Below are 57,671 nucleotides of genomic sequence, written 5' to 3' on the forward strand. Positions count from 1 at the left end.
CTCAGCGTGATCAAGCGCCTGTTCATCGGCGTCGGGCAGGGGGTGAGCCTGTTCGTGCGCAAGCTCGGTATCAAGCTGATCGCCAATCAGGGCCCGGTCAGCGTGCAGGCGCAGAACGACAAACTTGAACTGATTGCGCGACATGGCCTGAACATCACCAGCACAGAAGATGAAATCCACATCACGGCGAAGAAAAGAATCGTCCTTAACGGCGGCGGCAGTTACCTGAGCCTGGATGAGTGTTGCATCGAGTCGGGAACGGCCGGGGATCACAAGGTCAAGGCGGCGGATTACGAGTATGTGCCAACCAAAGCCACCCAGGCTCCGCAGATTCCGCCAATGGCGCAGCGCATCGACCCACCGCTGGCGTTCCACGAGCAGTTCCGGCTCTTTGCCCACGACGGCGAACAACCCCGGGCCAACGTGCCCTACAAGATCACCGCAGCCTCCGGCAAGGTCTGGAAAGGCATCACCGACAGTCAGGGCTTTACCGAACGAGTCTATACCGCCAAGCCTGAAGCCCTGTCGTTGGTCTACGACATGGAGGAAGAGGAAGAGGAAGAAGAACTCGAAGGCATCACCTTGCGCCTGGGTCTGTTCTTCGATGGCACGGGCAACAACCTGGGCAACTCCGCTGCGACCGAACAGTGCCGGCGTGAGGATCTGGAACTGTTCGACAAGAGCGATTTGGCGAGCATTGTGCAACTGTGCAAACAGCATGGGTTTGACGGTTTTGATGGCAGTGGTTTTGCCAGTGCTCCGGATAACAGTTACGGCAATGCGCCGAGTAATGTGGCGCATTTGTATGATCTGTACCCGGACAATGCAGCGACACCGATGGAGCTTGGTGCAGCAGTTGGTTTTGTAGCGGTGTATCTGGAGGGCATCGGCACTCGCAGTGGTAGTAAGGACTCGCTGGCCGACCAAGCCACGGGTCGAGGGAAAACTGGCGTGGTGGCGCGCGTGGAAATGGCACCATCGCTAATCGCTAGGCAGATGAGAGCGTTCACAGATAAGAACGCTGGAAAGCTTATTCGACGAATCGAGTTCGACATCTTCGGTTTCAGCCGTGGGGCCGCCGCCGCGCGCCATGGCGCGAACGAATTGCTCAAGTCAGGGCGCGGGGTGTTTGCCGAGGTGTTGCAAGCTGGGCGCTTTGGCCTGACCCCGAGTTTCGATCCGGCGGTGGACGTGAGTCTCAATCTGATCGGATTGTTCGACACTGTCGCGGCGGTCATGGGTGCGGACCTGAGCGTAGCCAACGATGACAACCCGGGCGTCAACTTGTACCTGCCTCCCGGCTGCGCCCGCCAGATCATCCAATTGCAGGCCCGCGACGAGCACCGCCTGAACTTCGCCCTCAACAGCGTGCTGGACGGTCATCGACAAATCAGCCTGCCCGGAGTGCACTCGGACGTCGGCGGTGGATACCTGCCGAACGCCCGCGAATGCTTATGGGTTACGGCGCCGTTGCGGATCGGTGTTTCAAATTATCAACGGCCGGAGTCGCACCCACAATGGGCGAAACTTCAAGCACAGGCCAAGACCTTGCGCGAAAGTGGCCTGGCTGGCAGCGGCAGCCTTGAGGTCAAGGCGTTGGCAATCCCGCCTGTCCCACGCGGCCCGTCTGAGCCCAAGGTGGAGGAGTACTGGCTGGTGCTGGTGCTCGACCGCTCGGTTCGCGGCGAACTGGCACTGATTGCCCTGCGCCTGATGCGTGAGCTGGGTGTGCGCCATGGCGTGCCGTTCAAAAACCTGGAAGCGCGGCCTGAATGGGCCCTGCCAGAAGAGCTACGGCCCATAGCTGAACAAATTCTGGAACAAACCCTGGCGGGCAATGAGGTTCGCCTCGGTCCGGCCGAAGAGTGTTTGTTGCGCGGCCGATACATTCACCAATCCGCCCATTGGACCCCTCGCGCCGGCCTGTTGATCAGCAAGCCTGCGCCGAACAAGCAGCGAAACATTCACCCCAACCAGCCACAGAAGGGCTATCCGCAATGAAGCGCCTTAGCCTCATCATAGGGTTGTTGATCAGCCTATCTGCCTGTGCCCGTGAGCCTCAATCATCGGCACCACCCAACCTGCCTTATGACAGCTGGTATGTGGGCTTGGCGGCACCGCGTTTCATGGAAGTCTGGGTCGAAACTGTGGATGTTCTCGATCAGCGCGGATTGCCGTTTTTTCGAGTACATAGAGGCGTTGCTAGCTATACCGGCAAGGCGGAAGGATGGCACACGGGAGGAGGGAAAAACAAACCGGTGAACAATGTCGATTTGCCCGAGCGACTCTTCTTGCGCTGGCAATCACTGGCGGAGCCACAGGCATACAAGATCAGAATCACCATTCCGCAATGGGTGCGCGATGAGATGGTCAAGCCACATCATGTGTTTTGCAAGTGGGATCAGAAGGTGGTGACTCTCTATAGAGATACGATCACGTTAGGTATGGCTCCGGGGGGGATTGTTAAGGTCTGGGTAGGAACGGGATGTCTGGAGCACAAAGAGGTGGGCCGGTTTCAGGCCGAGATCGAACCACTTGGACCGTATCGCGGCAAGAGTAACGGGCAATACGTACCGATTGAGCCTGAGAACAAAGCCTATGTTGACGCGCATGGCATTCCCTATGGCTCGTGGTGAAGGGTTATCCGCAATGACGCGCTTGAGTCTCCTCATCGGCCTGCTGTTCAGTCTATGCGCCTGCGCCCGTGAGTCCCAACTGCCCGCGCCGCCTCAATTGCCTTATGACAGCTGGTATGTGGGCTTGGCGGCACCGCGCTTCATGGAAGTCTGGGTCGAGACGGTGGATGTACTTGATCAGCGCGGTCTGGCGTTTTTTCATGTGTTTGGAGGTGTCGCTGGTTACACCCGCAAGCCGGAAGGCTGGCACAAAGGAGGAGGCGCAACGAAGCCAGTGAACAACGTTGACCTGCCCGAACGACTCTTCTTACGGTGGCAATCACTGGCGGAGCCACAGGCATACAAGATCAGAATCACCATTCCGCAATGGGTGCGTGATGAGATGGTCAAGCCGGAGCGGGTGTTTTGCCAAGGTTCCAAAAAGTGGAAAGACGACTACCGCGACTCCGTCACTCTGGGAATGGCCCCTGGTGGCATCGTCAGGGTCTGGGTGGGAGGCGCGTGTCTGGATTACAAGGAAGTCGGCCGCTTTCAAGCCGAGATCGAGCCACGGGGGCCATATCTGAACAGCAAAGGCATTTACTACCGGCCGTTGAAGCCTGAAGCAAAGGCCTATGTCGACGTGCATGGCATTCCTTATGGCTCCTGGTAAATGTTCGTTAAGTATCTGTGTAGTGGGCTTTTAAGCCAAGGGATTACTGCACGCAAAATTTCAAAAGGACGTTAATAGTATGCAGCAAGTTATATATGCAGGCAGTACCAATAACACCGATAACACTGTGATCAAAGTCATATCTGCGGACAGTGCTTTGACTTGGTTGTCGCCGGCAGAAAATGCCGTATTCAAGATTACACAGGACGCATTGCTGCCCGATATTGTGTTTGAGTTTCATACTGAACATGTCGGGCTTTACACGTGGTCGTGGTCGATTGAGTGGGAGGCGAAAGCCAGTGGGTTGAGGGAGCGCGCTCGTAAAGACGAAGTCCTGCAAATCTTCAATGCTTCCGGATCGCTTGTGAGCGATAAAAGAACATGGTCTGTGAATCTTTCTGAGCAAGTGCTGGGCGGCATTTTAACGGTCGGCGTAAGTGTCGGCGAAAAGTCCCTGAGCAGAAGCGTTGTCATACAAGGGCAAAACCCGACAAGGCAGAGCATCGCCAGCTATGTAAACAGTCTGGACGATATGTCCGGCTTCGAAAAGTTGCTGGAGCAAGAAACCCGCTCCAAGCACTTTATAGAACTTGATGGCGAACCCATCGTCGCCTTCGACAAAGGCTACGGCATCACGCAAATGACCAATCCAGCGCCGAATTATGAACAGGTCTGGAACTGGAAAGCCAACATCCTGGCGGGTTCTTCGATTTACAAGGACAAGGTACGCATCGCTAAAAAATACCTTGGGCAGGGTGGCAGAACCTATACCGACGACCAACTGCAGCATGAAATATTCAGCCGCTGGAACGGTGGTTCCTATCACGAGTGGGACACGGTCTCGGCGTCCTGGGTCAGAAAGAAAAATCTCTTGTGCGATAGCAATACCGGAAATATTGGCTGGCCGATGAATAACGAAAAGAACAAGGACAAAACTCAGGCTCAGCTACGAGAAAGGGATAAGGAGACTTATTCGAAGGGTACGAAGGGGCAGTCGGAGGATCATCCATGGCAATACCAGGGAGTGTGTTATGCAGATCATGTGCTGGGTAAATAAGGTCGCAAAGACGCTGCTTTGTTTTGTGTTTTGTTTGGCCCCGGCTTTTTATGCCAGTGCCGAGACGACGCCGATAACAAAAGTCAGTGGACAGGCTCAACTGCAGTTGGCCGATGGCGCAAATTATCAAGTGAAGTTGATGGTTGATACCGACGCTGTTTTTTATGACAAAGACAAGCACAAGGCCGGGGAGAGTGAATATGTTTCGCTGTTCCAGATCGCACCCTCGAACCCTGCACAGCCCTCAGGTCTGTGCGGCTCTGGAAGCGAAATCTGGCTTTATGTTTATCAAGTCCAGAGTGCAGGTCTTGTTGAAAAAACCAGGTTATTGGTTAGCAGCTGTTTGCGATCGGTTTCGATGGAAAGCCAAAACTCCGGTGCCCGGCAGCAAGACCTCGATTTCTCTTCCGTGCAGTGGAACCCAGAGGGGTTTTCCATTCAGTGGTTCGTACATGCCGATGCGGCCGGTCGGCCGTTGCAGCGCTCGAATTTTGTATTGCATGACGGCACTTTTTTGCGGCAAGACGTATTGATTGAAGAGAATCCGGGCACCGGGTCATCCAAAAGGGAAAAACAATGAAAGGCATCATTCGGATTGGCGACAAAACCACCGGTGGGGGCAGCGTACTTTCGGGTTCCGCCGTCATGCGGTTCGAGGGCATAGGTGTGGCGCGCGAAGGCGATCCGGTGAGCTGTCCGGTTCCAGGCCACGGCCGCACGGTGATCGCCGAAGGGCATCCGGCGTATCGGGACAATGGTGTTCCGGTTGCTTTTGACGGCCATTGCTGTGCGTGCGGGTGCGCTCTGATCTCCTCGCTGCCTGTAGCGGGTGCGAGTTAACCCATGCCGGTCAGATTGGATAAGGTCCCTGCGCAGGCTGTGAGACCCAAGCGCCCGCGTGTCTGGCTTTGGGCAGCCTTGTTACCTCTTTTGTTGCTGGTGGGAACGGGGTTGGCCTGGCTGTTCAGCCCGGTTCCGTTGAACCAGCAGTCAGCCGACTTCTGGGCGCTGTTCCTGGGAGTGCCGTTGGCTGGGTGGGGCGTACTGGGTTTCGGTCGAGTGTTGTTTTACATAGGCCAACAAAGTGCTGCCGATGGTTGGGATGACGCACGGGAAAAGGATGTGTTTCTCCTAACCCGACAAGGGCGCCGCACCCAGCAAGTGTTGGGTGCGAGTCTGTACACCGCGCTTCGTGAGCCCGGGGAGATGCCCGCCGCCCAGCTTGACAGGTTGCTGGCCGGAACTGTCGCACTCGAGGCTCAACCGGTCGGCGAGGGTAAGCCACCGCTGCGTCACACTCATTTTTCAGGCGACAGGGAAGACCCGGAGCACCTGCTGCTGGGCGTTTTGAAACAGGTGCTCGGTGATTTGGCGTCATCCCTGGCACCATTGCCGGACAGCACACCACTGGCGTTGTTACTGGAGGTCGAAAGCGGCTTGCCGGAGGGTGTCCTGCGGCGTGTGTGGCGAGAGGCTTGGAGCCTGTCCGGCATCCGTCAATCTACAACGCCGGTCGAGGGCCGTGGGTTGGCGGTGGTGGATCACTGGCTCGACCAACGCATCGACGATCGGGCGTTGCTGATGGTGGTGGCGTTGCAATTCGCTGCGGGGCAACCCGAAGGCACGGCGGAAGTCGCCGTTGGCCTGTTGTTCGGCAATCGCCTGACGCAATCCACCTTGGCACCTACGGCCTACCTCCATCGCCCTGAACTGGAGCGCGCGCCCACCGACGATGCATTGCTGTATTCCGCTAGGCAGGCTCTCGAATGGGTGCCGTTGCCAGCGCAGTCCATCGAACAGGTTTGGCGAGTGGGCATCCATGCGCAACGCCATGCTGCTTTGTCGACGGTGTCGGCCGTTCTCTCGCTGCCAACCGTACCCAACCAAGCATGTTGCAGTCTCGATGGCTTGCTTGGGCATCCGGGTCAATCTGCCCCGTGGGTGGCGATCGCCGCCGCTGCGCAGTCCATCGAACGCGGCGCGGGGCCGCAATTTATTTTCAGTGGCGGCGCTGTCGCCGATGGACTCTGGAGCACGGTGTTGATGCCCGTGTCACCCCTTTCGAAATAGGAAATCTCGAATGCAGTTTCGACGCTCTATAGGTATAGGCGGGCTGGTGAGCCTGTTGGTGATCGCCGGTGTGGTGTTGAGTCTGCTGCTCTGGCGTCACCCGGAGTCCCTGGGTATTGCCGCCGGCAGTGTTCAGCAGACGCTGTGGCTTTCGGTGACTTCGGTGCTCACCTTTATCGCATCGATGTTTCTGGCTGGCTATCACGTGCTTGGACGGCAAATGGGAGGTTCGGCCTATGCCCGGTGCGACAGGGATGATATTCCCGTGCCTGTGCGAGTCCCTCGCCCTGAATCCGATGTTGTTCAGGCCAGGCAATGGGTGGCCAAGGTCAGAGCCTCCTATCGGGCGCACCACAGCTTCTTGCGGCGTGACAAAACCCGCTTCCTGCTCATTGTCGGCGAGCCCGAGCAGATCAAGGCCATTGCCCCTGGCCTGACCCGGGACCATTGGCTGGTTGACCGGGACACCGTGCTGCTCTGGGGTGGCTGTGTGCAAGACAATCTGGACGATGTGTTGATCGAGCGCTATCGCTGCCTGACCCGCTGGCGCGCTCTCGACGGCGTGGTCTGGGCGGTGAATGCCGAACAGAGCGCCGACGGCTACCACATGGGTAAAGGCGCACGGCACCTGCAAGACCTCGCGCACACGCTCGGCTGGTCGCTGCCGCTGCACCTGTGGCAGGTCTGCGCCAGTAACTGGGTACAGGACAAACGGCCAAGCCAGGCAGTGGGTTGCGCACTGCCGTCACGCCTCACCGCATCAGACCTGGAATCATCGCTGCACGCTCTGCTCGGCCCCCTGCGTCAGGAAGGCTGGGCACAGATGAACAAGGTGATGGGCCATGACTTTCTGGTGCGTCTGGCGCGGGACCTGGAGGTTGGAGGCGTGGCCCGCTGGCGCAAGGCGCTGACGCCGTGGTTCGGGACCGGCAAGCAGGAGGTGCCGTTGCGAGGCCTGTGGTTCAGCCTGCCGTTGCCCGCTACCGCTATATCGCAGAACGAGGACGATCACTTCTGGCCCATGGACCCGGCCTGGCAAGGTGTGCTCGGCGAACCCAAACAACCGAGTCGTCGCTTGGGCTGGAGCGCTCCGCGCGTCGCTTATGGCCTGGCGTTGACCGTGGCCCTGGTCTGGGGCGCCGGCCTGCTGTTGTCGTTCATCAGCAACCGCGTGCAGATCCACCATTTGCAGACCCCACTCAGCGCCCTGCAGCAAGCCGCCCCCGGCGACGCGCAATTGAGCGCCCTCAACGAGCTGACCCGCGAACTCGGCCGCCTGGACTACCGCGCCACCCACGGCACCCCGTGGTACCAACGTTTCGGTCTGAACCAGAACGACACACTACTGGCCTCGCTATGGCCGCGTTACGTCGAAGCCAACCAGCGCCTGCTGCGTGACCCGGCGGCAGCCACCCTCAAGGCCCGGCTCAACGCCTTGGTCAAGCTGCCCCCGGACAGCCCCGAACGCGCCAAGCGTGCCCAATCCGCCTACGCGCAACTCAAGGCCTACCTGATGCTGGCCCGCCCGGAAAAAACCGATCCAGCCTTCCTCACCAAGGCCCTGACCGACGCCGAACCACAACGCGCGGACTTTTCCCCTGGCCTCTGGCAAGCACTGGCGCCAGCCCTGTGGCAGTTCTACGCCGAACAATTGGCCGCCCATCCAGAGTGGCGCATCGACGCCGATCCCAAGCTGGTGGCCCAGGTCCGCCAGGTGCTGATCAGCCAGCTAGGCCAGCGCAACGGCGAAGCCAGCCTGTACCAGTCCGTGCTCGACAACGCAGCCAATCACGCGCCGGCACTGGGCCTGCAACAGATGGTCGGTGACACCGAAGCCACAGCGCTGTTTGCGACCTCAGCGGAAGTGCCCGGGGTGTTCACCCGCCAGGCCTGGGAAGGGCAGGTGCGCCCGGCCATCGAGGCCATCGCCGAGGCGCGCCGCGAGGAGATTGACTGGGTGCTCAGCGACAACCCGGGGCGTCTCGCCGCCGACCTCAGCCCGGAGCAGCTCAAGCAGCGCCTGACCGACCGTTACTTCCAGGACTACGCCCACGCCTGGCTGGATTTTCTCAACAAGCTGCGCTGGCAACCGGTCGACAGCCTCGGCGAGGTGATCGACCAGTTGGCGCTGATGAGCGATGTGCGTCAGTCGCCGCTGATCGCGCTGATGAACACCTTGGCTTATCAGGGCCAGGCCGGCACTCGCCGCCAAGCGCTTGGCGACTCCCTGGTGCAGTCGGCGCAGCAACTGCTCGGCAAAGAACCTACACCGCTGATCGAGCAGGGCGTGCCCGGTACTGGCAGCCCACTGGACGCCACCTTCGGGCCACTGCTGACCCTGCTCGGCAAAGACGCCGACAACCAAAGCGACAGCGAACGCCTGAGCCTGCAAGCCTTCCTCAACCGCGTCACCCGGGTGCGCCTGAAGCTGCAACAAGTGAGCAACGCCCCCAACCCGCAGGCGATGACCCAGGCCCTGGCGCAAAGCGTGTTCCAGGGGCACAGCGTCGACCTCACCGACACCCAATCCTACGGCAGCCTGCTCGCCGCCAGCCTCGGCGCCGAGTGGGACGGCATCGGCCAGACGCTGTTCGTGCAGCCGCTGGAGCAGGCCTGGCAGCGAGTCCTGCAACCCTCGGTGGCCGGCCTCAACAGCCAGTGGCAGCGGGCGATCGTGCGTGACTGGCAGGGCGCGTTTGCCGGGCGCTACCCCTTTGCCGCCGCCGGCAGCGATGCCTCGTTGCCGATGCTCGGGCAGATGATCCGTGCCGACGCCGGGCGCATCGACCAGTTCCTCCAGCAGCAACTGGGTGGCGTGCTGCGCAAGGAAGGCAGCCGCTGGGTGCCCGACGCGCGGCACAGCCAGGGCCTGCACTTCAACCCGCAGTTCCTCGCGGCGGTCAACCAGCTCAGCCACCTCGCCGACGTGCTCTACACCGATGGCGGCATGGGCCTGAGCTTCGAATTGCGCGGCAAACCGGTGCGCGACGTGGTGCAGACCACCTTCATCCTCAACGGCGAAAAGCATGAATACTTCAACCAGAAGGAAAGCTGGCAGCGCTTCAGCTGGCCGGGTTTCAGCCATCACCCGGGCACGCGCCTGAGCTGGATCAGCGTGCAGGCCAACGAGCGCCTGTTCGGCGACTACGAAGGCACCTGGGGCCTGATCCGCCTGCTCGAACAGGCGAAAGTCACCGCGCTCAACGACACCGACAGCCAGTTCCGCGTGCAACTCAGGGCCCCCGACGGCCTCGACCTGACCTGGTACCTGCGCACCGAACTGGGGGCGGGGCCGCTGGCGTTGCTGAAGTTGCGTGGCTTTGAATTGCCGGCGCAGATTTTTCTCGGCAAGGGTTGACGAGTGCTGCAACAGGGAAGGGGATTGGCTTAAAGTCGGGTACGGCAATAACAGGCTTTGTGTTATTCCAATCGCCCCCCCCTGATTGATTCCATTGAGAGGCAGTGATGTTCAAAGGCATTCTGGTCGACAAAGACGACAGCGGTTACCGGGCCACCGTACAAGAGATCGATGACGATCAACTGCCCGAGGGCGATGTCACGGTTCGCGTGACGTACAGTACGTTGAACTTCAAGGATGGCCTGGCAATTACCGGCAGCAGTCCGGTGGTGCGCAAGTTTCCGATGGTGCCGGGGATTGATCTGGCAGGGACTGTCGAAAGCAGCGAGCATCCGGATTACAAGGTCGGTGACAGTGTCCTGCTCAATGGCTGGGGCGTGGGTGAAGGGCACTGGGGTGGCCTGGCGCAGAAAGCCCGCCTGAACGGCGACTGGCTGATCCCGCTACCCAAGGCGTTCACCGCCGCGCAGGCGATGGCCGTCGGCACCGCGGGTTACACGGCGATGTTGTGCATTCTGGCGCTGGAGCATAACGGTGTGACGCCGGAACAGGGCGAAGTACTGGTGACTGGCGCCAACGGTGGTGTCGGCAGTTTCGCCATCGCGCTGCTGAGCCGACTGGGCTACCGAGTGGTCGCGTCCACCGGGCGTACGTCGGAACACGATTACCTGAAGCGACTGGGCGCCAGCGAAATCATCGACCGCGCGAGCTTGTCCGGTCCAGGCAAACCCCTGGCCAAGGAGCGTTGGGCAGCTGTCATCGATTCAGTCGGCAGTCACACGTTGGCCAACGCCTGTGCCAGCACTAAAGCCAATGGCACCGTCGCTGCCTGTGGCCTGGCCCAAGGCATGGACTTTCCGGCTTCCGTCGCACCCTTCATTTTGCGCGGCGTGACCCTGGCCGGCATCAACAGCGTGACTCAGCCGAAGGCTAAACGGATCGAGGCGTGGAATCGCCTGGCCCAGGATCTGGATTTCGACTTGTTGTCGCTGATCAGCCATGAAATCGGTTTGAGCGAGGCCATCGACGCCGCTCCGCGCTTGCTCGCTGGCCAGTTGCGCGGGCGGGTGGTGGTCGATGTGAACCGCTGACAGGCCGGGATCGCGGTCTGGCGCTGCGATATTTACTTGGGGTAAAGCGGCGGCAGGCCACTGTCGCCGACCGGGTCCTGAACCCGCTCGGCAATCGGTATCGCCTTGATCGCCCGCCACAGCTCGTCGCCTTGCCAGTGCTGGCCGGTTGCGCTGTACAGCGCGCCGTTGAGGCCGTCGAGGGCGTCGGACAGCGGCACGAAGCGCGCCGCCATGTCAGCCAGGGTTTCCGGTTGTTGCCGGGCCCAGGCATCGAGGGCCTGGCGGGTTGCGTGGGAATCGTTGGCCTGGCAGGCACGCTTTAGATCGTCCAGCACGGTGCGCGGGCTCGGTCCGGTTTGTGCCGTGCGCAGCACCGCCGGTTGCCAGCGACCGCGCCACCACAGGCCGAAGCCGAGCAGGGTGGTACAGGCCAGAACCAGGGTGCTCAGTTGCCAGCGCCAGAGGGTAGCGCTGTCAACGCTGGCCTCGACCGGTGCCGCACCCGCCGGAGTGTCGACCACCAGGCTCGGATTGGCCGCAACGTGCAGGGTACGCGCCGGCAGGCTGCTGTGTTCCAGATGGTCTTCAAAGGTATTCCACCAGACCACTTCGACGGCCGGCAGCTCAATGGCGCCGGTGCGGGTCGGCACCAAGGCCTCGCGGTCCTCACGGCTACCGACCAGGCCGCGTTCGCTGTTCTGGTGGCCCACTACCGGCTGATCCGGATAACGCCGCAGACCGGCGACCTCGGTGCCCGGCAGCGGCGGCAGTTGCGTGCTGGCCAGGCCTTCGGCTTTTACCGTCAGGCTGCGCGTCAGCGAATCGCCGACCTGGGCGTGGTCGGGCTCCGGGTTCCAGCTCTCGCTCAGCGTCAGGCTGCGGGCGGGCAGCCAAGGGGCATCGGCCGGGTAGGTGAGGGGCTTGGCCATGACCGTCAACAGCAGCTCGGTGGAGCTGATGCGCATCAGCTTGCCGGACTTGGGCCCCTGGCTGGCGGCGTTCGGTGCAGGTTGCGCCTCGACCAGCGCGGCATTGAAGACCTGTGCCGGAATGATCAGTTCGCCGCTGTGTTGCGGGTAGATCGCGTAACGCATTTCAATGACGCCGTGGCGCACATCGTCAATATCCTTCTCGTAGGTGCGTGACTCGCCCAGTTGTTCGATGCGCGCGTCGGGAATCTGCAGGGGGGGCAGGCTGCTGTCGTCGTACAGCGACACCGAATGGTAAATGCGCAACGTCAGGATGGCCTGTGCCTGCACGTACACGCTGCTCTGGTCGAGGCTGGCGTCGATGAATACTGCAGCGCGTTTGTTCGGGTTGTCCGGCGTTGCGCTCTCGACCACTTGCAGGGTGATCGGCTGGCTCTGGATCTCACCCAATTGCAGGGGCGGGATCACCACACTGCCGTTCTGCCGGGGCAGCAAGGTAATGATCCAGCGCGTGGTCGCGCGATTGTCGCCACTGAGGGTGTTCAACTGGTTGACCTGGCGCGTGCCGCGCACTTCGAACAGCGGCTCCAGCGGTGTCATGTCAGGTTTGCCAAACTGCGTCACGTCGCTGGATTCCAGGGTCAACTCGACCGTCTCGCCGGAATTCAGGCGGCTGCGATCGACACTGGCGACCAGCTCCGCTGACTGTGCCTGCAGGGTGCAGAGCAACAGGGCCGGGAGCAGGGCGAATAATGATGCGGTGAAGCGGGTCATCGAATGTCTTCCTGATCCTGATGTTGCTGCTGTTCGTACCAGAATTTGCGCCTGAGCAATTCTGCGGGGTCGTCCGGGATCTGCCGCAGCCACTGTTCCAGCGCTTGGCGCTGTTCGCCTTCGATGCTATCAGTGGCAGGACGCATGGGCGGCCTGGTGTGTTGCTCGTCGCCCAACTCGCTGCCAGGGACTTCGTTGGCGCCGGGCCCGGGAGGTGTATCCGGCGGTTGCTGGTCGCCTGGCTCGGCCTGCGGGCTTTCGGATGCCGTTTCGTTGCTGCTGGACGGCTCGCTGGTGGCGCCCGGCGGGGGCGCCTGCGTTTCGATTTCGGGCTGGGCGCCCGGGGTCGGCTCCGGCTCGGGCGGGGCACTGGCTTTTTGCTTGAGCAGACTTTCCACCAAGGCCTTGTTGGTCAATGCCGGACGCAGGTCCGGTTGCTGCTCCAGTGCCTGTTCATACGCGTCGACGGCCGCTTCCAGCTCGCCACTTCTGGCCAGGGCATTGCCTCGATTGTAGTGGGCGTGGGCGTCGTTGCCTTCCGCGAACCGCTCGGCGGCCCCGGCGTAATCACCGGCTTCGTAGAGGGCCACCCCTTGCCACTGATGATTCTGGAAATGTTGCGCCGCTTCGGCCGGGCGTTTTTTCTTGAGCAAATGCAGGCCCCTTTGGTCGGGACGCAACCACAAGTCCTGGAAGTCGAAGGCGTGGGCCGGTTGCGGCAATACCAGCAACAGCGGCAGGCACAGCAGCCAGCCGCGACGGCCGGCGCAGGCAGCCAGCAGCAACAATGGCAGTAGCAGCCAATAGCCTTGGTCGGCCCAGGTGTCGAGGCGCAAGGTCTGGCCGTCGTTGCGCAAGTGGCTTGGGCCGTCGAGCACGCCCAGGGCGCGCAGATCGGCATCACTCAGGCGCGCGTGGCGATAGCGACCGTCCAGGTCATTGGCAAATGCTTTCAGGCCGGGTTCGTCCAGACGAGGTACCAGAATCGCTCCCTGTTCGTCCTTGAGGAAGCTGCCGTCTTCCTGGGTGATCGGCGACCCTTCGGCGGTGCCGATGCCGAGCATCAGGAACTGCGTGGATTTGCCTGCCAAGGCGCGGCGAATCCCCTGGCGTTCCTGCTCGGTCAAGGATGAGCCGATCAGAAGGATTCGACCGTCACCCAGCGCAGCCTGGTCCAGCAACGCCAGCGCCTTGGTCACCGCCAGATCGGCGCGATGTCCGGCCTGGGGCATCAACGACGGTTTGAGCGCCTCCAGCAGATTGCGGCTGGTTGCCAGGTCATCGGACAACGGCACCAGCGTGTGCGCGCTACCGGCGTAGACGACGATAGCGGTCTGCGCATCGCTGCGCACTTGCAGCAGGTCGAAGAGCTTGCGCCGAGCCTGCTCAAGGCGGTTGGGCATCACGTCGGTGGCGAGCATTTCCGGGGTCAGTTCCAGCAGTACCACCATGGGGTCGGCAGGTTTCTGGCTGGTTTGTTCAACCCGCTGCCAGCTCGGGCCCAGCAGCGCACCCATGGCCAACATCCACGCGACACCGAGGGCGATCCAGGGCAGCTTGCTTTCGCGGCCACTGCCGCCACTGAGCAGCGCGGCATGAAAGGCCGGTGGCAGAATCATCTGCCAGCGCCCGGCGCGCTTTTGCCGATGCCAAAGTTGCCAGAACAACCAGCCAAGCAGTGGCAGCAACAATAGCCACCAGGGACGGAACCAGTACGGCCACAGCGCACTCATCGTCGCCTCCGAAGACGCAGGCGTTTGAGGCGCTGGCGCCAGTCCGGCAGCAATTGCGTTTGCAAAAACAGGTCCTTGTTAAACAGACGTTGCAGGGGGTGATCCGGCCAGAGCACCCGGGCTACCAACAGTATGCTCAGCAGCAGGGCCAGGGCCAGCGGCCATTGATACAGCGCCTGCGCCGGGCGCGCCTGGGTCGGTTGCTGGGCCACGGGCTCAAGTTGATCGAGGGTGTCCTTGATCGCTTGCAGCTCCTTGCCATCACGGGCGCGGAAATACTGGCCGCCGGTGGCCTCGGCGATCTCTATCAGCGAAGGTTCATCGAGGTCCAGGCTGGGATTGAGGCCAAGCAAACCCAGGGTGCCGCTTTCTTCCGGGTCGGCGCCGATGCCGATCGGGTAGATTTTCACACCTTCCCTGGCGGCCAGCCGCGCTGCCGTGAGCGGATCGATTTCGCCACCGTTGTTGGCGCCGTCGGTGACCAGAATCAGCACTCGACTCTGGGCCGGCCGCAGACGCAGGCGTTTGAGTGCCAGGCCGATGGCGTCGCCAATGGCAGTGTTTTTGCCGGCGATGCCGATGCGCGCTTCATCCAGCCAAACCCTCACGGTGCGCCGGTCGAAGGTCAGCGGCGCCTGGACGTATGCCTGGCTGCCGAACAGGATCAGGCCAACCCGATCACCTTCGCGGCTTTCAAGGAAGTCGCCGAGTAACGACTGGACCAGTGTCAGGCGACTGACGTCCTCGTCTTGCCATTGCATGTCGGGAAAATCCATGGACCCCGAGACGTCCACCGCTACCAGCAGGTCGCGCCCACTGGCGGCAATCGGCACAGGTTCACCCAGCCATTGCGGGCGTGCCGTCGCCGCCAGTAACAGCAACCACAGCAGGATGAACGGCGCCTGCTGGCGCCAGGCCGGCAGGTTGGCACGGGCGCGGCGGCGTGCCAGGCCTTCCAGATCACTGAGAAAGCTGACTTTGAGTGCCGGTTCGCCACTGTCGGCCACCGGCAGCACCAGGCGCATCAGCCACGGCAATGGCAACAGGATAAAAACCCACGGCCAGGCGAATTCAAACATGCTTGCGAATCCATGTGTCGACGGCCTGGGTCAGGCCGGCGATGGCCTTGTCGTCGAGTTTGCATTCTGGTTTGTAGGCACCTTCGACCAGCACCATCCAGCGGGTCAGGCCGGCCGCCGGACAGCGGTTGTCGAGGAACGCCAGCCATTTGCGGCCGTTGAGGGTATGGCTCTGGCTGTAGGGGTAATGGTTGCGGCACAGGCGCTTGAGCAACCCGTTCACTTGCTGCAACCAGGCACCGGCCGGTGCGCCGTCATAGGGCTTGGGCATGGCCTTCAGTTCCGCCAGTGCGGCGAGGCGCACCGGGTCCAGGGGTTGTTCGGTGCGGACCACGGGGCGCTTGAAAGAAATGAAATGCCGCAACTTCCACAAGCCGAAACCGATCATCGGCAGTAACAACAGCAGCAACCACCAGCCCGGTGCCGGCGGCCAGAAACCGATGGGGGGAGGGGAGATCAAAGGCTGCAGTTGTTCGAGTCCGTTCATCGTCCTTTCCCCGGCTTCTGTGGGTTCAGGTATTCGCGCAATTGCTCGACCATTTCGCTCTGGGTACTCAAGGGCATCAGCAGCACCCGCAGCTTTTGCGCGAGCAGTTCCCAGCGAGCGATGCGCTGTTCGGCCTGGGTGCGGTAAGTCTGGCGCAGTTCGAAGTTGAGCGTATCGAGCTCAAGCTGTGCGCCGCGCTCGGCGAAGCGCAACAAGCCGGCGGCGGGCAGGGCGTGATCCAGCGGATCGGACAGTGGCAGCAGCAACAGGTCGCAATGGCGCGACAACAGGCTCAGCTGTTGCTCGGCACTGTCCGACAGCGCGCGTTCGTCGCAGATGACGATCACCAGGCTGCCCGGACGCGATACCTCCCGTGCACGGCGCAGGGCGATGCCAAAGGCGTCGCGGTCCGGCACGCTTTCGCTATGCAGCGACTGGTTGACCCGCACCAGGCGGTTGAGCAACTGCAGCAGGCTTTGTTTGCTGCGCCGGGGTTTGATTTCGTAATGCTCGTTGTCACCGTAAACCAGCCCGCCAACCCGATCGTTATGACCCAGGGCTGCCCAGCCGATCAGGCTGGCCGCCTGTGCGGCCAGCACCGATTTGAACATCAGGCCCGAGCCGAAAAACAGCCGGCGGCTTTGTTCGACCATGATGAAAATCGGCCGCTCGCGTTCTTCATGGAACAGCTTGGTGTGGGGCTCCTGGGTCCGGGCGGTGACGCGCCAGTCGATGGTGCGCACATCGTCACCGGCCTGATAGACCCGCACCTGGTCGAAGTCCACGCCACGGCCACGCAGCTTGGAGTGGTGCAGGCCGATCAGCGGGCTGCGCTGGCCTGGTCCTGCGAACAGTTGTACTTCGCGCACGCGATGACGCATCTCGATCAGATCGGCGAGGCTGACGCGGATGCCCGGCTCGGGCGGCAGGCTGGCGTTCATCGGGGTCAAGCGACGGCTACGACGTCGAGAATCCGCTGGACGACCCGGTCCTGATCGATGCCGGCGGCTTCGGCTTCAAAGGAAAGAATGATGCGGTGGCGCAAGACGTCGAACAGCACCGCCTGGATGTCTTCCGGGCTGACGAAGTCGCGTCCGGCCAGCCAGGCATGCGCCCGGGCGCAGCGATCGAGGGCGATGGAGCCGCGAGGGCTGGCGCCGTAGGCGATCCACTCGGCCATCTCCGGGTCGAACTTGGCTGGCGTGCGGGTAGCCATGACCAACTGCACCAGGTATTCCTCCACGGCGTCGGCCATGTACAAACCGAGGATTTCCTTGCGTGCGGCGAAGATCGTCTGCTGGGTAACCCTGCGCTCAGGCTTGGCTTCACCGTTGAGGGCTTCGCCGCGGGCCTGTTGCAGGATCTTGCGTTCAACCGCCGCGTCCGGGAAACCGATTTTCACGTGCATCAGGAAGCGGTCGAGCTGGGCTTCCGGCAGCGGATAGGTACCTTCCTGCTCGATGGGGTTTTGCGTGGCCATCACCAAAAACAGCGGCGACAGCTCATAGGTGCTGCGCCCGACACTGACCTGCCGCTCGCCCATGGCTTCGAGCAAAGCCGACTGAACCTTGGCCGGGGCACGGTTGATTTCGTCCGCCAGTACCAGGTTGTGGAAGATCGGGCCCTGCTGGAACACGAAACTGCCGGTTTCCGGACGGTAGATTTCCGTGCCGGTGATGTCGGCCGGCAACAGGTCGGGGGTGAACTGGATACGATGGAACTGGGCTTCGATGCCTTCGGCGAGTTCTTTGATGGCCTTGGTCTTGGCCAGGCCAGGGGCGCCCTCGACCAGCATGTGGCCGTCGGCGAGCAGGGCGATGAGCAAGCGCTCGATGAGCTTTTCCTGGCCGAGAATCTGCGTTGAAAGAAAGGTTCGCAGCGCTAGCAGCGCTTCACGATGTTCCATCGATGACTGTTCCTGCAAAAGGGTGGCCGAGGACGTTCGAAATACGCCAGGGCTGGGGGCGTTACTTTAATCCATCGCAGGGGGCGGCGACTAACGGCATTTTGTGCAATGTGTGGGAAATGATGGGTAATGGCTGTAGGAATGTTCTACGGGTGACAGGGTGGCGGTGCTCTCTCGGGCCTATTCGCGAGCAAGCCCGCTCCCACAGTTGACCCTGTTCTTCCAGTAAGAATGATCAAATGTGGGAGCGGGCTTGCTCGCGAAGGCGTCCGCTCAAACGCCGGGATTTAGAGCTGGCTGATATAAGTGCCGGTGCCTTTGAGAATGTTCTGCAAGGTTTCTTCAACTTCGGCCATTTCCACCATGTCAGGGTTGAAGGTGATCTCCAGCACATCGTCGCCATTGAGCACATCGGCATCCGCCGCAGCAATTTCAATCTTCAAAAGGGTAGCGCTCAGGGTGACTTTCACACCATCCAGGGTCGAAGGCTCGCCATCGAGGGTGATCTCCAGCTCATCTTCATCCGGGTAGCGACTCATCAGGAACATTTCGCCCTTTTCGCTGTGGCAGCAGAGCATGGCCATGTTGTCTTCTTCGTCGTCGCACGGGTTGACGATCAAGAGGGCGGTTTTCATTTTCATGGGAGTTTCCTGGCTCGGCGAGCGTGTTGGACGCAGTGAAGGACAATTCTGCCAGCCCGCAGGAATTTCTGCTCGTTCGGCTGTCTATGTGGCTGTCGTGACCAATGAGAGTGTTACTGGTCATTTCTAGTACGTACGTGCCGTAAAACCTGACGTAAAGCCGTCATTATTCTGCGCGACTGCTAGTGTTAATCGATGCCCGCACCTGAAGCTGCGTACCGTTGACCGAATATGTCGCAGCGCCGCAAGCATGGGCCTTGCCGCTCTCGTTAAGCTGCGCAACGGATGAACACCTGTAAAGACATTGTGCTGCACGCGGCCAGTCGTTTTTGCAGATGCCCATCCAGGTAAAGTGAATGTGACCCGAGTGTCTTGTTCAGCTTCACCCACCTGTCACCCTGTTTCCTCTGCCCGAGAATCAGGAGCCGGGTGACGGACCCGCCCCGCAAGGGGTTTTGCACGCGAAGCTTCCATCAATAACAAGCCCAAGCGGAGTACCACAGATGGCGTTCTTCACCGCAGCCAGCAAAGCCGACTTCCAGCACCAACTGCAAGCGGCACTGGCGCAGCACATCAGTGAACAGGCACTGCCACAAGTGGCGCTGTTCGCTGAACAATTCTTCGGCATCATTTCCCTTGACGAGCTGACCCAGCGTCGGTTGTCAGACCTTGCTGGCTGCACCCTTTCTGCATGGCGTCTACTTGAACGCTTCGATCACGCACAGCCACAAGTGCGGGTATACAACCCGGATTACGAGCGCCACGGCTGGCAGTCGACCCACACCGCCGTCGAAGTGCTGCACCACGACCTGCCATTCCTGGTGGACTCGGTGCGTACCGAGCTGAACCGTCGCGGCTACAGCATTCATACCCTGCAAACCACTGTGCTGAGCGTGCGTCGCGGCAGCAAAGGCGAGTTGCTGGACATCCTGCCAAAAGGCACCCAGGGCGACGACGTTCAGCAAGAGTCGTTGATGTACCTGGAAATCGACCGTTGCGCCAACACCGCCGAGCTCAATGTCCTGAGCAAGGAACTGGAGCAGGTGCTCGGTGAAGTGCGCGTGGCCGTTGGCGATTTCGAGCCGATGAAAGCCAAGGTCGAGGAAATCCTGAGCAAACTGGACAACAGCCAGTTCGCCGTCGATGCCGACGAAAAGAACGAAATCAAGAGTTTCCTGGAATGGCTGGTGGGTAACCACTTCACCTTCCTGGGCTATGAAGAGTTCGTGGTGCGCGATGAGGCCGATGGTGGCCATATCGTCTACGACCAGGACTCCTTCCTCGGCCTGACCAAACTGCTGCGCGCCGGCCTGACCTACGATGACCTGCGCATCGAAGACTACGCCGTGAACTACCTGCGCGAGCCGACCCTGCTGTCGTTCGCCAAGGCCGCGCACCCAAGCCGCGTGCACCGCCCGGCTTACCCCGATTACGTATCGATCCGTGAAATCGACGCCGACGGCAACGTCATCAAGGAATGCCGTTTCATGGGCCTGTACACCTCCTCGGTGTATGGCGAGAGCGTGCGGGTCATCCCGTTCATCCGCCGCAAGGTCGAGGAAATCGAGCGCCGCTCCGGCTTCCAGTCCAAGGCCCACCTGGGCAAGGAGCTGGCGCAGGTACTCGAAGTGCTGCCCCGCGACGATCTGTTCCAGACCCCGGTTGACGAGCTGTTCAGCACCGTGATGTCGATCGTGCAGATCCAGGAACGCAACAAGATCCGCGTGTTCCTGCGCAAAGACCCGTACGGCCGTTTCTGCTACTGCCTGGCCTACGTGCCGCGTGACATCTATTCCACCGAGGTGCGCCAGAAGATCCAGCAAGTGCTGATGGATCGCCTGAAAGCCTCGGATTGCGAGTTCTGGACCTTCTTCTCCGAGTCCGTGCTGGCCCGCGTACAGTTGATCCTGCGCGTCGACCCGAAAAACCGCATCGACATCGACCCGCTGTTGCTGGAAAAAGAAGTCGTACAAGCCTGCCGCAGCTGGCAGGACGATTACGCCAGCCTGACGGTCGAGAGTTTCGGTGAGGCCAATGGCACCAACGTGCTGGCCGACTTCCCGAAAGGCTTCCCGGCCGGTTATCGCGAGCGCTTCGCTGCGCACTCGGCTGTGGTCGACATGCAACACCTGCTGAGCCTGAGCGAAAAAAATCCACTGGTGATGAGCTTCTATCAGCCACTGGGCCAGGTTTCGGGCCAGCGCATGCTGCACTGCAAGCTGTACCACGCAGACACCCCTCTGGCGCTGTCCGACGTGCTGCCGATCCTGGAAAACCTCGGCCTGCGCGTGCTGGGTGAGTTCCCGTATCGCCTGCGTCACACCAATGGCCGCGAGTTCTGGATTCACGATTTTGCGTTCACCGCCGCCGAAGGCCTGGAACTCGATATCCAGCAACTCAACGACACCTTGCAGGACGCGTTCGTCCACATTGTGCGTGGCGAAGCCGAGAACGATGCATTCAACCGTTTGGTACTGACTGCCGGCCTGCCTTGGCGCGACGTGGCGCTGCTGCGTGCCTACGCCCGTTACATGAAGCAGATTCGTCTGGGCTTCGACCTGGGCTACATTGCCGCCACCCTGAACAACCATACCGACATCGCTCGCGAGTTGACCCGGCTGTTCAAGACCCGTTTCTACCTGGCGCGCAAGCTGTCGGGCGACGACCTGGAAGACAAGCAGCAACGTCTGGAACACGCAATTCTTTCCGCACTGGACGACGTCCAGGTGCTCAACGAAGACCGCATCCTGCGTCGCTACCTGGACCTGATCAAGGCGACCCTGCGCACCAACTTCTACCAGACCGACGCCAACGGCCATAACAAGTCGTATTTCAGCTTCAAGTTCAACCCGCACTTGATCCCTGAACTGCCGAAGCCGGTTCCTAAGTTCGAAATCTTCGTCTACTCGCCGCGCGTTGAAGGCGTGCACCTGCGCTTTGGCAACGTGGCCCGTGGTGGCCTGCGCTGGTCCGACCGTGAAGAAGACTTCCGTACTGAAGTCCTCGGCCTGGTAAAAGCCCAGCAAGTGAAAAACTCGGTGATCGTGCCGGTGGGTGCCAAGGGCGGCTTCCTGCCGCGTCGCCTGCCGCTGGGTGGCAGCCGTGACGAGATCGCGGCCGAGGGCATCGCCTGCTACCGCATCTTCATTTCCGGCCTGCTGGATATCACCGACAACCTGAAGGACGGCGCGCTGGTGCCTCCGGCCAACGTCGTGCGCCATGACGATGATGACCCGTACCTGGTGGTCGCGGCGGACAAAGGCACTGCGACCTTCTCCGACATCGCCAACGGCATCGCCATCGACTACGGCTTCTGGCTGGGTGATGCGTTCGCCTCCGGCGGTTCGGCCGGTTACGACCACAAGAAGATGGGCATCACCGCCAAGGGCGCGTGGGTTGGCGTACAACGCCACTTCCGCGAGCGCGGCATCAATGTCCAGGAAGACAGCATCACCGTGGTCGGCGTTGGTGACATGGCCGGTGACGTGTTCGGTAACGGGCTGTTGATGTCCGACAAACTGCAACTGGTTGCCGCGTTCAACCACCTGCACATCTTCATCGATCCGAATCCTGAGCCTGCCAACAGCTTCGCCGAGCGTCAGCGCCTGTTCGACCTGCCGCGTTCGGCCTGGTCCGATTACGACACCAGCATCATGTCCGAAGGCGGCGGTATCTTCTCGCGCAGCGCGAAGAGCATCGCGATCAGCCCGCAGATGAAAGAGCGCTTCGACATCCAGGCCGACAAGCTGACCCCGACCGAACTGCTCAACGCCTTGCTCAAGGCGCCGGTGGATCTGTTGTGGAACGGCGGTATCGGTACGTACGTCAAGGCCAGCAGCGAAAGCCACGCCGATGTGGGCGACAAGGCCAACGATGCACTGCGCGTGAACGGCAACGAACTGCGCTGCAAAGTGGTGGGCGAGGGCGGTAACCTGGGCATGACCCAACTGGGTCGCGTCGAATTCGGCCTCAATGGCGGCGGCTCCAACACCGACTTCATCGACAACGCCGGTGGCGTGGACTGCTCCGACCACGAAGTGAACATCAAGATCCTGCTCAACGAAGTAGTCCAGGCCGGCGACATGACCGCCAAGCAACGCAACGAGTTGCTGGCGAGCATGACCGACGAAGTCGGCTCTCTGGTGCTGGGCAACAACTACAAGCAGACCCAGGCTCTGTCCCTGGCGGCCCGTCGCGCATTGCCGCGGATTGCCGAATACAAGCGTCTGATGAACGATCTGGAAGGTCGCGGCAAGCTGGATCGCGCCATCGAGTTTCTGCCCAATGAAGAGGCGATCAACGAGCGCATCGTAGAAGGCCACGGCCTGACCCGTGCCGAGCTGTCGGTGCTGATTTCCTACAGCAAGATCGATCTCAAGGAGCAACTGCTGGGCTCCCTGGTGCCGGACGACGACTACCTGACCCGCGACATGGAAACCGCTTTCCCGCCTTCGCTGGTGAGCAAGTTCTCCGCCGCCATGCGTCGTCACCGTCTCAAGCGCGAAATCGTCAGCACCCAGATCGCCAACGATCTGGTCAACCACATGGGCATCACCTTCGTTCAACGACTCAAAGAGTCGACGGGCATGAGCCCGGCGAACGTGGCCGGTGCCTACGTGATCGTGCGCGACATTTTCCATCTCCCGCACTGGTTCCGTCAGATTGAAGCGCTGGACTACCAGGTCAGCGCTGATGTGCAACTGGAGCTGATGGACGAGCTGATGCGCCTGGGCCGTCGCGCCACGCGCTGGTTCCTGCGTGCCCGCCGCAACGAGCAGAATGCTGCCCGTGACGTTGCACATTTTGGCCCGCATCTGAAAGAGTTGGGCCTCAAGCTTGATGAGCTGCTCAGTGGCGAGATCCGCGAGAACTGGCAGACCCGCTATCAGGCGTATGTCGCAGCCGGTGTACCGGAGTTGCTCGCACGCATGGTGGCTGGCACTTCGCACTTGTATACGCTGCTGCCGATCATCGAGGCTTCCGATGTGACCGGCCAGAACCCTGCCGACGTCGCGAAGGCTTACTTCGCCGTGGGCAGTGCTCTGGACATCACCTGGTACCTGCAACAGATCAGCGCTCTGCCGGTTGAAAACAACTGGCAGGCCCTGGCCCGTGAAGCGTTCCGCGATGACGTCGACTGGCAGCAACGGGCGATCACCATCTCGGTCCTGCAACAGGGCGACGGCACTCAGGATGTGGAAACACGCCTGGCGTCGTGGATGTCGCAGCACGAAAGCATGATCGAACGCTGGCGCGCCATGCTGGTGGAAATCCGTGCCGCCAGCGGTACGGACTACGCCATGTATGCGGTGGCCAACCGTGAACTGCTCGACCTGGCGTTGAGCGGCCAGACGGTAGTGCCTGCCGCTTCCAGTGTCGAACTGGAGCCGGCTGCCTGATCAGGCGCTGAATGAAAAAGCCCCGTATCGAGAGATGCGGGGTTTTTTTTGTCTGAAGGTCCTGCAGTGATTGATCGGCCCCCTTCGCGAGCAAGCCCGCTCCCACAGTGATTTATGGAGATGCCGGGGTTTGTGCCTGACGGTGATCCCCTGTGGGAGCTGGCCTGCCAGCGATGGCGGTGTGTCAGGTGACATGAATGTTGAATGTAATGCCTTCATGGGGGGAATCTCCCACAAATTCACCCAGGCGTTATACAGTGAGGGGCCATGTCTGTATCAAGGATTGAATCACTCATGCCAGCTACCGATCCGGTCATCACTCTCGAACGCTTCAACGAATCCCACATCGAAGGCCTCGCTGCGCTTTACAACGATCCGCGCATCGCCCGGCAAACCCTGCAGATGCCCTTTCAGTCCACCGAGCTCTGGCGCAAGCGCCTGGAGCCGGATAACGAACGGCTGGTGAAAGTGGTGGCCCTGCACCAGGGCGCAGTAATCGGCAACATTGGCCTTGAGCAGTTTTCGCGCATCCGCCGCAGCCACGCCGGCAGCTTCGGTATGGGCGTGGCGGTGGAGTGGCAGGGCAAGGGGGTTGGTTCGAAGTTACTGGCGACAGCCCTGGATATCGCCGACAACTGGATGAATCTGCACCGGGTCGAGCTTGCGGTGTACGCCGACAATGAAGCGGCCATCGCGCTGTACCGCAAATTCGGTTTCAAGGAAGAGGGTCTGCTTCGTGATTACGCCGTGCGCGACGGTGTGCTGGTGGACACCTTGAGCATGGCGCGTCTGCGGTTTACGCCCACGTCCGGTTGAGTCATTCGCCCAGGGAACGGCACCGCCGACTGCGCCTGCAGTGCGGTGGTGTCGAGCAGGGCCGGAGTGAAGTGTGCGGATTTGATCAACAGAGTACCACTCACCCTTTTAGTCGTACGCCGGCCGCGCGCATCTGCCATGCTCAATATCCGCAGTACTGCTCCAATCAAAGGAACACCGCAATGGACGATGTACAGCAACTGGGTGAAATGCTACGCCACTACGCAGAAAGCGAAGCGCACAAAAAACAACTGTTTGAATCGCAGTCAACCGTGTGGGCGACGCGTATCAGTGAGCTTTTCGATCAGATCGGGCAATGGCTGGAACCGGTGCTGGCGCCCAACCTGCTGGAAGTGAATCGCGAAGTATATGTGGCTTCAGGGCCGAGCATTGCGCTCGATACTTCCCCCTTCAGGACCGAGAAGCTGTCCATTTTGATTGCCGGCAAACCGGTGGAGTTCGTGCCGGATGTGATGGGGGCGGGTGGGCAGATCACATTGGCAGTGATGGGGCTGACGGCGGCGCGCTTTGGCAGCGTTTCGCTGGTTTGCCAGCCACCGGCGAGCAGTTGGCAATGGCGCAAGACCAATGGACTGAAAGACCCGGATATCTTCCCGTTTGATGCGGGTTTTCTAGCGCAGCAGTTGCAGGGTCTGATTCCGCGCGACCGGGTGTGAGATCAAACGCGACCTCGTCCTGTCCCTTTTCGGGAGAGGGGCGAGGGGGCCGACCTCACTGAGACCCCTCACATTTCAATATTCCCCCAGCCCGGCTTCGCCTCCTCTGGCACGCGGACGTGATCGAGTCTTCCATGGGTGGACCGGACTCAGAATGCTCAGTTTTTCTTGGCCTGCTCCCACACCCTCTCTTCCTGCTCGCGAAGCTCAGGGGTGAACTCGGCCCCGAAATCTTCGGCTTCGAATACCTGGCGAATTTCGATCTCGGCCTCGGTGCCCGGCATCGGGTTGGGGCAGCGTTTGACCCATTCGATGGCTTCTTCTTTCGATTTGACCTGCCATAGCCAGAAGCCGGCGATCAACTCTTTGGTTTCGATGAACGGACCGTCGGTCACAGTGCGCTTTTCACCTGAAAAACGCACGCGAGCACCTTTGCTGCTCGGGTGCAGGCCTTCGCCCGCAAGGAGGATGCCGGCCTTGACCAGTTCCTCGTTGTAGTGGCCCATGGCGGTCAGCAGTTCCTGACTGGGCATGACGCCGGCTTCAGAGTCCTGGCTGGCTTTGATGATGATCATGAATCGCATGGTTTTCTCCGGTAAATGTGGCTAATTCGCTTCTAGTCGAACGGGACGGTGCCAAATCGACAACGCTGCTGACGAATTTCATCCCCGGGTGCTACCGATCCTAATGGGCGCTGTGTGCCTTTCGTCATGAACAACGGATGGCGGGCCGGCGCAGGGGTAGGCTGGTCAATGGTAACTCCAACACGGACAGTCATACGCACACACATACATACACATGGGACAGACCGATTGCGAAGTTGTATCCAGTTTTACGCTTCGACACATCACAAATCATGTTTGACCGTAGGTCGTCGGACAATTTCGTGGTTAACTTCGGCCTCGTCAAAATTCTCCACACCAACGTTCAGAAGGACTCCGTTCATGGCTCAAGTCACCCTTAAAGGCAATCCGGTTCAAGTCAACGGCCAACTGCCACAAGCCGGCTCCAAGGCGCCAGCCTTTTCCCTGGTTGCCGGCAATCTGTCCGACGTCACCCTGCAGGACTTTGCCGGCAAGCGCAAAGTACTGAACATCTTCCCAAGCGTTGACACTCCGACCTGCGCCACTTCGGTTCGTAAGTTCAACGCCCAGGCTGGCGACGTGGCCAATACCGTCGTGCTGTGCATCTCTGCCGACCTGCCATTCGCCCAGGCCCGTTTCTGTGGTGCCGAAGGCCTGGAAAACGTGCAGAACCTGTCGACCCTGCGCGGTGCCGAGTTCATCGAAAACTACGGCGTAGCCATTGCTGATGGTCCGCTCAAAGGCCTGACCGCCCGTGCTGTCGTGGTTCTGGACGAAAACGACAACGTGCTGCACAGCGAACTGGTCAGCGAAATCGGTCAGGAACCGAACTACGAAGCGGCACTGGCCGTTCTGAAGTAAGTTATTCTTTACAATTGTTAACGGCCTGGCCCTGTCCAGGCCGTTTTCATTTGTGCTTCAGTGTCTTAGATAAAACTCCTGCTACGTAAGCTGAAGGTAAATTGCCGGTAAAGGCGCTTTGCTTAAGACTCGCCAGTGCTTATCGTTCAGCCTCATGTAAAAGAAGCCCACGCGCCCAATGGTTGATCACTCAATGCAATCCTCCGCTTCCCGTAGTCCCCGTCGCTGGCTGTTTGGCCTGCTGGTCCTGTTGGTCATCGCAGCCCTGTGCTGGAAGTTCTGGCCCACCGGCGCGGCCCAAAAAGAAAGCAGCGGGCAAAAAGCCGTCGCCGGGCACACCGGCAAGTCGGGAGGGATGCGTCCGGGGTTCGGCGGCGCTTCAGGGCCGGTGCCGGTGCGTGTGGCGCCAGCGGTCAAGGGTGACTTCCCCCTGTATTACAAGGCGCTGGGCACGGTCACGGCGCTCAACACCATCAATGTGCGCAGCCGCGTCGGTGGCGAATTGATGAAGATCCACTTTGAAGAAGGGCAGATGGTCAAAGCGGGTGACCTGCTGGCCGAGATCGACCCGCGTCCGTACCAGAATGCCTTGCTCCAGGCTGAAGGCACCTTGCTGCAGAATCAGGCGCAACTGAAAAACGCCCAGGTCGACGTTGATCGCTATCGCGGCCTGTACCGCGAAGACAGCATTGCCAAGCAGACCCTGGACACCGCCGAAGCGCTGGTCGGTCAGTTCCAGGGCACGGTCAAGACCAATCAGGCGGCGGTCAACGACGCCCGGCTCAATCTGGAATTCACCAGGATCCGCGCGCCGATTGCCGGGCGTGTCGGCCTGCGGCAGCTGGACGTCGGCAACTTGGTGGCGGCCAATGACACCACGGCACTGGCGATCATCACCCAGACCCAGCCGATCAGCGTCGCCTTCACCCTGCCGGAAAACAGCCTTGAAACCGTACTCGCCCGCTACCGTAGTGGCGCCAAGCTGCCCGCCGAGGCCTGGGATCGTGGCGATACAAGGCTGCAGGCCACCGGTGTGTTGCAAAGTCTGGACAACCAGATCGATGTCACCACCGGCACCCTTAAATTCAAGGCCCGTTACGAGAACCGCGACCAGTCGTTGTTTCCCAATCAGTTCGTCAACGTTCGCCTGCTGGCTGACACCCTCAAGGATGTCGTACTCGCGCCCTCCGCTGCCATTCAGTTCGGCACCAATGGCACCTTCGTCTATGCCCTGGATGGTGACAAGAAGGTCAAGATCCGCCAACTGAAGGTCGGCGCCAGCGACGGTGAAAATACTGTGGTCACCGAAGGCCTGCAGCCAGGCGATCGGGTCGTTCTCGAGGGCACGGACCGCCTCAAAGACGGCAGCGAAGTTGAAGTGGTCAACGACAGTCAGGACGTGCCCTCTACGCCAACCGGGAATCTGCAAGGCAAATCGGCGGTCGACGCGCATGAGCCGGCGGCCCGCGACAGGGCGAAAAAGGGCGGCGCATGAATCTCTCGCGGCTGTTTATCCTTCGCCCGGTAGCCACTACCCTGAGCATGCTGGCCATTATCCTGGCCGGTGTGATCGCCTATCGCCTGCTGCCGGTATCGGCCTTGCCTCAGGTCGATTACCCGACCATTCGCGTCATGACCCTTTATCCCGGCGCCAGCCCGGATGTCATGACCAGCGCCGTGACGGCTCCGCTCGAGCGGCAGTTCGGGCAAATGCCTGGCCTGACGCAAATGGCCTCCACCAGCTCCGGCGGGGCGTCGGTGCTGACGTTGCGGTTCAGCCTCGACATCAACATGGATGTCGCCGAACAGCAAGTGCAGGCCGCGATCAACGCAGCGACCAACCTGTTGCCCAAGGATCTGCCGGCACCGCCGGTGTACAACAAGGTCAACCCGGCAGACACCCCGGTGCTGACCCTGGCGATAACCTCCAAGACCATGCTGCTGCCCAAGCTCAATGATCTGGTCGACACCCGCATGGCGCAGAAAATCGCCCAGATCAGCGGCGTCGGCATGGTCAGCATTGCCGGAGGCCAGCGTCAGGCCGTGCGCATCAAGGTCAACCCCGAAGCCCTGGCGGCCAACGGCCTGAACCTTTCGGACGTGCGCACCCTGATCGGCGCCTCCAACGTCAACCAGCCCAAAGGCAATTTCGACGGCCCGACCCGGGTCTCGATGCTCGATGCCAACGATCAACTGACCTCGCCCAAGGACTACGCCAATCTGATCCTGGCCTATGCCAACGGTGCGCCGTTGCGGCTCAAGGATGTGGCGCAAATCGTCGACGGGGCGGAGAACGAGCGTCTGGCCGCGTGGGCCAACGAAAACCAGGCCGTACTGTTGAACATCCAGCGTCAGCCCGGCGCCAACGTCATAGAGGTGGTGGACCGGATCAAGGCCCTGCTGCCGAGCATCACCGACAACCTGCCGGCCGGTCTCGACGTCGTCGTGTTGACCGACCGCACCCAGACCATCCGCGCTTCGGTCAAAGACGTGCAGCACGAACTGCTGATCGCCATCGCGCTGGTGGTCATGGTGACGTTCCTGTTCCTGCGCCGGGCCAGCGCCACGATCATTCCTTCGGTGGCCGTGCCGTTGTCGCTGATCGGTACCTTCGGCGTGATGTACCTGGCCGGGTTCTCGGTGAACAACCTGACCCTGATGGCCCTGACCATCGCCACCGGCTTCGTGGTGGATGATGCGATCGTCATGCTGGAGAACATTTCCCGCTTCATCGAAGAAGGTGACAGCCCGTTGAATGCGGCACTCAAGGGCGCCAAACAGATCGGCTTCACTCTGATTTCCCTGACCCTGTCACTGATCGCCGTGCTGATCCCGCTGCTGTTCATGGCGGACGTGGTAGGGCGGTTGTTCCGCGAGTTCGCCATCACCCTGGCGGTGGCGATCCTTATTTCCCTGGTGGTCTCCCTGACCCTGACGCCGATGATGTGCGCCCGGCTGCTCAAGCGTGAGCCCAAGGAAGAAGAGCAGGGCCGTTTCTATCGGGCCAGCGGTGCCGCCATCGACTGGATGATTGCCGCGTACGGGCGCAAGTTGCAGTGGGTGCTCAAGCATCAACCGCTGACCCTGATGGTGGCCATCGGCACCCTGGCGCTGACGGTGTTTCTGTACCTGATTGTGCCTAAAGGCTTCTTTCCGGTGCAGGACACCGGGGTGATCCAGGGGATTTCCGAGGCCCCCCAATCGATTTCCTTCGCGGCCATGAGCGAGCGCCAGCAGCAACTGGCCAAGGTGATCCTGGCTGATCCGGCGGTCGAAAGCCTGTCGTCCTACATTGGCGTGGACGGCGATAACTCGACGCTCAACAGCGGTCGCATGCTGATCAACCTCAAGTCTCACGGTGATCGGGACCTGAGCGCGACTGAAATCATCGCGCGCCTGCAGCCGGAGGTCGACAAGCTGGTCGGCATCCGCCTGTTCATGCAACCGGTACAGGACCTGACCATTGAAGACCGGGTCAGCCGTACGCAGTACCAGTTCAGCATGTCGTCACCAGACTCGCAGCTGTTGAGCCTGTGGAGCGGGCGCCTGGTAGACGCCCTCAAAGACCGGCCGGAGCTGACCGACGTTGCCAGCGACCTGCAGGACAAAGGCCTGCAGGTCTATCTGGTGATCGACCGCGACGCCGCCTCGCGGGTCGGTGTATCGGTGTCGAACATCACCGATGCGCTGTACGACGCTTTCGGCCAGCGGCAGATTTCCACGATCTACACCCAGGCCAGCCAGTACCGCGTGGTCCTGCAATCGCAGTCAGGAGAGAAGCTGGGGCCGCAGGCGCTGGATCAGATTCACGTCAAGACCACCGATGGCGGCCAGGTGCGCTTGTCCAGCCTGGCGCACATTGAGGAGCGCCAGGCGCAACTGGCGATCACCCACATCGGCCAGTTTCCAGCGGTGATGATGTCCTTCAACCTGGCGCCCGGCGTGGCGCTGGGGCATGCGGTAGAGGTCATCGAGCAGGTGCAGCAGGACATCGGCATGCCGCTTGGCGTACAGACCCAGTTCCAGGGCGCGGCCGAGGCTTTCCAGGCGTCGCTCTCGAGTACCTTGCTGCTGATTCTGGCGGCGGTGGTGACCATGTACATCGTGCTGGGCGTGCTGTACGAGAGCTACATCCATCCGATCACCATTCTCTCGACCCTGCCGTCGGCCGCGGTCGGCGCTTTGCTGGCGTTGATTCTCAGTGGCAATGACCTGGGCATGATCGCGATCATCGGCATCATCCTGCTGATCGGCATCGTCAAGAAGAACGCGATCATGATGATCGACTTCGCCCTCGACGCCGAGCGCAATCAGGGGATGGACCCGCAGACGGCGATCTATCAGGCTGCATTGCTGCGCTTCCGGCCGATCCTGATGACCACCCTGGCGGCGTTGTTCGGTGCGGTGCCGCTGATGCTGGCCACCGGTTCCGGTGCCGAGTTGCGCCAGCCGTTGGGGCTGGTGATGGTCGGTGGCTTGTTGCTGAGCCAGGTCTTGACCCTGTTCACCACGCCGGTGATCTACCTGTACTTCGACCGCCTGGGGCGGCGCTGGGGCCGCAAGCCTGAGTCAATGGAAGCGGTAGAACAGCCATGAACCTCTCCGGCCCCTTCATCAAGCGCCCGGTCGCCACCATGCTGCTGAGCCTGGCGATCATGTTGCTGGGCTTCGTCAGCTTCGGCCTGTTACCCGTGTCGCCGCTGCCGCAAATCGACTTCCCGGTGATCGTGGTCCAGGCCAGCCTGCCTGGCGCTAGCCCCGAGGTCATGGCTTCCACCGTGGCCACTCCGCTTGAACGCTCCTTCGGCACCATCGCCGGGGTCAACACCATGAGCAGCCGCTCCAGCCAGGGCTCGACCCGGGTGATCCTGCAATTTGACCTCGACCGGGATATCAACGGCGCGGCGCGGGAAGTGCAGGCGGCCATCAACGCCTCGCGCACGCTGCTGCCCAGCGGGATGCGCAGCATGCCGACCTACAAGAAGGTCAACCCGTCCCAGGCGCCGATCATGGTGCTGTCGCTGACCTCGGATGTGCTGGAAAAGGGCCAGCTCTATGACCTTGCCTCGACCATCCTGTCCCAGAGCCTGTCCCAGGTGCAGGGCGTCGGTGAAGTGCAGATCGGCGGCAGCTCCTTGCCTGCGGTGCGCATCGAGCTCGAACCCCAGGCGCTCAATCAGTACGGCGTGGCTCTGGATGATGTACGTAACACCATCGCCAATGCCAACGTGCGCCGGCCCAAGGGTTCGGTCGAGGATGATCAGCGCCTGTGGCAAGTCCAGGCCAACGACCAGCTGGAAAAAGCCAAAGACTACGAATCGCTGATCATCCACTACAACGGCGGCGCGGCGTTGCGCCTGAAGGATGTGGCCAAAGTCAGCGATGGCGTGGAGGACCGCTACAACAGCGGTTTTTTCAACGATGACGCAGCGGTGCTGCTGGTGATCAACCGGCAGGCCGGCGCCAACATCATCGAGACGGTGAACGAGATCAAGGCCCAGTTACCTGCGTTGCAGGCAGTGCTGCCGGCCAGCGTCAAACTGAACCTGGCCATGGACCGTTCACCGGTGATCAAGGCGACGCTGCACGAAGCGGAAATGACCTTGCTGATTGCCGTCACCCTGGTGATCCTGGTGGTGTTCCTGTTCCTCGGTAACTTCCGGGCGTCGCTGATCCCGACCCTGGCGGTGCCGGTGTCGCTGGTGGGTACGTTCGCGGTCATGTACCTCTACGGTTTCTCCCTGAACAACCTGTCGTTGATGGCGCTGATCCTGGCCACCGGGCTGGTGGTGGATGATGCCATCGTGGTGCTGGAGAACATTTCCCGGCATATCGACGAAGGCGTGCGGCCGATGAAGGCAGCGTACCTTGGGGCGCAGGAAGTGGGTTTCACCTTGCTGTCGATGAACGTCTCGCTGGTGGCGGTGTTCCTGTCGATCCTGTTCATGGGCGGTATCATCGAGAGCCTGTTCCGTGAGTTTTCCATCACCCTGGCGGCTTCCATCGTGGTGTCGCTGGTGGTCTCGCTGACCCTGACGCCGATGCTCTGCGCGCGCTGGCTCAAGCCGCATGTGCCGGGGCAGGAGAACCGACTGCAACGCTGGAGCCGGCGGGCCAACGACTGGATGGTCGGTAAATATGCCACCAGCCTCGACTGGGTCTTGCGTCATCGGCGCCTGACTTTGCTCAGTTTGTTCGTGACTATTGGCGTTAACATTGCGCTGTATATCATTGTTCCTAAAACATTTTTGCCTCAGCAAGACACCGGGCAACTGATCGGTTTCGTGCGCGGCGATGATGGTCTGTCGTTCAGCGTGATGCAGCCGAAAATGGAAATCTTCCGCCGTGCGGCACTCAAGGATGACGCGGTGGAAAGCGTCGCCGGTTTCATCGGCGGAAGCAACGGCACCAACAACGCCTTCATGCTGGTGCGGCTCAAGCCGATCAAGGAACGCAGCATTTCCGCGCAAAAAGTCATCGAACGCCTGCGCAAGGAAATGCCCAAGGTTCCCGGGGCGCAGCTGATGCTGATGGCCGACCAGGACTTGCAGTTCGGCGGTGGCCGCGAACAGACCTCCTCGCAGTACAGCTATATCCTGCAAAGCGGTGACCTGGGGGCGTTGCGCGAGTGGTATCCGAAAGTCGTCACCGCGCTCAAGGCCTTGCCGGAGCTGACGGCGATCGACGCTCGCGAAGGCCGGGGCGCGCAGCAGGTTACCCTGATCGTCGATCGCGATCAGGCCAAGCGCCTGGGGGTCGACATGGACATGGTTACCTCTGTGTTGAACAACGCCTACAGCCAGAGGCAGATCTCCACCATCTACGACAGTCTCAACCAGTATCAGGTGGTGATGGAGGTCAATCCGAAGTACGCCCAGGACCCGATCACCCTCAAGCAGGTCCAGGTGATTACCGCCGACGGTGCGCGAATTCCGCTGTCGACCATCGCCCATTATGAGAACAGTCTGGAAGACGACCGGGTCAGCCACGAAGGTCAGTTCGCCTCGGAAAGCATTGCTTTCGACATGGCCGAAGGGGTGACGGTGGAGCAGGGCAGTGCAGCCATCGAGCGGGCGATTGCCAAGGTGGGTTTGCCGGAGGACGTGATCGCGAAAATGGCCGGCACTGCCGATGCCTTCGCCGCGGCCCAGAAGAGCCAGCCGTGGATGATCCTCGGGGCGCTGGTGGCGGTGTACCTGGTGCTGGGTGTGCTGTATGAAAGCTACATCCATCCATTGACGATTCTGTCGACCTTGCCGTCCGCCGGGGTCGGCGCGTTGCTGTCGATCTATGTATTGGGCGGCGAATTCAGCCTGATCTCGTTACTGGGGCTGTTCCTGCTGATCGGCGTGGTAAAGAAAAACGCCATTCTGATGATCGACCTTGCGCTGCAACTGGAGCGCCAGCAAGCCATGGCGCCACTGGAGTCGATTCGCAGTGCCTGCCTGCAACGTCTGCGTCCTATCCTGATGACCACCCTGGCGGCGATTCTGGGGGCCGTGCCGTTGTTGCTCAGCCGTGCCGAAGGGGCGGAAATGCGCCAGCCCCTGGGCCTGACCATCATCGGCGGGTTGATTTTCAGCCAGGTGCTGACCCTCTACACCACCCCGGTGGTTTACCTCTATCTCGACAAACTGCGCCATCGCTTCAACCACTGGCGTGGTGTGCGTACCGATGCTGCTCTGGAAACTCCGCTATGACTGACCGCTCGCTGTTCAACCTGGCTGCACCGCTGATCACCGCCCGAGGCTCGCGGTTGCTGAGCTTGTCGCTGTGTGTAGCGTTGCTCAGTGCCTGCGCCATCGGCCCGGACTACCAGCGTCCGCAAGCCGCCGCGCCGGCACAGTACAAGGCTGCGCCAGGCTGGCGTCAGGCCAGCCCGAGTGACGCTCTCGCTCGCGGTGCGTGGTGGGAGCTGTATGGCGATCGGCAACTCAATGGCCTGATCGAACGACTCAATAGCTCGAACCAGACCGTGGCTCAGTCCGAAGCCCAGTATCGCCAGGCTCAGGCCCTGGTGCGCAGCGCCCGTGGCGCGTTTTTCCCGACAGTGGATCTGACTGTCGGAAAGAACCGCTCCAGCCAGGGCACCGGCAGCAGCAGCTCCAGCCTGAGCAGTTCCTCCAGTGGCATCCGTGATACTTACACGGCACAGGCCGGAGTGAGCTGGGAAGCGGATATCTGGGGTAAGTTGCGCCGGGGCCTGGAAGCCGACACCGCCAATGCCCAGGCCAGTTTTGCCGACCTTGCGGCCATGCGTCTGAGCCAGCAGTCGGAGCTGGTGCAGAACTACCTGCAATTACGGGTGATTGATGAGCAGAAACGCTTGCTCGAGGCCACCGTCGAGGCCTATCAGCGCTCGCTGAAAATGACCGAAAACCAGTATCGTGCCGGCGTTTCCGGCAAGGATGCCGTGGCCCAGGCGCAGACCCAGCTCAAGAGCACCGAGGCCGACATGATCGACCTGATCTGGCAACGCGCGCAGTTCGAGAATGCCATTGCGGTGCTGATCGGCGTACCGCCAGCCGAATTCGGGCTGGCGCAAACCCAGGACATCCCGCAATTGCCGCAAGTGCCTCTGGCGTTGCCATCGCAATTGCTCGAACGACGCCCGGACATTGCTTCGGCGGAGCGCTCGGTGATTGCCGCCAACGCCAACATCGGTGTGGCCAAGGCTGCGTACTACCCGGACCTTACCCTGAGCATGAACGGTGGCTACAGCAGCAGCACCTCGAACAATCTGTTCAGCGTGCCGAACCGTTTCTGGTCGGTCGGGCCGCAACTGGCCATGACCCTGTTCGATGGCGGCCAGCGTTCGGCGGAAGTGGACCGCAGCGAAGCGGCCTATGACGAAACCGTGGCCAAGTATCGCCAGACGGTGCTCGATGGTTTTCGAGAAGTGGAAAACTACCTGGTGCAGCTCAAGGTACTGCAGGACGAGGCTGTCGTGCGCCAGCAGGCGCTGGATGCGGCCCGTGAGTCCCTGCGCCTGACCCGCAACCAGTACAAGGCCGGTCTGATTGCATACCTCGATGTGGTGGTGACCCAGGCGACGGCGTTGAACAACGAACGCAGTGCGCTGGACCTGCAGCAGAGCCGGTTGATTGCCAGCGTCCAGTTGATTGCAGCCTTGGGTGGTGGCTGGGACGGGCAGCTTGAGGACCGCGATAGCCAATGAACAAACTCCGCCAGGAGGGCCCGGTCGGTGGCGAGGGGGCGTATCGCAACGTTCCTTCACCTCAGTCAAACGCCCGGCAGCCCCTGCGCAAGAGTCACCTTTTGCACGATTCGTAAACACGGCCGCGCCATTCCCAACTTAACCCTCTACCTTAAAACAAACGTTTTATCGAAATGATGGCAGTTTGCTAGTTTTGTCGGTACGTTCATTCACGTAATCTGTACAACCTAGATAGTTTTCAGGCCGCGAATGGCATTCATTCCCGGTGGCAATCGCGAGAAGACTCATGCTCATCGGTAACTATTCACCCGCACTGGTTATCATTTCCCTCTGTGTAGCGATCCTGGCGTCATACACCGCACTTGATCTGTCCGGGCGTATCGCCACTGCCAAGGGCCGGGCTGCGCACTTATGGACGGTGGGCGGCGCGATTGCCATGGGCGTCGGGGTTTGGTCGATGCACTTTATCGGCATGCTCGCGTTCAAGCTCCCGATCCAACTGGGCTACGACATCCCCATTACGCTGCTGTCGTTGTTGATCGGCGTTCTTTCCTGCGGTTTCGCCCTATGGCTGGTCAGCCAGCCGCGACTGCCCGCCTGGCAACTGTCATTCGGTGCACTGGTCATGGGGGCCGGTATCTGTGCCATGCATTACACCGGCATGGCCGCGATGCGCATGCAACCGGGCATTGATTACGACCCGACGCTGTTCGGCGCATCGCTGATCATCGCGGTGGGCGCCTCGGGTGCGGCGCTGTGGATCGCCTTTCGCCTGCGCCAGCACGCACCTTACGTGCGTGTGATCCGTGCCGGTGCGGCGGTGATCATGGGTATCGCCATCGTCGGCATGCACTACACCGGCATGGCCGCGGCGCGCTTTGCCGACGGCAGCTTTTGCGGGGCGGCCGCCACCGGCCTGAATGGCAAGGGCCTGGATAACCTGGTGCTGATCACCACATTGGCGGTATTGAGCATTGCCTTGCTGACTTCGATCCTCGATGCGCGACTGGCCCGTACCGCGAGCCTTGCGCAGTCGCTGACCGTGGCAAACCGTGAACTGACCCAACTGGCCTCGCATGACACCTTGACCGGTCTGCCGAATCGTATGTTGCTCGCTGAGCGAATCGACCAGGCGATGGCGCGAGTGCAGGAGGAGGGCGGCTGCATTGCACTGATGTTCATCGACCTGGATGGCTTCAAACCGGTTAATGATGCCTTCGGGCACCACATGGGTGATCTATTGCTGCGCGAAGTCGCCCTGCGCCTGCGCGAGGATCTGCGCAGCAACGACACCCTGGCGCGTATCGGTGGCGATGAGTTCGTGCTACTGGTGCGACTGGCCAGACAGAATGACGCCTTGATTCTCGCCGCTCGACAGGTTGGTTTGATCGCTCGTTCGTTCCGGGTCAACGAACATGATTTGCAGATATCCGCCAGCATCGGGATCGCGCTCTATCCGGGCAATGGCCAGACCGCCCACGAATTGCTGACCAATGCCGATGCGGCGATGTATCAAGCCAAAGGCGCAGGTAAAAACGGCTACAGCTTTTTTGACGCTTCGATGAACAGTCTTGGGTGCGACCAGCCGCAATTGCAGCAAGACCTGAGTCATGCCGTGGAACAGCAACAATTGCGCCTGCATTACCAGCCCAGGTTCGATGCCTCCAGTGGCCGCCCGGTGGGTGGCGAGGCACTGTTGCGCTGGGAGCACCCGACCCAGGGCTTGCTGCTGGCGGACAAATTCATCGACCTGGCGCAAAAGCCCGGCCTGATCATTTCGATCGGCGAGTGGATGCTCAATGAAGCTTGCCAGCAGATGCGCCAGTGGTACCTGCTGGGACACACCGGGTGGCGCATTGCGGTGAATCTTTCGGCTATCGAATTTTGCCACGCAGGTCTGGTTCAAAGTGTTGCCAAAGCGCTGGCCACCCATCAGTTGCCGCCCAATTGCCTGACCCTGCAAATCACTGAGACCACCGCCATGAGCGATGCCGATGCAAGCATGGTGGTGCTGCAGGAACTGTCGCAAATGGGTATTGACCTGTGCATCAATGACTTTGGCTCCGGTTATTCGAGCCTTAAATACCTCAAGCGCCTGCCGGTCAACGAACTGAAGATCGACCGCAGCCTGGTCCTTGACCTGGAGCGCGACAGTGAGGACGCCGCCATTGTCTCGGCCATTGTCGCCCTCGGCCAGGCCCTGGGGTTGCGCATCGCCGCCGAAGGAGTGGAAACCGGATCGCAGCAGGATTTGCTGACCCGGCTCGGCTGCGAATCGCTGCAGGGTTGCCTGCTGGGACATCCGCTGCCGGCTGAGCGGTTCATGGTGGCAATTCATCGTGGGGAGCAGTTGGAGGCGGTTTGAGCCTGCGCGTAATCTTTCATCTCGGCCAAGCCTTGCTACAGGTGACCGCATTCCCATGCACGAGCGCGCATGCTCGCGATGGTGGTTAACTATGTCGCGGGGTGTCTGGTTCGCCGCGGTGGTCTTGAGTCCATCACGATCAGGCTCGCTTCAGGTTTTACATGGCCTGTAGCACCGAGGCTTGCCCGTGATGGCGTCAGCAGATGACATTGCTAGCGCCATGCAAAAACCTGAAATGGCGGTTATTCTTCCCCCGTACCGCTTAAGCGTTGATTGGGGAGAAAACTCACATGGATAAAGTCATCGTCATCACCGGCGGCAGCCGTGGTATCGGAGCCGCCACCGCGCTACTGGCTGCTGCGCAGGGCTACCGGATCTGCATCAACTATCTGGCCGACGAACAGGCGGCCCTTAGTGTGCTGGAGCAAGTGCGTGGCCTTGGCGCCCAGGCCATAGCCGTGCGGGCGGATGTCAGTATCGAAGACGAAGTCATCGCTTTGTTCAATCGCGTGGACAGTGAGCTGGGGCGGGTCACGGCGTTGGTGAACAACGCCGGCACTGTCGGGCAGAAGTCCCGGGTCGACGAAATGTCGGAATTTCGCATTCTCAAAATCCTCAAGACCAACGTCCTGGCGCCGGTACTTTGCGCCAAACACGCGATCCTGCGCATGTCGCCCAAGCACGGCGGGCAGGGCGGCAGCATCGTCAACGTGTCCTCGGTGGCCGCCCGCCTGGGCGCGCCGAACGAGTACGTCGACTATGCCGCATCCAAGGGCGCGCTGGACACCTTTACCATTGGCCTGTCCAAGGAAGTGGCGGGCGAGGGGATTCGGGTCAACGCAGTGCGTCCCGGTTACATCTATACCGATTTCCATGCACTGAGCGGTGATCCTGACCGGGTCAGCAAACTGGAGTCGGCGATCCCGATGGCGCGGGGTGGGCGTCCGGATGAAGTGGCCGAGGCGATTGTGTGGTTGCTGTCGGACAAGGCATCTTATGCGACGGGGACTTTTGTTGATCTGGGCGGTGGGCGGTAGGCAGACAACACCAAGCCTTCAGAAAGACCTGACTATCCTGCCCAAGGTCTCCATCGCCTTCTCGGCAGCCTCATCCCACGGGCTGCCATAATTCAACCGGATGCAATTGCTGAAACGCTGCGCCGGCGAAAAGATTGGCCCCGGCGCAATACTGATGCCCTGTGCCAGGGCCATCTGAAACAACTTCAGCGAATCCATCTGCGGCGGCAACTCCAGCCACAAAAAGTACCCGCCTGCTGGCTGGCTAACCCGCGTCTGTGCCGGGAAGTAGCGGGCGATGGCGGCAAGCATGGCGGTTTGCTGATCTTCCAGCGCTTGACGCAGTTTGCGCAGATGTCGGTCATATCCACCGTGCTGCAGATAATCGGCGATGGCAGCCTGGGCCGGCATCGAAGCGCACAGCGAAGTCATGAGCTTGAGCCGTTCGATCTTTTGCGCAAAGCGCCCGGCCGCAACCCAGCCAATGCGGTAACCCGGGGCCAGGCTTTTGGCGAACGAACCACAGTGCATCACCAATCCTTGGGTATCAAACGCCTTGGCCGGTTTGGGCGCCTGCTGGCCGTAATACAACTCGGCATAGACGTCGTCTTCGATCAGTGGCACCTGGTGGCTGCGCAAGAGCTCCACCAGTTCCTGTTTCTTCGCCTCGGGCATGGTCGCGCCCATGGGGTTCTGAAAGCTGGTCATGCACCAGCAGGCTTTGATTGGGTGCCGCTCCAGGGTTTGCGCGAGTATGCCGAGGTCGATGCCGTCGCGCGGGTGTACCGGGATTTCCACGGCCTTGAGTTTCAAGCGCTCGAGGATTTGCAGGCAGGCGTAGAAAGCCGGGGCTTCGATCGCCACCAGATCACCGGGTTGAGTCACCGCTTGCAGGCACAGGTTGAGTGCCTCCAGGGCGCCGTTGGTGATCAGCAGTTCTTCCATGGGCAGCATCAGGCCGCCGACCATGTAGCGCAGGGCGATCTGTCGGCGCAAGTGCGGGTTTCCCGGGGACATGTCGGTGACCACCATGCGCGGGTCCATATCCCGCGTGGCACTGGCCAGCGAGCGTGACAGCCGTTGCAGCGGAAACAGGGTCGGGCTGGGGAAGGCGGAACCGAAGGGCACGGTATTGGGGTCCTTGATCGAATCGAGCACCGAGAACACCAGTTCGCTGACGTCGACTTCAGTGGTTTCGCTGACCTGACTGCTGATCACCGGCTCGGAAAACGGCATCGGGGCATGGGCGTTGACGAAATAGCCGGAGCGCGGACGCGCACGGATCAGGCCGCGGCGCTCCAGCAGGTAGTAGGCCTGGAATACGGTGGAAGGGCTGACGCCGTAAGTCTGGCTGGCGTAGCGCACCGATGGTACGCGCTGGCCTGGGCCCAGGACGCCGCAGCGGATCAGTTCAGCGATGTCGTCGGCGAATTTTTCGTAGCGTTTCATCGGGGGGCCTTGTTGCCAGTTGTATTTGTGGTGCGTCAGGGGGAACTGCCCTCACCCTAACCCTCTCCCAGAGGGAGAGGGGACTGATCGTGGTGTTTGTCAGGAATACGGCGACCTGAATTATCCGGGCGAACTGGGGTTTAAAAAACCCTCACCCTAACCCTCTCCCAGAGGGAGAGGGAACTGATCGTGGTGTTTGTCCGGAATACGGCGACCTGAATTGTCCGGGCGAACTGGGGTTTAAAAAGCCCTCATCCTAACCCTCTCCCAGGGGTAGAGGGGACTGATCGTGGTGTTTGTCAGGAGTACGGCGACCTGAACTATTCAGGCGAACAAAGCTTTTGAAAACGCTGAAGATCGGCTCCCTTTCCCCTCGCCCCCTCTGGGGGAGAGGGATGGGCGGGCGGCGTTCCGATGAGGGGGTGGATTTTAGCCTCAACGATTCACCGGGGAAACAAACCGACTCTTCGCCACGCTGTAAATCTGCGGTTCGTCGCTGTCGATAACCTTGAAACTGATACTTTGCGAGCTGCTTCTCGGCCGTTCCGTGGTCATGGCCACCGACACCGGCACATCGACAATCTCCCCGGGAGCCAGGCTAAACCCGGTTTTGCCCTGCAACTCAAAGCCGTCGCCATCGACCAGTGTCAGCCGATAATCCTGGCGCTGCTGTGTCTTGTTGATCACCTTCAGGCTATAGATATTCTCGATCTGCCCCTGGCTGTTTTCCCGGAACAGGCCGCGGTCCTTGCTGACGTCCAGCGACACCATCGGGCGCTCGACCAGTGCGACGACCAGTGCAGCGATCATCACCAGCAACACGGCGCCATAGCCAATCAAACGCGGACGCAGCAGGTGGGTCTTGCCACCTTGCAACTGATGCTCGGAGGTGTAGCTGATCAGCCCGCGGGCATAGCCCATCTTGTCCATGATCGAGTCGCAGGCGTCGATGCACGCCGCACAACCTATGCATTCCATTTGCAAGCCGTCGCGGATGTCGATGCCGGTCGGGCAGACCTGCACGCACAGTTGGCAGTCGATGCAATCGCCGAGGCCGACTTCGGCGGGTTTGACTTCGCGTTTGCGCGGGCCTCGGTTTTCGCCACGGGCCACGTCGTAGGAAATGGTCAGGGTGTCTTTGTCGAACATCACGCTCTGGAACCGTGCATAGGGGCACATGTGCATGCACACCGCTTCGCGCAGCCAGCCGGCATTGATATAGGTGGCGCCGGTAAAAAACAGCACCCAGAACAGGCTTGCGCCGCTCATCTGCAGGGTCAGCAACTCTTCGGCGAGCGGGCGGATCGGTGTGAAATAGCCAACGAAGGTCAGGCCGGTCAGCAAGCTGATAGCCAGCCACAGCGTGTGTTTGGCCGAGCGGCGCATCAGCTTGTTCAGGCCCCAGGGCGCTGCTTGCAGTTTGATTCGCTGATTGCGTTCGCCTTCGGTGACTTTCTCGCACCACATGAAAATCCAGGTCCACGAACTCTGCGGGCAGGTGTAGCCGCACCAGACTCGGCCGGCAAACACCGTGATCGCGAACAGGCCGAACGCGGCGATGATCAACAGCGCCGAGAGCAGAATGAAATCCTGCGGCCAGAAGGTGGCCCCAAATATGTGGAATTTGCTTTCGCCAAGATCCCATAGCACAGCCTGACGGCCACCCCAATCGAGCCATACCGTGCCGAAAAACAGCAAAAACAGCAGGCCCGCGCCGCTGATGCGCAAGTTACGGTAAAGGCCGGTGAAACTGCGGGTGTGGATCAGGTTGTCGCTGGTTGCGGCCTTCTTTTTCGTGCGTAAAGGCTCATAGGTTTCAACGGTTCGGACGGGGATTCTCTCGCTCATGGTCTTTCGCTCATCAGCCTCCATCAGGCATGAGCACTATGGGCGGTGATCTGTTTGCATAACAGACTCAGGTAAAGCAATAAAAAGCGGATCAGATTGCCTTTGAACGCTTGCCTGCGGCAAGTTGAAGCACCTTTTACTAGCAAGTACAGACGCCTGTATCAGACGTCTGCGTCGGGTGTTGATCAAGGTCCGTCAAACCACCGAATCACCGTCCGTTTCCTTCAAGTGCCGGCGGCCATCCACTGCGCCTGCTACGGTCAATGCGTCGGCTTCAGCTTCGGTGATATAGATGCGCTGGCCGTTCAGATCCACCGCCGACATGGCTTTTTCTCCGTCGGTGATGATGGTCACATCGGGGCACAGGCGAATCTCTTCGCCATTTTCAGTGGTCAGGAAACAGGTCTGGTTTTCGATGCGCACGGTCATGGCGTGATCCTTTTTTTACAGGGGCCTGAAACATTAGGGCGTCAGCGCGGGTCATCGTTCTATGCAGCCGATTAATGGTCACTGCGATCACTCTCCAAGGCCCTCCATACAAGGACAACAACATGAACGCCTGGTGGCATGAAGTCTGGGCAACCCTGCAAGCGGAGTTCGCCGACATCGGCGATGCCTCACAGCTGACCCGGGTTACCGTGCGCCTGTTGACTGCTGCGTTGCTCGGCGGAATTCTCGGTTTCGAGCGTGAACACAAAGGCAAGGCTGCCGGGGTTCGTACCCACATGCTGGTAGCGATCGGTGCCGCATTGTTTGTGTTGGTCCCGCAGATGTCCGGCTCCCAGGCCGACGCCATGAGCCGGGTGATCCAGGGCGTCATCGCCGGCATCGGCTTCCTTTGCGCCGGCACCATCCTGAAAAACAACGAGGGCGACGAAAGCCACGTCCAGGGCCTGACCACCGCCGCCGGCCTGTGGATGACCGCCGCTATCGGTGTTTCGGCGGGGTTGGGCAGGGAAGCGACGGCGGTGCTCAGTACATTGTTGGCGTTGGGGGTTTTCAGTGTGATGCCGAGGATCGTGAAGATGCTCGACAAAAATCCGCCCGTGTAGGAACAGCCCTCGACAGCTCCTATACGGGCTAAACCATCACTGGTCAATGGTAGCGATTGTATTGTGAATGTGCGGTTAGTAGTTTGATTGTCGTTGCCAGTGTGCAGATAAAGAATAAGCTAATACAGCATGCGATAGACATGCTTTTAGCCGGGTCGTCGGTCATTAAATGTTTTGCGAGGCTTAGAGGGTTCGTCCAGCTTATAAAGTCTGTGATGTTGTTGGTGTCGGCGTCTGCCATGACCCCGGTTAGAACCAGGCATAATATTATGATAGCGGACAGTTCTCGAAAATGCCCTGTGCTTATGGGGAGAAATGTGATCAGTAAGCCGATACCGCAAAACATCAGAAAGCAAATGTATGAGCGTGCCACGATACTTGATAACTCTCCGAGTTCGAAGGCCCCGAAAGGCAGCTTTGTGGTCAGGTAAAAAATCAGGCAATAAAGGATTGATATTATCGAGTAGGCCACAAAATGGCTGATGATAAACGAAGCTTTTAATTTTTTACTGCAAAGGAAGCAGCGTATGAATACGCTTTCTCGACATTTCACAACATCAGATGAATATCCGGAGAGTGCAAGGCTTAATGAGATGTAGGCATAAAACCAGCCTGTCTCCAAGGCGTAATCACTTTGTAGGCGGCTTGTGTCTTGCGCGAAGATCGTCAACAAGCAGAACAAAGCGCAGGGTAATGCCAGAGCCCAGACAACAGTCGCGGGATCCTTTGTGCATTCTTTTATAAGTCGTATGGAACGCGGAAAAAATAACGGCGCTTTAGGGGTTCTCATTGCAAATCTCGCACTGATGGATTTTTTGTTGCTCCAGTGATTCAGTAGTCGAATGCGTGGAAGCTTGTTCGCGAGAAAGTGGGAGGCTTTTTGAAAGCTCATTTTTATTGAAATCGAATTGTCTGTGGTGTGCATGATCTTCCAGGTTTTTCAGGATCGAACTTTTTTCGATTTTCTCAGCAGGGTTTAACTTCGCTTGGAAGTATAAAAGCTCGTAGTTGTATATTTTCAAGGTCAGCCCAACCTTCAGTCCAATACTCATTGGGCGCATATGTAAGTGCGCGCTTTGTCCGACTTTTCATCAAGCTAAAAAAATCATGGCTGTACGCTCAGGGCGGGTGCTGGCCTATGTAAACTCATGCAACATATTTTCGTAAGAGGCAAAAGGGTGAAAAGTGCAGTACCAGATTGGTACTACAAAACGTTAGGAAAGGTCGCACGGATATTGAAAGTGGAATTAATTCCTACAGGGGCAGGTGTAGGAACTACCGAAAGCTACTCAAGCTTGCGGCGGTTCCTACTGGGAGTCATCGATCAACTGTCTTTAATTGGGCGCAACAATCACTGGCGGCATCGTTGTCGGTGGCTCTTCCCTGGGCGGCGGGACGGTGCCTGGAGGGTCCTGCTCCGGGACCGGTTGCGGATCGGTGGGGGGGATCACCGGGTCGTCGATGTTCGGGTCGGGTGTTTCGGCCGGGAATGGATTGGTCATGATTCGAGCCTCCAGTGGCACATGGCGTGAGTCGTGCTTAAGTTGGTTGACCACAACGGCAAGGATTTGATTCCGGCAATTTGCGCTGAACTTTTCCCGGCGCCAGCCGCTCGGAACCTAAGTGAGTCCATTACGGTGCACTCCGGCGGGGACTGACGACCAGACACAAGAGCGTCCTTGGGGCGTACAGGAGAGATGCTCGATGACGGCTGAAAAACCTGATGAGTTGAGCTACAACCCGCATATACCGCTGTCCCAGGCGCTGTTATTGCCGCGCATTGTCATTGAAAACATCATGCCGACCCTCGATGCCGGGCAGTTTGCCGTGAAGGCGGTGGCTGGGCGGGACGTGGTGGTGACGGCCAAGGTCTTTGCCGACGGCCACGACAAGTTGGCGGTGCGGGTGCGCTGGCGTGCCGAAGGCGAGGAAATCTGGCACAGCGAAAGACTGAGCGATCTGGGCAACAATGGCTGGCAGGGGCAGTTCAGGGTCCAAAGCCAAGGCCGATATCTGTACTGCATCGAAGCCTGGATCGACCAGTTCGCCAGTTTCCGTTATGAGTTGGAGAAGAAACACACTGCCGCTGTGCCGATCAGCCTGGAATTGCAGGAGGGCCGGCAACAGGTGCAACAAGCCGCCGAACGCGCTGAAGGGCAATTGAGCGAACAACTGGCAGCGTTGCACCATGAATTGTCCGGCCTGCTCGAAACCGAGCAGGTCGCCCTGTTTTTGCACCAGCGTAGCGCAGACCTGATGGCCCAGGCCGATCACCGGGCTTACTTGAGCCTCAGTCCCGAGTTCCCGGTGGACGTCGAGCGCCAATTGGCCGAGTTCGCCAGTTGGTATGAGTTGTTCCCCCGCTCAATCACCGATGACCCGGCGCGACACGGCACTTTCAATGACGTGCATTCGCGCCTGGCGATGATTCAGGACATGGGTTTCGATGTGCTGTATTTTCCGCCGATCCATCCTATCGGGCGCAGCTATCGCAAAGGCCCCAACAATTCCTTGACCGCCGGCCCTGATGATCCGGGCAGCCCCTATGCCATTGGCAGCGAAGAGGGTGGGCACGAGGCGATTCATGCGCAACTCGGTAGCCGCGAAGACTTCCGGCGCCTGGTGGCGGCAGCCGCGGCCCATGGGCTGGAAATCGCCCTGGATTTTGCCATTCAGTGTTCCCAGGATCACCCCTGGCTCAAGCAGCATCCCGGTTGGTTCAATTGGCGGCCCGACGGCACAATCAAATACGCTGAGAACCCGCCGAAGAAGTACCAGGACATCGTCAACGTCGACTTTTATGCGGCCGAGGCGATTCCCAGTCTGTGGGTTGAACTGCGCGACATCGTGGTCGGCTGGGTGCTGGAGGGCGTGAAGATTTTTCGCGTCGACAACCCCCACACCAAGCCGTTGCCGTTCTGGCAATGGCTGATCGCCGATGTGCGGGCTTTGTACCCCGAGGTGATCTTCCTCGCCGAAGCCTTTACCACTCCGGCGATGATGGCGCGCCTCGGCAAGGTCGGTTACTCCCAGAGCTACACCTACTTCACTTGGCGCAACACCAAGACCGAACTGGCGACCTATTTCACCGAGCTCAACGCGTCGCCGTGGCGCGAATGCTACCGGCCGAATTTTTTCGTCAATACGCCGGATATCAACCCGGGGTTCCTGCACGAATCCGGGCGTCCCGGTTTTCTCATTCGTGCGGCGCTGGCGGCCATGGGGTCGGGGCTGTGGGGCATGTACTCCGGTTTCGAGCTGTGCGAATCGGCGCCGGTGCCGGGCAAGGAGGAATACCTTGATTCGGAGAAGTACGAAATCCGCCCCCGGGACTTCAACGCTCCGGGCAACATCATTGCCGAAATCGCCCAACTCAACCGCATCCGCCGGCAGAACCCGGCGTTGCACACTCATCTGGGCTTGAAGGTCTACAACGCCTGGAACGACAACATTCTGTATTTCGGCAAACGCAGCGCCGATGGCAGCAATTTCATTTTAGTGGCGGTGAGCCTCGACCCGTACAACGTGCAGGAAGCCAACTTCGAGTTGCCGTTATGGGAAATGGGCTTGCCTGACGACGCCAGCACCCAGGGCGAAGACCTGATGAATGGCCATCGCTGGACCTGGCACGGCAAGTACCAGTTCATGCGGATCGACCCGGCTTATCAGCCGTTCGGAATCTGGAGGATTACCGCCTAGACCTCAAACCTGTGGGAGCGCGCCCGCTCGCGATAGCGATCAAATATTCAACATGGATATTGGCTGAACCACCGCTATCGCGAGCAGGCCCGCTCCTACAGGAAAATCGTTGCGCCAGGCGCTGCGACTTACCGAATTCAGCAGGAGTTTCAAATGGCGAAGAAACCCAAGGCAGCCACGTTCATCAAGGATCCGCTCTGGTACAAGGATGCGGTGATCTACCAGGTTCACGTCAAGTCATTTTTCGACTCAAACAACGACGGTATCGGCGACTTTCCCGGCCTGATCGCCAAACTTGATTACATTGCCGATCTGGGTGTCAACACCATCTGGCTGTTGCCATTCTACCCCTCGCCACGGCGCGATGACGGCTATGACATTGCCGAGTATCGCGGCGTGCACAGTGACTACGGGACCATGGCCGATGCCAAGCGCTTCATCGCCGAGGCGCATAAACGCGGGCTGCGGGTGATCACCGAGCTGGTCATCAATCACACCTCCGACCAGCACCCCTGGTTCCAGCGTGCGCGCAAGGCCAAACCGGGTTCGGCCGCCCGGGACTTCTACGTCTGGTCCGATGACGACCAGAAATACGACGGCACCCGCATCATCTTTCTCGACACCGAAAAGTCCAACTGGACATGGGACCCGGTCGCCGGCCAATACTTCTGGCATCGTTTCTACTCGCACCAGCCGGACCTGAACTTCGATAACCCGCAAGTCATGAAAGCGGTGCTGTCGGTCATGCGCTATTGGCTAGACATGGGCATCGACGGCCTGCGCCTGGACGCCATCCCGTACCTGATTGAGCGCGACGGCACCAACAACGAGAACCTGCCGGAAACCCATGTCGTCCTGAAGCAGATCCGCGCTGAAATCGACGCCAATTACCCAGACCGCATGTTGCTGGCCGAGGCCAACCAATGGCCCGAGGATACCCAGCTGTACTTCGGCGACACCGATAAAAAGGGCTTGAATGGCGACGAATGCCACATGGCCTTTCATTTTCCGTTGATGCCGCGCATGTACATGGCCCTGGCGCAGGAAGATCGCTTCCCGATCACCGATATCCTGCGCCAGACACCGGATATTCCCGCCAATTGCCAGTGGGCGATCTTCCTGCGCAATCATGATGAACTGACCCTGGAAATGGTCACCGACAAAGAGCGCGATTACCTGTGGAATTACTACGCCGCGGACCGCCGTGCGCGGATCAACCTGGGGATTCGCCGCAGACTTGCGCCGTTGCTGGAGCGCGACCGGCGTCGGGTGGAACTGCTCAACAGCCTGCTGCTGTCGATGCCCGGCACGCCGACCCTGTATTACGGCGATGAAATCGGCATGGGCGATAACATCTACCTCGGCGACCGCGACGGTGTGCGCACGCCGATGCAATGGTCGATCGACCGCAATGGCGGTTTCTCCCGCGCCGACCCGGCCAGCCTGGTGCTGCCGCCGATCATGGACCCGCAATACGGCTACCTGTCGGTCAACGTCGAAACCCAGGCCGGCGATCCTCACTCGCTGTTGAACTGGACCCGGCGTCTGCTCGCCGTGCGTAAACAATCGAAGGCCTTCGGCCGTGGCACTCTGAAGATGCTATCGCCGAGCAACCGCAGAATTCTCGCCTATACCCGTGAGTACACCGGCGCGGACGGCAAAACCGAGGTCATTCTGTGCGTGGCCAACGTATCGCGCAGCGCCCAGGCCGCCGAGCTCGATCTGTCGGCCTATGTCGGCATGGTTCCGGTGGAAATGCTCGGTGGCAATGCGTTCCCGCCCATCGGCCAATTGAATTTCCTCCTGACCCTGGCGCCTTATGGTTTCTACTGGTTCGGCCTCGCGGCGGAAAACCAGATGCCGAGCTGGCACGTGGAACCGGCGCAAAGCCTGCCGGACTTCACCACGCTGGTGCTGAAAAAACGCATGGAAGAATTGCTCGAAAGCCCATCTCGCGACACCCTGGAGCAGGGCATCCTGCCGAACTGGCTGCAGAATCGCCGCTGGTTCGCCGGCAAGGACACCGCCATCGATCGGGTCGATCTGGCCTATGGCGTGCGCTTCGGTGACGCGCAGCATCCGGTGCTGTTCAGTGAAATCGAAGTCAGCAGTGGCGGTCAGACCAGTCGCTACCAACTGCCGTTCGGCTTCCTCCCGGAAGATCAGGTCGGCGCCGCGCTGCCGCAGCAACTGGCGTTGTCCCGGGTCCGGCGCGGGCGTCAGGTCGGCTTGATCACCGATGCGTTCAGCCTGGAAACCTTTGTGCACGCGGTGCTCCAAGGCATCCAGAACGGTACGGTGTTGCAAACGAACGAGGGCGACATTCGTTTCGTGGCCACCGCTGAACTGGACAAACTCGGGCTCAACGCAGAGTCGCCGGTGCGCTATCTGTCCGCCGAGCAGTCCAACAGTTCGGTGGTGATCGGCAACAGCCTGGTGCTGAAGCTGATCCGCAAGGTCGCCTCAGGCGTGCACCCTGAACTGGAAATGAGTGCTTATCTGACCGAAGCCGGCTTCCACAATATTTCACCGCTACTGGGCGCTGTGGTGCGTCGGGACGCGGCAGGCGATGACAATTTGCTGATGATCGCCCAGGGCTATCTGAATAATCAGGGCGATGCCTGGGAGTGGACGCAGAACAACCTCGAACGGGCGCTGCGTGATGAGCTTGCCGATGCCATGTCCGAACAGGAGCAACACTACAACGCGCTGGGTGAACTGAAAGATTTCGCTGGCATGCTCGGGCAGCGCCTGGGTGAAATGCATCAGGTCCTGGCCTCGGGCAGTGGCAACCCGGACTTCGCGCCGCAGGTCACTTCGCACAAAGAAGCATTGGCCTCGGCCAAGGACGTCGCCGGACAGATCGAGCATGCGCTGAAACTGCTCAAGCAGCATCAACACGAACTGAACCCGGGGGACAAGACTCTGGTCAGCCAGTTGCTGGACAACAAAAAAGCCATCCTCGCCCACGTCCTGGAACTGGGAAAACACACCGTCGGTGGCTTGAGGATTCGGGTGCACGGCGACCTGCATCTGGGCCAGGTGCTGGTGATCAAGGGCGATGCCTACCTCATCGACTTCGAAGGCGAGCCTGCACGGCCGCTGCACGAACGGCGGGGCAAACACAGCCCGTACAAAGATGTCAGCGGCGTGCTGCGCTCCTTCGACTACGCTGCGGCCATGGCGATCAACGTGCATAACGTCGACAACACGGCGTTGGCCGACGCCGCCCGCTTGCGGGTCACCGATCGTTATCTGAGTGAAGCGCGACAGGCATTTGTCGACGCTTATCGGCTGGCGGCAGCCAGCCTTGACCATGCGTGGCAAGATCGTGAAGGCGAAGATGCCGCGCTGGCGTTGTTCGGTCTGGAGAAGGCGGCGTATGAAGTGGCCTATGAGGCGGAAAATCGCCCCACCTGGCTGCCCGTGCCCTTGCACGGTTTATATGGATTATTAAGTGGACTTGAACCCTTTTCCGGTCTTGGTGGAGAGTAGTCATGAGTGTCACGAACAAGGAACAGGGTCAGCACAAGGAAGCGCTGCTACCCAAGGCGCGTGATATCGATGCGCTGGTGCGCGCCGAACATACAGATCCCTTTGCCATCCTCGGCCCCCACGACGATGGCGCTGGTGGGCAATTTATCCGGGCTTATCTGCCGGGTGCCCTGAGTGTGCAGGTTGTCGCCAGGGACTCCTGCGAAGAACTCGGCGACCTTGAGGACACGCAGACACCGGGATTGTTTGTCGGCCATTTCGACCGGGCGCAGCCGTATTTGCTGCGCGCCCGTTGGGCCGGTGGTGAGCAACTGGCCGAGGACCCGTATAGCTTCGGGCCGCTGCTGGGCGAAATGGATATGTATCTGTTCGCCGAAGGCAATCACCGCGACTTGAGTTCGTGCCTCGGTGCCCAGCTCAAAAACGTGGATGGCGTCGATGGCGTGCGTTTCGCAGTGTGGGCACCCAATGCACGGCGGGTGTCAGTGGTCGGCGACTTCAATGTCTGGGACGGACGCCGTCATCCGATGCGCCTGCGTCATCCAGCCGGGGTCTGGGAGTTGTTCATCCCGCGCCTGCAGGCCGGCGAGGCATACAAGTATGAAATTCTTGGCGCCCACGGCATTCTGCCGCTGAAGGCCGACCCGGTGGCGCTAGCCACTTCTTTGCCTCCGGATACCGCGTCGAAAGTCGCGTCGCCGCTGCAAGTCGACTGGCAGGACCAGGCGTGGATGCAGTCCCGGGGCGAACGTCAGTGCTCGAGCGCGCCGCTGTCGATCTATGAATTACATGCAGGCTCCTGGCAATGCGAGCTGGACGATCTGGGTGAAGTTGCCCGCCAGTACAGCTGGCCAGAACTCGCCGAACGGCTGATCCCGTACGTCAAGGACCTGGGTTTTACCCACATCGAACTGATGCCGATCATGGAGCATCCGTTCGGCGGGTCCTGGGGTTACCAGTTGCTGTCGCAATTCGCCCCGAGTGCGCGCTATGGCTCGCCGGACCAGTTTGGCGCATTCGTCAACGCTTGCCACCAGGCTGAAATCGGCGTGATTCTTGATTGGGTGCCGGCGCATTTTCCAACGGATACCCACGGCCTGGCGCAATTCGACGGCACCGCGCTGTACGAGTATGGCAATCCCCAGGAAGGCTTCCATCAAGACTGGGACACGCTGATCTACAATCTGGGGCGCACCGAAGTACACGGCTACATGCTGGCGTCGGCGTTGCACTGGCTTAAACATTTTCACATCGATGGCCTGCGGGTCGATGCGGTGGCGTCGATGCTGTACCGCGACTACTCGCGCAAGGCCGGCGAGTGGGTGCCGAATCGGCATGGCGGCAGGGAGAACCTGGAAGCCATCGACTTCCTGCGCCACCTCAACGACGTGGTGGCCCTGGAGGCGCCGGGCGCGCTGGTGATCGCCGAAGAGTCCACGGCATGGCCGGGCGTGAGCCAGAGCACCCAGCAGGGCGGCTTGGGCTTTGCCTACAAATGGAACATGGGCTGGATGCACGATTCGCTGCATTACATCCAGCAGGACCCCATGTATCGCGCCCATCACCACAACGAACTGAGTTTCGGGCTGGTATACGCCTGGTCCGAGCGTTTCATCCTGCCGATTTCCCACGATGAGGTGGTGCACGGCAAGCACTCGCTGATCGACAAGATGCCCGGCGACCGCTGGCAGAAATTTGCCAACCTGCGCGCCTACCTGAGTTTCATGTGGACCCATCCGGGCAAGAAGCTGCTGTTCATGGGCTGCGAGTTCGGCCAATGGCGAGAGTGGAATCACGATCAACAGCTGGACTGGTATTTGCTGCAGTATCCAGAGCACAAGGGCGTGCAGAAACTGGTGGGTGACCTCAACCGCCTGTACCGCGAAGTACCGGCGCTGCATGAGCAGGATGATGTGCCACAAGGCTTCCAGTGGTTGATCGGTGACGATGCGATCAACAGCGTTTATGCCTGGCTGCGCTGGAGCAAAGAGGGCGAGCCGGTGCTGGTGGTGGCGAACTTCACGCCGGTGCCGCGAGAGGCTTATCGCGTTGGCGTACCGCTTGCCGGGCACTGGAAGGAGTTGCTCAACAGTGATTCGGCCACCTATGCCGGCTCCAATTATGGCAACAGTGGCGGCACCTCCACCGAGGCCATTGCCAGTCATGGGCAGGCGATGTCGCTGGTGCTGAACCTGCCACCGTTGGCCGTGTTGATTTTGCACCCGCAGGGTTGAACCGGGCCGCACCGCCGCTCCTGCAGCGCAGGAGTGGCGGCGCAGCAATCCATCCCGCCCGCGAAGGCGTTGAGGTCAAAAGCTGCGGGCCAGAGCTTTTGATCAGAACTACCAACTCACCCTGACGCCAAAATTGCCGAACGTTCCCCGCTGCTGGTTACTGTCGATATTGGTGGTGTAGTCGATACCGGCATGCAGGCTGACCGATTGCGCAATACTCACCACCACACCGACCCCGAGATCGGCCGATGAGCTGCGCTGTTGGCTGTCGATCTTGTCCCGGTGATCAAATGTGGTGGTATCGGTTGCGGAAAAAGTGTGCCAGAGATTGGCGCGCAGATAGGGTTCCACCGGCCGGCCACTGACTTCGTAACGCCCCTTGAGGCGCGCGCCGACACGTCCGGTCCAAGCGCTGTCGGAGTCGAACGAGACATGGGAAATGCCATCGTCCTGGCTGTCGAGCTCGACCTTCTGAAAGATCGCCTGCACCTGGGGTTCGACTACCCAGTTGGCGGCCACCGGGAATGGGTGACCGGCTTCTGCTGAAAGCGTTACCACCTTGCCTTCGTTGTCGATCTTCAGGCCGCGCTCGGAGCGATTGTCGCCGTCGAGCCAGGTGTACATCGCCACGAGGTCCAGGTAGGCACCACGAGGATCAATCAGGGTCCAGTACCCACCAAGGTAGTCGCCTTCAAGATCCATCTTGCCGGCATGCTTGCCTTCGAAACCCTCGTTGAAACCAAAGACGTCACCTTTGAGACGGCTGTGACCGACGAAAACACCGCTGCGCTGGGTTTGTCCGCCGGCCCATTGCGAACTGTACACATCGTTACCGACCTGAAAGCCCTTGATCGATCCGTCGACTCGCGGGTTGACGGTGCCGGCCCATGTCTGGTCAAGGTTCTTGCCATAGATCCGGCCCCAGCCAGCACTAAAGGCGCCGGTTTCAGTGAGCAGACGCTGGTCGCCCTGGCGGTCATGGAAAGTGCCGAGGGCGTTGAGGGCCAGTTGTGCAGCGGCTGGCGGCATCACCGACCAGACCGGGACTTCCGGTCGGTACAGGGGAATCGGCGCAGCACCTGGTTGCGCCGCAGGCAGCACCGGCGCTTGAATGGCTATAGCCTCTGGATCTCCCGTACCTCCGGTATCCACCACGATTGGAGCCGCCACGGGGACAGTCACTATCGGTACCAGGATCGGCGGCAATGCCGGGTTCGGATTGGGCACGGCGACCACGGGTGGCGCGACCACGGAGGAGCGCAGGTACCAGCTGTTTTCGCTGCCGGCGGTCACGCCGCCCTTGAACAGGTAGTACTGGTAGGCTCCCACCGACAGCGGACCTTTGAGCGCGAAGGCCTTACTGTCGCTCACGGCCTGGCCCTGCGCCTCTACTACCTGTATGCCGTTTTGCTGGGTCAGGGCCCCCAGACCTCCGACGTTGTTCACGGTAATCAGGGTGTTGCCGGTCAATGTCCCGTCGCTGACCACCAGCTTGTCGCTCGGAGAGCTGTCATCGCCCAAGCTGGCTTGCAGGAGCAACTTGCCATTGTTGCCCACGTAATTGCCGTGAACGGTGAAGGTGTCGCTGGTGCCGGAGCTGGCTCTGGCGAGGTCGATGGTCCCGCCGTTGTTCAAGGTGGCGAGCTGTCCGGCAGTGAACGGAGTCAGGCTGCCGTTGGCGGACGTCAGCGTACTACTGCCGTCAATGTTGAGTACACCGGTGCCGCTGCTGTTGTCACCCAGTTGCAAGGCCCCGTCGAGGTCCAGGTGCGAGCCGTTGTTGAGATTGACCGTTTCCCAGTTGATGTAGCGCTCGACGCCGGACGAGGTCGTGTTGTCGAAGGTCAACTGGTCGTTGTCGTTGCCACCATCGACGCCGGGGGTGAGGGCCAGGACGTTGTCGTTGAGATTGCTCAGGGTTGCGCGGTCATTACCCGCACCCATGAGGATGGAGGAGAGAATGGTCCCGTCACCGCTCCACACCAGGGTGTCATCGCCGGCGCTGGCACGGATCTCGCCGGCGATTTCGCCGCCAGTCACGGTGATGCTGTCATTGCCACCGCTGACACTGACATTGCCACCAATCCGGCCCCCGGAAATGATAATGGTGTCGGTACCGAAACCGGTGACCAGGTTGCCGAGGATCCGCCCGGCTTTGAGGTCGAAAATATTGTTGTCGAGTTTCATGTCGACCCGACCAATGCTGCCGCCGGTCATTTGAGCGACGTCGCCGTCCTCGAAGGCGCCAACGATAGTGCCACCAGTCATTTGGAAGGTATCGCGACCGTCTCCCTGGGCCAGGGACTTGATGGTGCCGCCGTTCATGACGAAATCGTCGACGCCATTGCCCTGATTGACCGCCCCGGTGACCTGCCCGCCGTCGATGGTGAGAGTGTCGTTGCCGTCACCCTGATCGAGGGTGCCATCCAGAGTGCCCGAGCCGATGGTCACGCGGTCGGTGCCGGCACCGAAGGCTACATTGCCATTGATGGTGCCGGTGCCTGTGAGGGTCAGGCTGTTATTGCCGAACAGATCGGTGAGCGGCCCGCTGGTGCCGCTGTCACAGGTGAAACTGTCATTGCCGGCGCCGGGGGTGAGGGTACAGGCCGCCTGGCTTGGCTGAGACCAGCTGGCACATAACCAGATTGAAAACAGGCAGGTGATGTAGCGGTACTTGGGCAGGTCGGACGAAATTTCCATGTTTGTCTCCGCGAATGGTTCGGCGCCGCTTTCCGCCATCTTGGCGAGAGTGAGCGGCCGCCCTCGGCAGCACCAGTTGCGAGACAACATCAACGGGACAACATGAACCCGGACAACAAACTTCAGCAACGCAGGCTACAAGTGAGTCGCAAGCCTTTTTCGATAGTCGATTCAGGCTCGAAACCAACGTAGCAACTTGAGCAGGGTTCAACAACTGTCAGAAATTACAGGTCGGGTGTGGGAGGTGCGCCTGAAACAGTCGATTGATATTCGATCAGAGATGAACTTCCACCGTCAGGGGCAAATGGTCAGACAGGTGCGTCCACGGCTTGTTTCCGAGGATTTGCGGGGCATGGCTGCGGGCGTTGCGCAGGTAAATCCGGTCCAGACGCAACAGCGGAAAGCGCGCGGGATAGGTTTTGGCGGGGCGCCCATGATGACGCTCGAAGGCTTCGTGCAGGTAATCGCGGCGGGCGAGGGCGGCGTTACCTTGCAGTTTCCAGTCGTTGAAATCACCGGCAATGATCACCGGTGCGTCATCGGGCAAGGACTCCAGCAGTTGACAGAGCAACTGCAGCTGCAACTGGCGATGGCTCTCAAGCAGGCTCAGGTGCACGCAGATCGCATGGACCTCTGCGTGACCCGGTACATCCAGCACGCAGTGCAGCAGGCCCCGGCGTTCCGGGCCGGTAATGGAGACGTCGAGGTTGCGGTATTCGCGGATCGGGTATTTCGACAACAGCGCGTTACCATGATGACCGTCCGGGTAGACGGCGTTGCGGCCATAGGCGAAATCGCTCCACATGCTGTCGGCGAGGAACTCGTATTGCGAGGTTTGCGGCCAATCGTCGTAGCGCGAAGAGTGGCGCTCATGTTCGCCGACGACTTCCTGCAGAAACACCAGATCGGCCGAGGTACTGCGCACCGCTTCCCGCAGCTCCGGAAGGATGAAGCGGCGGTTGAACGCAGTGAAGCCTTTGTGGGTATTGACCGTCAGAACGCGTAGCAGGTGAACCGCTGGCGGGGAGTTCAATGGCGCGGCCTCGGCCGCCTGAGACTTCGAATTGCTGGCCACATTCACTCCTCTGTTTCACGCTTGCCTATGCATGCGACTGATGCCCCGGTGGGCAGTTCAGTTTTCTGACGATAAGTGTAGGCGTTGCCGCAAGCCGGTCCACACAGATGCCACATCACACGACACAAGACTTGCAGGAGCAGGCTTGCCAGCGATGACGCCCGAACGGGCAACACAAAGTTCAAGACCGCATCGCCAGCAAGCCGGCTCCTACAGGCACTGTGATTGGTTGAAGAGCCCTGTTTATTCCTCTTCCTCATGCTGTAATTCGAACAGCAGCAATGACCGGCCAGTGACCGAGTAATGGTGACCGAACTCGAAGCGTTCCTGGCCGCGGATCGACGGTTGATGGGTGTCGATCATGCATGTCCAGAACCCGCCATCCGGCACTTGCGGCAGCTCGAAGTTGACTACGTCGTGGTGGGCGTTGACCACCAGCATCAGCGTGGCGTCGCCACCTTTGCGGCGGATACCGGTTTCCTGCGCGCGGCCGTCGAGCAGCATGCCCAGGCAGCGATTGTGCGCGTCATGCCAGTGTTCGGTGGTCATTTCGCTGCCGTCCGCCGCCAGCCAGGTCACGTCCTTGACGCCAATGTCCTCGTTGTAATTGCCTACCAGAAAGCGCCCGCGTCGCAGGATCGGATAGGTCAGGCGAAGTTTGATCAGGCGTTTGACGAACTTGAGCAGGGCCTTGCCATCTTCGCTGAGGTCCCAGTTGACCCAACCGATCTCGCTGTCCTGGCAATAGGCATTGTTGTTGCCATCCTGGGTGCGGGCGAACTCATCGCCGGCCACCAGCATCGGTGTGCCCTGTGCCAGCAGCAGGGT

The 57,671-nt window shown here is 60.4% G+C and carries 38 protein-coding genes (1 of these 38 running past the window's edge); 23 read left to right on the top strand and 15 right to left on the bottom strand.

Going from position 1 to position 57,671, the window contains the following annotated elements; genetic code table 11:
• The 9 genes from AC07OG_RS06785 to acuI all read left to right on the top strand — a co-directional run.
• Positions 1-2,001 (top strand): DUF2345 domain-containing protein (locus AC07OG_RS06785; RefSeq protein ID WP_495066521.1); only part of this gene is annotated, 2,001 nt, incomplete at its 5' end.
• On the top strand, positions 1,998-2,636 hold the full coding sequence (locus AC07OG_RS06790) for a DUF2931 family protein (protein ID WP_495066522.1): 639 nt from the start codon (positions 1,998-2,000) through the stop codon (positions 2,634-2,636). The genes AC07OG_RS06785 and AC07OG_RS06790, both read left to right, overlap by 4 nt.
• A 13-nt stretch (positions 2,637-2,649) precedes the next feature.
• Positions 2,650-3,288 carry a DUF2931 family protein gene (locus tag AC07OG_RS06795; protein ID WP_495066523.1) on the top strand — a complete coding sequence of 213 codons (639 nt, stop codon included), beginning with the start codon at positions 2,650-2,652 and terminating at the stop codon, positions 3,286-3,288.
• Between the two features lie 79 nt (positions 3,289-3,367).
• On the top strand, positions 3,368-4,345 hold the full coding sequence (locus AC07OG_RS06800) for a hypothetical protein (RefSeq protein ID WP_495066524.1): 978 nt from the start codon (positions 3,368-3,370) through the stop codon (positions 4,343-4,345).
• Positions 4,320-4,925: a hypothetical protein gene (locus AC07OG_RS06805; protein ID WP_495066525.1), complete on the top strand. Its 606-nt coding sequence runs from the start codon at positions 4,320-4,322 to the stop codon at positions 4,923-4,925. The genes AC07OG_RS06800 and AC07OG_RS06805 overlap by 26 nt, the downstream gene beginning before the upstream one ends.
• Positions 4,922-5,185, top strand: coding sequence for a PAAR domain-containing protein (locus tag AC07OG_RS06810; RefSeq protein ID WP_495066526.1), 264 nt, complete (start codon positions 4,922-4,924; stop codon positions 5,183-5,185). The genes AC07OG_RS06805 and AC07OG_RS06810 overlap by 4 nt, the downstream gene beginning before the upstream one ends.
• Positions 5,186-5,188: 3 nt before the next feature.
• On the top strand, positions 5,189-6,415 hold the full coding sequence (locus AC07OG_RS06815; RefSeq protein WP_495066527.1) for a KPHS_23130 family T6SS system protein: 1,227 nt from the start codon (positions 5,189-5,191) through the stop codon (positions 6,413-6,415).
• 10 nt (positions 6,416-6,425) lie between these two features.
• On the top strand, positions 6,426-9,773 hold the full coding sequence (locus AC07OG_RS06820; protein WP_495066528.1) for an ImcF-related family protein: 3,348 nt from the start codon (positions 6,426-6,428) through the stop codon (positions 9,771-9,773).
• 107 nt (positions 9,774-9,880) lie between these two features.
• Entirely contained in the window at positions 9,881-10,864 is a 984-nt protein-coding gene (gene acuI / locus AC07OG_RS06825) for an acrylyl-CoA reductase (NADPH) (RefSeq protein ID WP_495066529.1), read from the top strand.
• Positions 10,865-10,896: 32 nt separating this feature from the next.
• Here the strand turns inward: acuI and AC07OG_RS06830 are convergent, their stop codons facing one another.
• The 7 genes from AC07OG_RS06830 to AC07OG_RS06860 all read right to left on the bottom strand — a co-directional run bounded on the left by AC07OG_RS06830 (position 10,897) and on the right by AC07OG_RS06860 (position 18,395).
• Entirely contained in the window at positions 10,897-12,549 is a 1,653-nt protein-coding gene (locus AC07OG_RS06830; protein WP_495066530.1) for a BatD family protein, read from the bottom strand.
• On the bottom strand, positions 12,546-14,282 hold the full coding sequence (locus AC07OG_RS06835) for a tetratricopeptide repeat protein (RefSeq protein WP_060542278.1): 1,737 nt from the start codon (positions 14,280-14,282) through the stop codon (positions 12,546-12,548). The genes AC07OG_RS06830 and AC07OG_RS06835 overlap by 4 nt, the downstream gene beginning before the upstream one ends.
• The gene (locus AC07OG_RS06840; protein ID WP_495066531.1) at positions 14,279-15,361 is read right to left on the bottom strand and encodes a vWA domain-containing protein; all 1,083 of its coding nucleotides are present in this window, start codon (positions 15,359-15,361) and stop codon (positions 14,279-14,281) included. Before AC07OG_RS06840 ends, AC07OG_RS06835 begins: the two co-directional genes overlap by 4 nt.
• A complete protein-coding gene (locus AC07OG_RS06845) occupies positions 15,354-15,848 on the bottom strand; it encodes a DUF4381 domain-containing protein (RefSeq protein ID WP_495066532.1) in 495 nt (164 codons plus the stop codon). The genes AC07OG_RS06840 and AC07OG_RS06845 overlap by 8 nt, the downstream gene beginning before the upstream one ends.
• Positions 15,845-16,789 (bottom strand): DUF58 domain-containing protein, encoded by a 945-nt coding sequence (locus tag AC07OG_RS06850; RefSeq protein ID WP_495066533.1) that lies wholly within the window; start codon positions 16,787-16,789, stop codon positions 15,845-15,847. The genes AC07OG_RS06845 and AC07OG_RS06850 overlap by 4 nt, the downstream gene beginning before the upstream one ends.
• 5 nt (positions 16,790-16,794) lie before the next feature.
• Positions 16,795-17,754, bottom strand: coding sequence for an AAA family ATPase (locus AC07OG_RS06855; RefSeq protein ID WP_060542274.1), 960 nt, complete (start codon positions 17,752-17,754; stop codon positions 16,795-16,797).
• Positions 17,755-18,041: 287 nt separating this feature from the next.
• Positions 18,042-18,395: a hypothetical protein gene (locus tag AC07OG_RS06860; protein ID WP_495066534.1), complete on the bottom strand. Its 354-nt coding sequence runs from the start codon at positions 18,393-18,395 to the stop codon at positions 18,042-18,044.
• Between the two features lie 503 nt (positions 18,396-18,898).
• Between AC07OG_RS06860 and AC07OG_RS06865 the strand changes: the two genes are divergently transcribed.
• The 3 genes from AC07OG_RS06865 to AC07OG_RS06875 all read left to right on the top strand — a co-directional run bounded on the left by AC07OG_RS06865 (position 18,899) and on the right by AC07OG_RS06875 (position 25,287).
• Positions 18,899-23,794, top strand: a complete 4,896-nt coding sequence (locus AC07OG_RS06865; protein ID WP_495066535.1) for an NAD-glutamate dehydrogenase — start codon at positions 18,899-18,901, stop codon at positions 23,792-23,794.
• A 294-nt stretch (positions 23,795-24,088) separates the two neighbouring features.
• Positions 24,089-24,610, top strand: coding sequence for a GNAT family N-acetyltransferase (locus AC07OG_RS06870; protein WP_060542270.1), 522 nt, complete (start codon positions 24,089-24,091; stop codon positions 24,608-24,610).
• Positions 24,611-24,792: 182 nt separating this feature from the next.
• Complete coding sequence (locus AC07OG_RS06875) at positions 24,793-25,287, top strand: hypothetical protein (RefSeq protein ID WP_495066536.1); 495 nt, start codon at positions 24,793-24,795, stop codon at positions 25,285-25,287.
• Positions 25,288-25,445: 158 nt separating this feature from the next.
• On the opposite strand, the gene AC07OG_RS06880 is transcribed toward AC07OG_RS06875, so the two are convergent.
• The gene (locus AC07OG_RS06880; protein WP_495066537.1) at positions 25,446-25,871 is read right to left on the bottom strand and encodes a YciI family protein; all 426 of its coding nucleotides are present in this window, start codon (positions 25,869-25,871) and stop codon (positions 25,446-25,448) included.
• A gap of 360 nt (positions 25,872-26,231) precedes the next feature.
• On the opposite strand from AC07OG_RS06880, the gene tpx reads away from it, so the two are divergent.
• The 7 genes from tpx to AC07OG_RS06915 all read left to right on the top strand — a co-directional run bounded on the left by tpx (position 26,232) and on the right by AC07OG_RS06915 (position 39,312).
• Positions 26,232-26,732 (top strand): thiol peroxidase, encoded by a 501-nt coding sequence (gene tpx, locus AC07OG_RS06885; protein WP_060542267.1) that lies wholly within the window; start codon positions 26,232-26,234, stop codon positions 26,730-26,732.
• Positions 26,733-26,910: 178 nt separating this feature from the next.
• Positions 26,911-28,227, top strand: coding sequence for an MdtA/MuxA family multidrug efflux RND transporter periplasmic adaptor subunit (locus tag AC07OG_RS06890; protein WP_495066538.1), 1,317 nt, complete (start codon positions 26,911-26,913; stop codon positions 28,225-28,227).
• Complete coding sequence (locus AC07OG_RS06895; protein ID WP_060542265.1) at positions 28,224-31,328, top strand: MdtB/MuxB family multidrug efflux RND transporter permease subunit; 3,105 nt, start codon at positions 28,224-28,226, stop codon at positions 31,326-31,328. Before AC07OG_RS06890 ends, AC07OG_RS06895 begins: the two co-directional genes overlap by 4 nt.
• The gene (locus AC07OG_RS06900; RefSeq protein WP_495066539.1) at positions 31,325-34,432 is read left to right on the top strand and encodes an efflux RND transporter permease subunit; all 3,108 of its coding nucleotides are present in this window, start codon (positions 31,325-31,327) and stop codon (positions 34,430-34,432) included. The genes AC07OG_RS06895 and AC07OG_RS06900 overlap by 4 nt, the downstream gene beginning before the upstream one ends.
• Complete coding sequence (locus AC07OG_RS06905) at positions 34,429-35,910, top strand: efflux transporter outer membrane subunit (protein WP_495066540.1); 1,482 nt, start codon at positions 34,429-34,431, stop codon at positions 35,908-35,910. The genes AC07OG_RS06900 and AC07OG_RS06905 overlap by 4 nt, the downstream gene beginning before the upstream one ends.
• Before the next feature lie 286 nt (positions 35,911-36,196).
• A complete protein-coding gene (locus AC07OG_RS06910) occupies positions 36,197-38,275 on the top strand; it encodes a putative bifunctional diguanylate cyclase/phosphodiesterase (protein ID WP_495066541.1) in 2,079 nt (692 codons plus the stop codon).
• Between the two features lie 290 nt (positions 38,276-38,565).
• Positions 38,566-39,312 carry an SDR family oxidoreductase gene (locus AC07OG_RS06915; RefSeq protein ID WP_495066542.1) on the top strand — a complete coding sequence of 249 codons (747 nt, stop codon included), beginning with the start codon at positions 38,566-38,568 and terminating at the stop codon, positions 39,310-39,312.
• A gap of 18 nt (positions 39,313-39,330) precedes the next feature.
• Here the strand turns inward: AC07OG_RS06915 and mapR are convergent, their stop codons facing one another.
• From mapR to AC07OG_RS06930, 3 genes are all read right to left on the bottom strand, one after another.
• Positions 39,331-40,740: a GntR family transcriptional regulator MpaR gene (mapR, locus tag AC07OG_RS06920; protein ID WP_495066543.1), complete on the bottom strand. Its 1,410-nt coding sequence runs from the start codon at positions 40,738-40,740 to the stop codon at positions 39,331-39,333.
• A gap of 435 nt (positions 40,741-41,175) precedes the next feature.
• On the bottom strand, positions 41,176-42,588 hold the full coding sequence (gene ccoG / locus AC07OG_RS06925) for a cytochrome c oxidase accessory protein CcoG (protein ID WP_495066544.1): 1,413 nt from the start codon (positions 42,586-42,588) through the stop codon (positions 41,176-41,178).
• Between the two features lie 195 nt (positions 42,589-42,783).
• Positions 42,784-43,017 carry a DUF3203 family protein gene (locus AC07OG_RS06930; RefSeq protein ID WP_060542258.1) on the bottom strand — a complete coding sequence of 78 codons (234 nt, stop codon included), beginning with the start codon at positions 43,015-43,017 and terminating at the stop codon, positions 42,784-42,786.
• A 122-nt stretch (positions 43,018-43,139) separates the two neighbouring features.
• Here AC07OG_RS06930 and AC07OG_RS06935 point away from each other — a divergent pair, with 122 nt between their 5' ends.
• On the top strand, positions 43,140-43,640 hold the full coding sequence (locus tag AC07OG_RS06935; protein WP_495066545.1) for an MgtC/SapB family protein: 501 nt from the start codon (positions 43,140-43,142) through the stop codon (positions 43,638-43,640).
• A 1,334-nt stretch (positions 43,641-44,974) separates the two neighbouring features.
• Here AC07OG_RS06935 and AC07OG_RS06940 read toward each other — a convergent pair.
• Complete coding sequence (locus tag AC07OG_RS06940) at positions 44,975-45,142, bottom strand: hypothetical protein (protein WP_218423140.1); 168 nt, start codon at positions 45,140-45,142, stop codon at positions 44,975-44,977.
• A gap of 202 nt (positions 45,143-45,344) precedes the next feature.
• Here AC07OG_RS06940 and AC07OG_RS06945 point away from each other — a divergent pair, with 202 nt between their 5' ends.
• The 3 genes from AC07OG_RS06945 to glgB all read left to right on the top strand — a co-directional run bounded on the left by AC07OG_RS06945 (position 45,345) and on the right by glgB (position 53,068).
• Positions 45,345-47,339, top strand: a complete 1,995-nt coding sequence (locus AC07OG_RS06945) for an alpha-1,4-glucan--maltose-1-phosphate maltosyltransferase (RefSeq protein WP_495066546.1) — start codon at positions 45,345-45,347, stop codon at positions 47,337-47,339.
• 153 nt (positions 47,340-47,492) lie between these two features.
• Positions 47,493-50,834, top strand: coding sequence for a maltose alpha-D-glucosyltransferase (gene treS / locus AC07OG_RS06950; protein ID WP_495066547.1), 3,342 nt, complete (start codon positions 47,493-47,495; stop codon positions 50,832-50,834).
• Positions 50,835-50,836: 2 nt separating this feature from the next.
• The gene (gene glgB / locus AC07OG_RS06955; RefSeq protein ID WP_495066548.1) at positions 50,837-53,068 is read left to right on the top strand and encodes a 1,4-alpha-glucan branching protein GlgB; all 2,232 of its coding nucleotides are present in this window, start codon (positions 50,837-50,839) and stop codon (positions 53,066-53,068) included.
• A 108-nt stretch (positions 53,069-53,176) separates the two neighbouring features.
• Here glgB and AC07OG_RS06960 read toward each other — a convergent pair whose 3' ends face one another.
• From AC07OG_RS06960 to glgX, 3 genes are all read right to left on the bottom strand, one after another.
• Positions 53,177-55,768 carry an autotransporter family protein gene (locus tag AC07OG_RS06960; RefSeq protein ID WP_495066549.1) on the bottom strand — a complete coding sequence of 864 codons (2,592 nt, stop codon included), beginning with the start codon at positions 55,766-55,768 and terminating at the stop codon, positions 53,177-53,179.
• Between the two features lie 274 nt (positions 55,769-56,042).
• A complete protein-coding gene (locus AC07OG_RS06965; RefSeq protein WP_060542251.1) occupies positions 56,043-56,843 on the bottom strand; it encodes an endonuclease/exonuclease/phosphatase family protein in 801 nt (266 codons plus the stop codon).
• Between the two features lie 243 nt (positions 56,844-57,086).
• Positions 57,087-57,671, bottom strand: the end of a protein-coding gene (gene glgX / locus AC07OG_RS06970) for a glycogen debranching protein GlgX (protein ID WP_495066550.1). 1,575 nt of this gene lie beyond the right edge of the window; the window shows 585 of its 2,160 coding nt (coding positions 1,576-2,160); the start codon falls outside the window, past its right edge; its stop codon occupies positions 57,087-57,089.

The sequence above is a fragment of the Pseudomonas sp. GW821-FHT09H03 genome (genome assembly GCF_059415945.1).

Coding starts and splice junctions, on each gene's coding strand:
- AC07OG_RS06865 (WP_495066535.1), top strand. CDS start 18,899: ATGGCGTTCTTCACCGCAGCCAGCAAAGCCGACTTCCAGCACCAACTG.
- AC07OG_RS06935 (WP_495066545.1), top strand. CDS start 43,140: ATGAACGCCTGGTGGCATGAAGTCTGGGCAACCCTGCAAGCGGAGTTC.
- AC07OG_RS06890 (WP_495066538.1), top strand. CDS start 26,911: ATGGTTGATCACTCAATGCAATCCTCCGCTTCCCGTAGTCCCCGTCGC.
- mapR (WP_495066543.1), bottom strand. CDS start 40,740: ATGAAACGCTACGAAAAATTCGCCGACGACATCGCTGAACTGATCCGC.
- AC07OG_RS06910 (WP_495066541.1), top strand. CDS start 36,197: ATGCTCATCGGTAACTATTCACCCGCACTGGTTATCATTTCCCTCTGT.
- AC07OG_RS06915 (WP_495066542.1), top strand. CDS start 38,566: ATGGATAAAGTCATCGTCATCACCGGCGGCAGCCGTGGTATCGGAGCC.
- AC07OG_RS06815 (WP_495066527.1), top strand. CDS start 5,189: ATGCCGGTCAGATTGGATAAGGTCCCTGCGCAGGCTGTGAGACCCAAG.
- AC07OG_RS06940 (WP_218423140.1), bottom strand. CDS start 45,142: ATGACCAATCCATTCCCGGCCGAAACACCCGACCCGAACATCGACGAC.
- AC07OG_RS06860 (WP_495066534.1), bottom strand. CDS start 18,395: ATGAAAATGAAAACCGCCCTCTTGATCGTCAACCCGTGCGACGACGAA.
- AC07OG_RS06810 (WP_495066526.1), top strand. CDS start 4,922: ATGAAAGGCATCATTCGGATTGGCGACAAAACCACCGGTGGGGGCAGC.
- glgB (WP_495066548.1), top strand. CDS start 50,837: ATGAGTGTCACGAACAAGGAACAGGGTCAGCACAAGGAAGCGCTGCTA.
- AC07OG_RS06875 (WP_495066536.1), top strand. CDS start 24,793: ATGGACGATGTACAGCAACTGGGTGAAATGCTACGCCACTACGCAGAA.
- AC07OG_RS06945 (WP_495066546.1), top strand. CDS start 45,345: ATGACGGCTGAAAAACCTGATGAGTTGAGCTACAACCCGCATATACCG.
- AC07OG_RS06800 (WP_495066524.1), top strand. CDS start 3,368: ATGCAGCAAGTTATATATGCAGGCAGTACCAATAACACCGATAACACT.
- AC07OG_RS06870 (WP_060542270.1), top strand. CDS start 24,089: ATGCCAGCTACCGATCCGGTCATCACTCTCGAACGCTTCAACGAATCC.
- AC07OG_RS06790 (WP_495066522.1), top strand. CDS start 1,998: ATGAAGCGCCTTAGCCTCATCATAGGGTTGTTGATCAGCCTATCTGCC.
- AC07OG_RS06835 (WP_060542278.1), bottom strand. CDS start 14,282: ATGAGTGCGCTGTGGCCGTACTGGTTCCGTCCCTGGTGGCTATTGTTG.
- AC07OG_RS06855 (WP_060542274.1), bottom strand. CDS start 17,754: ATGGAACATCGTGAAGCGCTGCTAGCGCTGCGAACCTTTCTTTCAACG.
- AC07OG_RS06960 (WP_495066549.1), bottom strand. CDS start 55,768: ATGGAAATTTCGTCCGACCTGCCCAAGTACCGCTACATCACCTGCCTG.
- AC07OG_RS06900 (WP_495066539.1), top strand. CDS start 31,325: ATGAACCTCTCCGGCCCCTTCATCAAGCGCCCGGTCGCCACCATGCTG.
- ccoG (WP_495066544.1), bottom strand. CDS start 42,588: ATGAGCGAGAGAATCCCCGTCCGAACCGTTGAAACCTATGAGCCTTTA.
- AC07OG_RS06830 (WP_495066530.1), bottom strand. CDS start 12,549: ATGACCCGCTTCACCGCATCATTATTCGCCCTGCTCCCGGCCCTGTTG.
- AC07OG_RS06850 (WP_495066533.1), bottom strand. CDS start 16,789: ATGAACGCCAGCCTGCCGCCCGAGCCGGGCATCCGCGTCAGCCTCGCC.
- AC07OG_RS06805 (WP_495066525.1), top strand. CDS start 4,320: ATGCAGATCATGTGCTGGGTAAATAAGGTCGCAAAGACGCTGCTTTGT.
- AC07OG_RS06845 (WP_495066532.1), bottom strand. CDS start 15,848: ATGAACGGACTCGAACAACTGCAGCCTTTGATCTCCCCTCCCCCCATC.
- treS (WP_495066547.1), top strand. CDS start 47,493: ATGGCGAAGAAACCCAAGGCAGCCACGTTCATCAAGGATCCGCTCTGG.
- AC07OG_RS06840 (WP_495066531.1), bottom strand. CDS start 15,361: ATGTTTGAATTCGCCTGGCCGTGGGTTTTTATCCTGTTGCCATTGCCG.
- AC07OG_RS06930 (WP_060542258.1), bottom strand. CDS start 43,017: ATGACCGTGCGCATCGAAAACCAGACCTGTTTCCTGACCACTGAAAAT.
- AC07OG_RS06795 (WP_495066523.1), top strand. CDS start 2,650: ATGACGCGCTTGAGTCTCCTCATCGGCCTGCTGTTCAGTCTATGCGCC.
- acuI (WP_495066529.1), top strand. CDS start 9,881: ATGTTCAAAGGCATTCTGGTCGACAAAGACGACAGCGGTTACCGGGCC.
- AC07OG_RS06820 (WP_495066528.1), top strand. CDS start 6,426: ATGCAGTTTCGACGCTCTATAGGTATAGGCGGGCTGGTGAGCCTGTTG.
- tpx (WP_060542267.1), top strand. CDS start 26,232: ATGGCTCAAGTCACCCTTAAAGGCAATCCGGTTCAAGTCAACGGCCAA.
- AC07OG_RS06905 (WP_495066540.1), top strand. CDS start 34,429: ATGACTGACCGCTCGCTGTTCAACCTGGCTGCACCGCTGATCACCGCC.
- AC07OG_RS06895 (WP_060542265.1), top strand. CDS start 28,224: ATGAATCTCTCGCGGCTGTTTATCCTTCGCCCGGTAGCCACTACCCTG.
- AC07OG_RS06880 (WP_495066537.1), bottom strand. CDS start 25,871: ATGCGATTCATGATCATCATCAAAGCCAGCCAGGACTCTGAAGCCGGC.